Here is a 54,917-nt window from a genome sequence, read left to right on the forward strand (position 1 = left end):
AGGGTTTGAGGCCGCGTGTCACGACACGGCCACCGCGCGGATTTCGAGCGCACGACGCCGGCCGATTTCACCAATCTCTTTGATGTCGTGCGCGATGCCGTCGAACATGATCCGATCGGCCGTGGTGATGCCTTCGCGCCAACGGACGCGGAAGACGGTCGTGCCGGCCTCCACTTCGCCGAAGCCCATAGCCATCTCGTCAAAGGACCGGCGCATGATCTCGGCATGGGTCGTGGCAATTTCCGTCCAGGCGGCGACGACGCTGCCAGAATCCGAAACGGTTTCGGTTTTGCGTTCAATGGTAATGATGCGATCGAGCTTTCCAGCGCGCATTACACGATCCACCGAATTAGGGCTTCCATCGAAAGGACGCCATGGCCGAACGCCGGGTCAGGGTCGCGTGGGAAGGCGCTGCGCACCACTTTGAAGTGATCGCAATAGCCGCCGGCCACTTCGAGATTCTTGTCGAGCGCGCCTTGCACCGCGAAAGCGATCTCGTGCGCAGCGTCGGCACCCTGATCGTGCGTCCAAATGTGGAGGTCGAGATACACCCACGCGGCACGTTGCGACGTGTAGTCGTGGCCGTGCAAGGTCGTGGTGCTGTTCGCCATGATGATGCACGGCGTCTCGCCGGGCCGGGTCGAGCCGGAACGGATGTTCGCAGGATCGACCAGCGCCGTGACGGCCGGCGTGGTGATCAGCTTCGATCGGATAGCGGTGCGAAGGGCAAGGGTCGGCTCGATCATTGGTTTTTCCAGTGCTCGCGCACGGCCTTGGCGACGGCGCGTTTCGTTCGGTTCTGAAGTCGTTTGCGCAGGAGTCGGAAGGCCGGCCAGAAGAATGGCTGCGCCTCGTGGTGGCTAGTTCCGTATTCTTGCAAATGGGGGTAGCGGGTTTGCTCGTCGCCGACAGTCACCAGCACTTCCAACTCGCCAGCGACACGCGAGCCGCCCGGCTGGGAATAGGCCGGCGTCTGGTCGCCGGGCGCGGTGACGGCGATCGATTCTTTCAGATCACCTTCATCTTCAGGTGCAAGCTGGCGCATCAGGCCGGCGAGTTCTTCGCCAGACTGCACAAGCGACGGCTGCACGGCTTCGCGGACGCTCTTCGGAATCGCTTCAAGGCGGCGCTGAAGCCGCGCGATCTGCGGTGAAACAGCCATGATCAGAACGTCCAGATGCGATAGGGCCGGATTAGATCGACCACGCCGAAGGGGAGTTCGGACGCCGACACGCCGACAAGAACGGCTTCCCGGTTCTCATAGAGGTGCGCGGCAAGCTGAAGGATGGCTTCGCGGATGGCGGCCGGGAACGGATCAAGGCCGGCGAGCGGTTCGCCGACATAGGATTCGATCCAGCCGGACGCGGCGGCGAGCTTGGCCGAAAGGAAGGCGTCGTATTCCTGATCGAGGTCGAGATTGAGTTGCCGACGCAGATCGGCAGCGTTCGGCAAGGTCATTGCGAAGCCTTTTCGGTGTGGGAATCTATTTCGGAAATCTCGGAAGCGTCGCTCCCCGCGCCGGTCCCCAAGGACGCCCGCAAATTGGAGACCACCCCCGGCTTGGCCTTGCCGCGCGGCGGTGTCGTCAATGCCTTCTCGATCGTCCAGCCTTCATCAAGTCTCCGGCCGATCGTGGTTCGCGATATGCCAGTGATGCGCGACCATTCGAGCAAGGATCGAGTCTCGCCGTTGAACGTCGCCATGATTGCATTCGGGCGCGTAGGTCGCCGATCTTCTTCTTCACTAGGATCAGGAAGGCGAAAGCCCTTCTTGACGAGCATCGGCTTCGTGATGGCTTTGCCGACGCGCATACCGGCACGTAGGCGCTGCATGATGATTTCGACGGTGATGCCGTAGTCGAGCGCCCATTCGCTGATCGACTGTGTGACGCCATTGAACGTGAGAAGATCGTCGCGCGTCATCGCACGGGCCTCATGTAATCGTTCACACGGTAATCAAATGTTAGAGACGGCCGGCCGCGCGAACCGTAGCTTGAGCGGACATCAACAGGAGGGGTCCGCATGGTTGATGCGAAAGAGCAAACGCTGTTGTTGCTCGCGAACCGGACGGAAGTGCAGCTTGGCGACATGCGTGTTGATCTCGACGTAGCCGCGCGTCTTGTTGATCTTGGGCTAGTCGCAATCGATGACACGACGCACATGATCAAGCTGACAGCTAATGGCGTTGCGAGACTGAAGCGCTGGAAAGATGTAAGGGGTGCTGACAGGCAGGGGGGTGAAGGCGTCATCGGCCGCGCTCCGCTCTCTGAAGCGGACCATCGTGGCAAGATTTACAGCAAGCCAGCCAGTTTCCCCGATCCCAAAAGAGGCGCTGATCGCCCTTATGGGGAATGACGTGATGCACGATCGTGGCCGGTCGGCCGCAACCGTTGTGCCGGCAATACGGGAACATGCGCAGGAAGGCGGCGCGCGCCTTCTGCCATTCGGAGGTGTAGCCGCGCTGCCGAGCGGAAGGCCGGCGGCGATCATGGCGAGCCTTACGGGCGCGATCGGCCGTGATCTGACACGCGCAACGTTGATCGGCCGGGACGATATTGCCGCACGAGCAAAGGCGGGGCGGACGCATCAGTGCTTCCCCCGGCGCGCATTGGCCTTCAGCTTGGCGATGCCCGAAAGCACTTCGCTTTCGCTCACGTCCTCGCGTGGGTCATAGGTCGGTTCGTCTTCGGTGCTGCCATGAATGGCTTTGAGCTTGGCGATGAGGCCGCGTTGGGCTGCGATGATCTCGCCGGGTGTGGCGTTCCATGTCGCTTCGGGCGTCCAGCCAAGCCAGCCGGTGCCGATCTCAAAGCAGCTTTCGAAGAACTCTGCGAAGGTCATCGCCTTGGATGGCGACGTTTCGGGCGTCTCATCAGCGTCAGCGCCGATCAGGGCGGCAATATATTGCATGAGCGCCGGCTTGAGGCGATCGAGCTTCAGGACGCCGTTCTTTTCGATGTCACGCACAAGGGCGGCGAGTGCCGCCGCGTCGTTCGAACCGTGTTCGATCAGGTCGGCCACGACTGCCAAATCGGAATCGAGGACGCCCTGAATGAGCGCCGCGAATCCATGTCGGCGCTGAAGGTGATATGCGGCTCGCAGCGACGGGCGAAGCGTTGCGCTAACGCCGTCCACCGCGATCGTGATAGGGTCAGATGCGAGCCGCATGGTCTTAGGCCGCTGCCATCTTCAGCTTGCGGAAGGCATCAGTGCGCACCACGCCAGCGCCGACACGGCGGCGAGCATGGAAGCGGACAAGCCCTTCGGTTGCCAGAAGGTAGGGATTCGGGCGAACGGCAAGCTCGATCCGGTCATAGATGCGATAGCCGGCCTTGAAGTCGCCGAAAATGATCGGTTCGGCGTCGGCGGCGATGTCGGCCATATCGACCAGCTCGACCACGGGACGGCCAAGGATCGTTTCCGGCTGGCCTGCCTGATAGGACGGCTGCCACAGATAGTTGCCGTGACCGTCCTTCAGCTTGCGGATGGCGGCAAGCGTGGTGCCGTTCATCGCCCACGTGCCGCGATTGCGGTAGACGGCCGGAAGGGCATACATCATCGAAATCAGCGCGTCGGCGTCGATCAGGGCGGCGTGGCCGTTGTCGAACTCGACAATGCCGGCATCGGTCATGAAGCCCTTCGGTTCAAGAGCGAGCGAGCCGTTGACGAAAGCGATGCCTTCCTTGGCCGCGAAGTCTTCGGCGAGCGCAAGGCGGACTTCGGCTTCAACGTCATGCGTGGCATCCTCGATCAGCCAATTGCCGATATCGACGTGCGTCGTCATTTCCTTGATCGACAGTTCCATCTGATCGAAGGTCGGTTCGGACGCTTCGGAAGCGACGGTTTCACCCTTCCACTTGGCATTGGTGACGGACAGGCGCTTCGGCAGCATGATCGTATGCGAGCCGGTCGAACGGACATCGGCGATGCCGCGAACCGGCGAGAACTCGACCAGATTGCGAAGGAACTCGCCGGAGCGGTCTTCCGGTGCGAGGATGTAGCCGGGCGCGTCGGTCGCGACGGTCAGAGCCTTGCGATCGAGTTCGGTGCCGCGAAGGAAGTCGGCGAATGCCTTGCGCTCGAAATTGTCATTGTCGCCGGCCGGGTGATTGGTGTTGGCGGCGAGCGGGCGATTGCTCTTCGCCTCGATCTTATCGAGCCGGGCATTCACTTCGGCCTTCAGCGCGTCCAGCGCCTTGGTATCGATGACCGGATCGGCCTTCGGCTGGTTTTCGTTCTTCAGTTCGGGTTCCATATGGTTCTCCATTGCCGGGCCATCCGTCGCGGCTTTCATTGAGGTGATGGTCGCGCCGGGATGGCAGGGAACGGCGACGATGCTGATTTCGTGAAGGTCGAGTGCCGAGATGGTGCGACCACCACCGGCACGAGCTTTGGCCTTGCGGGTGACAAACCCGATCGACAAGCCGGCGACGGCCTTCTCGCGGACAAGCGCGCGAACCTCGCGAGCGCGGGCAACGTCATCGATAAGAAGACGGCCCTTCACCTGAAGGCCGGCGTCGGTTTCGGTGATCTCATCCCAAACGCCGATGGCTTGGCCCTGATCATGGGCGAAGAGCATCGGGACGCGGGACGGCGCGGCGAACGCGCCTTTTTCGATCAGGTCGCCGACGCGATCGGGCGAACCGAACGGCCACGCGATGCCGGTGATGGTGCCGGCGTCGTCAACGCTGAAGGACGCCTTGATTTCGAGACGTTCGGTCATTCGCTTTCACCTTGTCGCTGATCTTCCTGGCTGGTCGTCGGCGAGCCGAGCCAAACGGTTTCGAGGATGGCGAACGCGAGCGGGATCGAGTCGGCGAGCGGCCGGGTCTGGACGTAGGTCGCGACCAGCGCGGCGGCTTCCTTCGGATCAGTGCCGCCACCGATCAGAGCCAGCCGGATCGTTTCAGAGATGTCGGTGATCGAGAAATGAAGCGAGCACATCCGCTGAAAGAGCGCGCCGATGCCGACGCCGGTCTTGCGCTGAAGCTCTTCAATGAGGGGGAATGGCAAGGCGAACATCCGTTCGCCGTCGCCGAAAAATGCGACGTGCGTCATGCGGCGTCCTTTGCGGGGATGGTGTTGTCGTTCTCGCCGACAGGCTTGCCGGGCGTGATGTTGGGATTGTCGAGCGTGTCAGCGCCGGGCTTGGCGGGAAGGTTCAAGCCGCTGCGCACTTCGTTCGCCGTCATCGCGCCCATGGCGCGATACTGCGCATAGGTCGTGGCGCGTGTGGCGGCGTTGGCCGACAGAAGGTCGTCAAGGATGAACTCGACATAGAAGCCTTCGGCGCGCTCTTCGGCCGAAAGCAGGACGCGCGCATAGGCCCATTCCCATGCGTCCAGCCACGGCCGAAGCGTGAGGGTCAGGAACTGTTGCGCCATCTCTTCGCTATTGGACCATGTGGCGCGCGTCAGATCGAAGAGCATGGGCGGTGGGACGCGGAAGAGCCGGGCGATTTCCTCGATCTGGAAACGGCGGTTCTCCAAGAACTGCGCATCGGTCGAGGTCATCGTCGCCGGATTGTAGGTCCAGCCGTCATCAAGGAAGAGCGGGTCGGCGTTGCCGTTGGCCTGCCACGCACGGAACGCCTTCTTGATGTTTGCCATGACGGATGCGCCGCCATCGCTTCCGGTGTTGGCGCGACCTTCTTTCGACAGGATCGCGGACGGGCGCGCACCGCTGCCGAAGAGTTGCGCGGCGTGGCGCTCCAAAACGGTTGCAAGGCCGATCGCCTCTTTACCGGCGCTGATCGGCGAGACGCCAAGCGGGGCGGCAATATGGAGAATGTCGCGATAGTGGAAGCTGACTTCACGGCCGGCATTGTCGCGCTGCACATAGGACGGTTCGCCGCTGGCGTCGTCAATCTTGATGGTGATCGAGCGGGGATCGAGCCGGGTAAAGAAAACGGCGCGGCCGGCGAAGTTGCGGCCGACATGCGCATAGCCGCTGCCGTGCAAGAGCGCGTCGGCGGTGAGTTGGCCGCGAAGCTCGCCGGCCGAAGTCCAGTCGTTCGCCTCGTCATGGACAAGGCGATAGGCGGCATGGTCGGAAGCGGTTCGCTTCCCGCCAGAAGGTTCTTTCAGGAAAACCTTGGCGGGAAGCGAACCAATCGTGCCGGCGATAAGCACGATAGCGGAATGGACGGCCGGGACGCGCAAAGCGGTCGCGGCATTGATCGAGGGACCGGAGACAGTCGGCGTGACGCCGAAGATGCCGAAAGCATCGGGGTTGTTAAGCGAGACTGACTTCTTTTCAGTCTCGCCTAAAAACAATCGCTTCAACTCTTTCATGCCACGCAACGCAACAACACTCCAAATACTTCGATCTGGAATATTGTCTCACGGTCGAATCAGCGTGTGAATCCGGTTTATTTGCTCAAGGTAGGAATAAATTCATTGACTTTTTACTAGATTTCATATCTAGGTAGTTTGTCGATGGCGGCTTTCTTTGCCCTGATCGTCACATCCCCATAGCTATCGCCGGCCGTCTTCGCCGCATGTCCTTGGATGGCGTCAAGCGTCCGGTCGGAAATCCCCTCTTCCCGACCGACCGTCTTGAAACGGTGCCGCCATCCGTGGCTTGGGCTGACGCCTTCCGGCACGATTTCGAGCTTCTGAAGCCATTCACTGATCCGGCCGGCGACGGTGCGTGCGGCGCTTGCCGCCTTCACGCCTTTGCGGTTGGGATAGAACAATGGGCCACCTGACGAGGCAGCCACGAAATCCATGAAGCCCATGTCGATCAATTGCGGATGCAACGGAACGTCGCGGTAGCCGCCTGCTTTGACGGTGCCAGCGTCGGGCGTTATCCGCATGACATGGACATCGCCTTCCTTCCGGAAGTCCTCTTTGCGAAGCTGCACAATCTCTCCGATGCGCGCGCCGGAGAACGCGCATAGGACCGGCGACCAGCGCTTCGCGGCCGTGGTCGCGGGATGTTCGGTCGTCGCCGCGTTGTCGGTGATCGTCGGCTTGTGGTTCCGAGCCGCGCGAAGGATGATCAGGGCTTCCTGATCGGTGAAGCCCTTTTCGCGCGACAGTTGCTTGCGCGGCACTTGCTGGCGAACCTTCTCCGCGACGTTCTCTTCAAGTCGGTCATTCTCGACAGCCCATTTCAGGACAGTGCGGACGGATGCGAGGTTCACGTCGCCGACCGTCTTAGCCGAGAGCGTCTTCAAGCGCGCATCGCGCCAGTCCATGAGGTTTTGCTTCGTCAGCCGCCGCGCGTCATCGTGGCCGACGAATTTGATCAGATCGGTGAAGACCGGCGACCATCGTTTCGCAATCCCCTTCCCCTTCCCTATGACCTCGCGGCTGGCGACGTAATCCGTGAAGAGGCGCTTGATCGAGACGGGAGGCTTTTCGTCTTTGACCGGCGCGGCGTTGGCGATAACGGGATGCGATGGAATGCCGGTAAAGTCGCCTTCGTCACGTTCGGCAACGCGCGACAGTGCCTCATACTCGGAAATGCACATGGCGCGCGCCAAGGTGCGCCATTCTTCGCTGCCGGGTTCAGCGGTAGTGTTCCCAAGGCGTCGGTAATACTCAATCCGCTCGCCGACGAGCTCCTGAAGCTCTTCGTTCGTGAGCCGCCCGGCGATGCCGTCGCGAAGCTGCGCGACAAGCCTTTCATCCACATAGCCGGCGCTGTGCCGAGCATCCATGTTCCGAAGCTGATCATCAAATGCGAGCCGGGACTGATAGTTGCGCAGGGCGATCTGGTCCGCTGCCAGCGGATAGCGGCCGATCGTGACTTGCCGTTGGCCTGCCTCCACCGCGCGCCGTTCGGCAAGCGCAATCTCGTGCTGAAGCAAGGCCACGGCGCCGGGCAGCTTTTTCATCGCTTCGCGTCGATCGGGGCCAAGCGGCGACCGAAGTTCGGTCTTTCCGACGAACTGACGAAGCTCTTTCGGGACGACCAGCCGCGCGAAATGTCGACCGTCTCGATTGAGCAGATTTCGGACTGTGCCAGCCATGGCGAGCATCCATTTTGTTACGACGTTTGTAACATCAATATGGACGCAAACCCTTGCGGGTCAAGGACTTTAGCGATTTCAAGGGGATAGGATGGTGCTGCGAGAGAGGATTGAACTCTCGACCTCTCCCTTACCAAGGGAGTGCTCTACCACTGAGCTACCGCAGCTTCCGGATGCGGCGGTCTTCTGCCATAGGAAGGGGGGAGAGCGCAAGCGGGCAAACCAGCTTTTCGGGCGACCTTGCGAAAGCTGTTCCGTCGGGGCGGGACAGGCGCTAGATATCGGCCATGACCAGCCAGACACGCCCGCCCCCGAAGACCAGCGAAGCCGAACGGCAGGAGAACGCGCGCCAGAAGCGGCTTGCCGAGCGGCTGCGCGCCAATCTGCAAAAGCGCAAGGCGCAATCGCGCGCGCGGCGCGCCGGCGAGGCCGACGAGCGGCCGGACGGGCTGTTGCAGGAGGATGACGGCGACGCGGATAAGTGACGCCCGCGCCGGAGCGTTCCTTGAACCGGCGGTTTCTATACGCTACAGCCCGCCTTTACCCCTGCGAACAGCCGAGTCCCTCTGGGACCGGGAAAGAGAAGAACAGATGGATCGCATCCGCATCCTTGGCGGCAACGAACTGCGTGGCACCATTCCGATTTCGGGCGCGAAGAACGCCGCCCTTCCCCTGATGATCGCCTCGCTCCTGACCGACGAGACCTTGATGCTGCACAACGTGCCGCATCTGGCCGATGTCGAGCAGCTCATCCGCATCCTCGGCAATCACGGCGTCGACTATTCGGTCAACGGAAGGCGGCTTTCTCAACAGGAAGGCTATTCGCGGACGATCAACTTCACCGCCAAGGAAATCGTCGACACGACCGCGCCCTACGAACTCGTCTCCAAGATGCGGGCGAGCTTCTGGGTCATCGGGCCGCTTCTGGCGCGCATGGGCGAGGCCCGCGTTTCGCTGCCGGGCGGCTGCGCGATCGGGACGCGCCCCGTCGATCTCTTCATCGATGGGCTGCGGGCGCTTTCGGCCGAGATCGAGATCGAGCAGGGCTACATCATCGCCAAGGCGCAAAAGGGCCTGATCGGCGCGCGCTACGTGTTCCCGAAGGTTTCCGTCGGCGCGACGCATGTCCTGATGATGGCGGCGACCCTCGCCAAGGGGCAGACGATCCTCGAGAACGCCGCGCAGGAGCCGGAAGTCGTCAACCTCGCCGAATGCCTCAACGCCATGGGCGCGAAGGTTTCGGGCGCCGGGACGGCGACCATCGTGATCGACGGCGTTTCCCGCCTGCACGGCGCGCGCGTCGAGGTCATCCCGGACCGGATCGAGACCGGCACCTATGCGATGGCCGTGGCGATGACGGGCGGCGACGTGGTGCTGGAAGGCGCGCGGGCGGACCTGTTGCAGAACGCGCTCGACACGCTTTCCCGGACGGGCGCGGAGATCACCCAGACGAATTCGGGCCTGCGCGTCGTGCGCAACGGCTCGGGCATCGGGCCGGCCGACATCACGACCGAGCCCTTCCCCGGATTTCCGACCGACCTCCAGGCACAGTTCATGGGGCTGATGACCAAGGCGGACGGGCGCTCGAAGATCACCGAGACGATCTTCGAGAACCGGTTCATGCATGTGCAGGAACTGGCACGGCTCGGCGCGAAAATCTCGCTTTCCGGCCAGTCGGCGATCATCGACGGCGTCGGGCGACTGCGCGGCGCGCCCGTCATGGCGACGGATCTGCGCGCCTCCGTCTCGCTGGTGATCGCAGGGCTGGCGGCCGAGGGCGAGACGATCGTCAACCGCGTCTATCATCTCGACCGCGGCTTCGAGCGGCTGGAAACCAAGCTTTCCGAATGCGGCGCGGCGATCGAGCGGCTGTCGTCCTGATCGGAACTTCGCGCGACGGGCCGGGTTTTAGTTGCACTGCAACTAAACTATATGGTCGATTGCGACCGGCGCAACGCCGGCACGCGGCGTTACGCGGCGCGAAGATTGGGGCATGAGCAATGAGCGAACTGAAACTCGTCGCACTCGACGAAGAGGATCTGAAAGTCATTTCCGCTCATTGCCAGGATGCCGTCCTGAAGACCAAGGACATCGCCTATTTTCCCGAGCAGAAGCGTCTCGTCCTCGCGATGAACCGCTTCGTGTGGGAAAAGAAGACCGGATTTTTCCGCCGCGACTACGAGCGCCGGCGCACGGCGCTGCATTTCGAGCGCGTTATGGGCGTCAGGCTTTCAGGTGTCGACCGGACGCGGCCGGAGGATGTACACGAGTTGCTGGCGATCCGCTTTGCGCCGGGCGAGGCGCCGGCCGGCACGATCGAGCTCGTCTTTGCCGGCGATGCGGCGATGCGGCTCGAGGTTGAATATGTCGAGGCACGGCTTGCCGACCTCGGCGCGGCATGGGAAACCGGCAGCCGCCCGCAGCACACGCCCTGAGGACGACACCAGCGACATGGCCATTCGCCTTGACATGACCGACGCCGATTTCGAGGCCGGATTCTCGGCCTTTCTCGGCTCCAAGCGCGAGGCCGCGCAGGATGTCGACGACACGGTGCGCGCCATCGTCGCGGACGTGCGCGCGCGCGGCGACGAGGCGCTGCTCGACTACAGCCGCCGGTTCGACCGGCTCGATTTTTCCGATACGGGCATCGCGTTCTCGCAGGCGGAGATCGAGGCGGCGGTCGGTGCGGTGGATGCCAAGACGCTCGACGCGCTGAGGCTCGCGCATGATCGCATCACCTCGCATCACCAGCGGCAGATGCCGAATGACGACCGCTATGTCGACGCGATCGGCGTCGAGCTCGGGTCGCGCTGGACGGCAATCGAATCCGTCGGGCTTTACGTGCCCGGAGGAACAGCGAGCTATCCCAGCTCCGTCCTGATGAATGCCGTGCCGGCGCGCGTGGCGGGCGTGACGCGCATCGTGATGGTGGTGCCGACGCCGGACGGCGTGGTGAACCCGCTCGTTCTGGCGGCGGCGCACATTGCCGGCGTCAGCGAAATCTACCGCATCGGCGGGGCGCAGGCGATCGCGGCGCTTGCCCATGGGACCGAGACGATCCGGCCGGTCTCGAAGATCGTCGGGCCGGGCAATGCCTATGTCGCGGCGGCCAAGCGCCAGGTATTCGGCACGGTCGGCATCGACATGATCGCAGGGCCGTCCGAGATCCTCGTCGTCGCCGATGCCGACAACGACCCGGCCTGGATCGCGGCAGACCTGATCGCGCAGGCCGAGCACGACGTGGCGGCGCAGTCGATCCTGCTCACCGACGACGCGGCGTTCGGCGAACGGGTCGTCGCGGAAGTCGAGCGCCAGATCGCGGCCCTGCCCCGCGGCGAGATCGCGGCGGCGAGCTGGCGCGATTTCGGGGCGGTCATCCGCGTCGACGATTTCGATGCGGCGCTGCCGCTGATCGACCGGATCGCGGCCGAGCATCTGGAACTTGCGGTCGCGGACCCCGAGGCGCTGATGGCGCGCATCCGCAATGCGGGCGCGATCTTCCTCGGCCGGCATACGCCCGAGACCATCGGCGACTATGTCGGCGGGTCGAACCACGTTTTGCCGACCGCGCGCTCGGCGCGGTTTTCGTCGGGCTTGTCGGTCATGGAATTCGTCAAGCGGACCTCGATCCTGAAATGCGGGCCGGATCAGCTCCGCGCGCTCGGCCCGGCGGCGATCGCGCTGGCGGAGGCCGAGGGGCTTGCCGGGCACGGTCGCGCGGTCTCCATCCGGCTGAACATGTGAGCGCGATGGACGGCGGCGACACGACACGCAACCGCCTGATCGACGTCGAACTCGACGAATCGATCGGCCGCTCGACGCCCGATGTCGAGCACGAACGTGCCGTCGCGATCTTCGATCTGATCGAGGACAACAACTTCCATCCCGTCAGCGACGATGCGGGCGGACCCTACAAGCTCAAGCTTTCGCTCGCCGATTCCAGGCTGGTCTTTTCCATCTCGCGCGAGGACGATGCGGCCGTCGTCACGCACATCCTGTCGCTGACGCCGTTCCGGCGGATCGTGAAGGATTATTTCCTGATCTGCGAGAGCTATTACGAAGCGATCCGCACCTCGACGCCAAGCCAGATCGAGGCGATCGACATGGGCCGGCGCGGGCTTCACAACGAGGGCTCGCAGACGCTGATGGATCGGCTGTCGGGCAAGATCGAGGTCGATTTCGACACGGCGCGGCGGCTCTTCACGCTGGTTTGCGTGCTGCACTGGCGGGGCTGACCCCATATGCCGGGCGACAAGCCAGCGCCGAAATCGATCCTGTTCCTGTGCGGCATGAACGCGATCCGCTCGCCGATTGCCGAAGCGCTGGCACGGCACGGCCTGCCGAAGGATGTCTTCGTCGCTTCCGCCGGCGTGCGACCGGGCGAGCGCGATCCGTTCGTCGACGCCGTCTTGAAGGAGGCAGGGCTCAATGGGGTCATGCACGGGCCGCAGCTTCTCGACGACCTCGAAGACAGCTATTTCGATCTGATCGTGACGCTGGCGCCCGAGGCGCATCATGCCGCGCTCGAACTGACGCGCTCGATGGCTATCGACGTCGAATACTGGCCGACCGCCGATCCGTCGACCGCGACCGGCACGCGCGAACAGATCCTGGGCGCCTATCGCGACGTGCGCGACCGGCTGGAAATGCAGATTCAAAAGCGGTTTGGAAAAGCGTAGTGGGCCCACGCATTATGCGTGTTTCCAAAATCCCCAACTTCGGATAGGTTCCGCGCCAATCGCGGCCGATATGGCCGAAACCAGCACAAACCAAAGGTTCCGAATGCCGAAGGAAGAAGTCCTCGAGTTCCCGGGCGTCGTCGTCGAATTGTTGCCGAATGCGATGTTCCGGGTCAAGCTTGAAAACGATCACGAGATCATCGCCCACACGGCGGGCCGGATGCGAAAGAACCGCATCCGCGTCCTGACCGGCGACAAGGTCCAGGTCGAGATGACGCCCTATGACCTGACCAAGGGCCGCATCACCTATCGCTTCAAGTAGGCCCGCACCGGGCGGCGCAGGATTTCGATGAGCATTCCCCAGAAGCTTGTCCTGGCATCGGGTTCGCCGCGGCGGATCGAGCTTCTCCAGCAGGCAGGCATCGAGCCCGACCGCATCTTCGCGACCGATATCGACGAGACGCCGAACCGGGCCGAGCATCCGCGCTCGCTCGCCAAACGGCTGGCGCAGGGCAAGGCCGACAAGGCCGCCGAAGGCATGAAGCGTCTCGGCGAGGAGCCGGCCTTCGTGCTGGCCGCCGACACGGTGGTCGCCGTCGGACGGCGCATCCTGCCCAAGGCCGAAACGCTGGAAGACGCGCAGGATTGCCTGCGGCTTCTGTCCGGCCGCGCGCACCGGGTCTATTCCGGCGTCTCGGTCATCACGCCCGCCGGCAAGTCGCGGATGCGCCTCGTCGAGACGCGGGTGCGCTTCAAGCGGTTGTCGCGCGAGGAGATCGATTTCTATCTCGCGTCCGGCGAGTGGCGCGGCAAGGCGGGCGGCTATGCGATCCAGGGGCTCGCGGGCGCCTTCGTGGTCAAGCTGGTCGGCTCGTATACGAATGTCGTCGGGCTGCCGCTCTACGAGACGCTGAGCCTTCTGACGGGCGACGGCTTCAAGATGCAGCCGAAGGCGCAGACCGGAACGGCCGTCTGATGGCACTCGACGCCGACAATGTGACGCCGCTGCGCCCCCGCCGCCCCTGCCCCGAATGCGGCAAACCCTCGCAGCGCGCGACCTTTCCGTTCTGTTCGGAACGCTGCAAGGATGTCGATCTGAACCGCTGGCTGACCGGCTCCTACGTCATTCCCGCGACCGAAGACGAGGATGAGGGCAGCGCGGACGAACGCGGCTGAAAAGACGCGAATTTTTTCGCCGACTTTCCCAACGTCAGCCGCTGGACAGCACGATTTGGCGTGTTATAACCCACGCGCTTCCGGCGGACACCAACACCGCAGCGGCCTTTCCAGACCGACCGAAGCCGTTGCCCAGGTAGCTCAGTTGGTAGAGCATGCGACTGAAAATCGCAGTGTCGGCGGTTCGACTCCGTCCCTGGGCACCATCGACCCCTAAGCAGTTGATTCTCCTCAATGCGTTGGTTTCTAAAGGTTTTCTCCTCTCGACTGTCATACAAACTGTGATACAAGAGGGGAATGGACGAGATGGAAATGCCAAGCAGCCTTATGGTGCGAAATGGCACCTATTACGTGCACGTCCGTGTGCCCACCTCCATCGTCGCCAGCGTCGGCAAGCGCTTCATCACCAAGTCGCTGCGCACCAAAGACCCCAAGGCAGCTCGGCGGAAGCTTCATGATGAGATTTCGGAAATTAACCGGGTCTTTGATCGGCATCGCGTTCAGACCTCGCGACAAAAGAAACCGACCATCCGTCCCGTGCTCAGCTTCGCTGAAATTGCTCGTCAGCATGCTCGCGCTATCAGCGACAAAGAGTTCGCCGACCGCGCTGGACTCTTCGAAGCCACCTATGCGGAGCCGTCGCGATTGTGGGCAGGCGACCTGATTCCCTTGCCGGACTCTCGCTTTTTCGACCATCTGGTTGCAGAGGGCGATCTTGATAAGATTGTCGGTTATATCGTCCGCACCCGTGCCAAGGATCGCATTGCCACGCTTCGCCGTATGCTCGCAACCGGTAACTTGAGCGAGTTGACCGCGACTGCGGACGAACGGTCCCCCGGCATCGATCCTGACCGCCGACTTGTTCTAGCGCGCTTGCTCGCCCGTGCCGAAATAGATGCTTTGGAAGCCATCATTTCAGGAGAGCCGGATGCTGGAATTGAGACGGCTCCTGTAGTAGCCGGCGCGGCGGTAGAGCGCAGCGGCAGCCGTTCGGGTGCGCCCTCGCCGGCTGAACCCAATAACGGTTCTGGACCTCGCCTGTCGCTTGTTCTGGCAGACTGGATTGCGGAGAAGGAGCGGACCAACGCATGGGTTGAGAAAACCCGCCATGAACGCGAAGCCGCCGTCAAGGCATTCACTGAGGTCTGCGGCGATCACCCTGTGGGAACCTACGCCAAAGCTGACGCGAAGCGGTTCAAGGATGTGCTTTTCAAAATCCCGCCGAACGCGCACAAGAAAGCGGCCTATAAGGGCCTGGGATTAGTAGCGATCGGAGAGAAGGCCGAGGCTGAAGGTGCGCCGATGCCGACTGCGAAGAATGTCACGCTGAAGATGGATGCGGTCTCGTCGCTGTTTATTTGGGCAAAGAAGAATTTCGACGAGGTTCAAGCAAATCCGTTTCAAGGCATCAAGCCGCAGATCGGGACAACACCGCGCGAAGAGCGTGATCCGTTCAGCCTGGACGAATTAAAGCTGATATTCGCCGCTCCACCATTCACAGGCGCAAAATCGGAACGTCATTGGCTGCAGCCCGGCTCCGAAGTTCTGGACTCATCCGGGAAGTATTGGATTCCTTTGATCGCTGCCTATTCGGGCGCGCGCTTGATGGAGATTGTCCAGCTCAGACGCAAAGATATCCAGACGATTGGCGACGTGACCTTTTTCGATATCCGATCGGATGATGAAAATCGCGTGAAAACCCGCGCCGCGAATCGTCGTATACCTGTTCACCCTGTTCTGGTGAAAGCTGGTCTTTTGGCCTTCACTGCGCGGGTCAAAAAGCCGAATGAGCGACTATTCCCGGATATCGAGATCGGCAGTGCCAAGAATCGATCCGGTCCAGCCTCAAAGCTCTTCATTCGTCTCATCCGTGCGGCTGGCGTCAAAACCCGAAAGAACTGCTTCCATAGCTTCCGGCACTCGTTCGAAGATGCCTGTCGTGATGCTGAGATAGACACCGCGATCATGAACGCTCTTCAAGGCCATGTCGAGCGAGGCATGGCGGGACGATATGGCAGCGGCTTCAAGCTGGAAAGACTGGATGCGGCGGTCGCAAAAATTCGGTACGGGCTGGTTTTTGAGATCGACGTCGAGCGATCATGACCGAGCCAACAATTGGGCAATGCGGCACAGCCGCCGGCAGCTTCGATTCAGTGCGCGAATTCGCTGAGCGAGACGCTGCCTTCGATAGCGCTACTAGGGTCCAAACTCAATCAGGCTGTTGAAGGTCTGTAGCAAATCAGATTCCCTGCCGTGGTTTTGCGACGGAGGCGAGGATGAGCAGGCTTTTCTGGCTGGACGACTAGGCGTGGACGGCGATCGAGCCGCACCTTCCAAAGAACCAGCCGGGTGCGCGCAGGGTCGATGACCGACGGGTCATCAGCGGCATCCTGCATGTGCTGAAGACGGGCTGCCGCTGGCAGGACTGTCCCGCCGAATACGGTCCGCCCACGACCATCTACAACCGCTTCAACCGCTGGTCCCGCCGACTGCTCTGGAGCCGCATCCTGGATGCTCTCGTTGCCAAGGGCGTGCTTGCGCTGTCGGCGTCCATCGACTCCAGCTATGTGAAGGCCCACCGCTCCGCCCGTGGCGGAAAAGGGGGGCGAAAGCACAGGCCATCGGACCCTCGCGCGGCGGCCAGACCACCAAGATCCATGCGGTGACGGATCTTCTTGGCCGCCCAGCCATTTTGCGGCTTACGGCAGGCAACGTCGCTGACGTCACCATGGCCGGGCCGCTGATGGACGCGGCCGGTCGGGTGCGCTGCCTGATCGCCGACAAGGGCTATGACGCCAATGCGCTGCGCAAACGCCTGCACGCCGAAGGTGCCGATGTGGTCATTCCCGGGCGCTCGAACCGGAAGGTCCCGATCGACTACGACGAGGTCCGATACAAGGGCCGCTGGCGCATCGAGGCAGCCTTCTGCAGGCTGAAGGACTTCCGCCGCATCGCCACCCGATACGACAAGCTCGCCCGCAACTTCCTATCGGCCGTCGCGCTAGCAACCCTCGTCGCGTTCTGGGTCTGAACGAGTCTAAACCCTAGTAAGCAAGAGCTGATTGACATCGAGGGGGTGTTCTGGAGCCACCGGGGCGAGCTTTGCACCTTCGATGTGATGCTGGCCGAGCTCGGCCTTGCTATTCCACCGCTCGACCGGCTGGCTGCTATCGTGCGCGGGGCGGATACGGCAAGGCTTGATCTGGCGCCCGAGGCGGCCGATCTCCTGGCGGCGTCGCTTGGCCTGTCAAGAATGTATTCCGATGATCTCGAGCAGCTCGAGGCTGGCATGCTGCTCTATGATGCCTTCTACCGATGGGCGCGACGCTACCGACGAGACCCACAACTGGCCCTCCAATAAGCTCAAGGCAGACTGATGCAGGACCGCGCTTACCCCACCCTGGCCGAGGCCACCCGCATCTGGGCCCGTATCGGACTCCTGAGCTTTGGCGGCCCCGCAGGCCAGATCGCGCTTATGCACCGCATTCTCGTCGAAGAGTAGCGCTGGCTCGGCGAGAAGCGTTTCCTCCATGCGCTCAACTACTGCATGCTGCTGCCAGGGCCCGAGGCGATGCAACTCGCGGTCTATATTGGCTGGCTGATGCACCGCACGCTCGGCGGCATCATTGCCGGCGCCTTGTTCGTGCTTCCCGGCGTTGTCGCGATCATGGTGCTTAGCTGGGTCTATGCGCTTTACGGCAATGTCGGACCGATCGAGGCGCTGTTCTTTGGCCTCAAGGCTGCGGTGCTGGCCATTGTGGTGCAGGCGGTCATCCGCATCGGGTCACGTGCACTGAAAAACGATGCCATGGTCGTCATTGCCGCCGCCTCGTTCATCGCGATCTTTGGCTTCGCGGTGCCGTTTCCGCTGATCATATTGATCGCCGGCTTGATCGGGTATTTCGGTGCGCGCGCGGGCCTGCCCGCATTCCGGAACGGTGGCGGACACGGCAAGGTCGGCACCATCCAGGTCGATGACGCCGACACGCTACTCGGCGAGGAATCGCCTGATCACACGCAGGCCAACCGGGGCTGGGCCTTTCGGATTTCGGCCGTGTTCCTCGTGCTGTGGCTGGCGCCGGTCGCTCTGCTGTTCGCCGTGTTCGGTCCGGCCAACGTCTTTGCCCAGATCGGGGGCTTTTTCAGCGTGATGGCGGTCGTCACCTTCGGCGGCGCCTATGCGGTCCTGGCCTATGTCGCGCAGGAGGCCGTTCAGAACTTCGGCTGGCTCGCGTCGGGCGAGATGCTGGACGGGCTCGGAATGGCCGAGACGACACCGGGGCCGCTAATCATGGTGACGCAGTTCGTGGGTTTCATGGGCGCGTTCCGCGATGGCGGCGGATTGTCGCCGCTGGTGGCAGGCACCCTGGGCGGGCTGCTGACCACATGGGTGACCTTCACACCCTGCTTCCTGTGGATATTCCTCGGTGCGCCATTCATCGAGCGACTGCGCGACAACAAGGTTCTGTCGGCCGCGCTGACGGCGATCACGGCTGCCGTGGTAGGCGTCATCCTGAACCTGGCAGTCTGGTTCGGTCTGCACGTGGTCTTCGAGGAGGTTGGGACAATCACGACTTTCGCGCTCGATCTGGATGTGCCCGTCTGGTTGTCGATCAATCTCGCGGCTGCGGCGCTGGTGCTGACCGCGCTTGTCGCTGTGTTTCGCTTCAAGCTCGGCCCGGTCACCGTGCCGGCAGGCTGTGCGATCGCTGGCCTCGCGTTGCATTTGGCGGGGATGGCCTGAACGATGTCCTTTTTTAGCGTCCAAAGCCTGATCGCGCTCGAACCGGAGAAGCAAGAATGTCCCAATCCGATCCCGTCATTGAAGCCGAATACTTGGCGCAGCTCCCCCTTTATCTACTGCTCGACGCGCGCGGCACATCCACGGATCGGAACGATCTCATCGACGGCGCGGTCATTGTGCCTGTCGAAGGATGGGTCGATGCTGCAAGGCGCGACGCTACCTCGTTCGACAATGTTGACTACTGGGGAGAGGAATTCGCCAAGCTGGGTCTGTCGAGCCAAACGATGGCTGTCGTCTTTGACGACGGCCTTATGACCGAGGCGGCCCGGGTCTGGTTCATTCTTCAGTTCTTCGGCGCCAAGGCTCTGGTGCTAAATGGCGGAACTGCGAGCCTGGCGACGGAGCGGGCATCGATACCGGTCCCAACGCCTCAGAACACGATGCCATTTCAAGCTTCGTATAATGCAGGTCCAGTCGGCCTCGTTGATCGCCACACGCTGAAAGACAATCTGGACACGACGACGATTTTCGACGCACGGACCCAGGCTGAGTTCAAGGGTAAAGATCTGAAGAGCAATGCCCGGGGTGGTCATCTGCCGGGTGCGAAACTGCTTCCGCATTCGGACTTGCTTAAGTCCGGCAATCTGCGCTCTCCGAGCGATTCGAGAGAGATGCTATCAGCAATCGGCTTCCAGACTGGAGATCATCTCGTCACCCATTGCGACGGGGGCGGCCGCGCCGCTCTTGCAGCCATCGCCGCAGTGCGTGCAGGCTATGAGGACGTCGACGTCTACTATTTGAGCTTTTCCGACTGGGCCAAGAATGAGAGTTGCCCTGTGAAGTAGGCCAGTTTCCTCATGCACGGATCTTGCTCCCATCGTGCGTGAGTGATTCAGTCCCGGATGAGCCGATAAGCTAACAGTCGGACCATGAAGCCGCTGGTCGGCGTCTGCCCCCCAATTTGGCCGTTCGCCAATGGCCACTTTTGCACGAGGCCATCCGAAAGCAGACGGTCGGTTTTCCACCCCGGATCGGCCGTGGGCGTCGCCCCGACTTTCTGGACGTCGGAAAATGATTTCCCGCCGACGCCTTAGGGGCCGTATCCCGACGGTCCGCTTTTGGGAAACGCTTGCCGTTAGCTGCCGTTTCGGGTCCGCCTTATCATGCAAAGTTTGGCTGGTCAGCAAGTGACCCCATGCGCCGTTCCAAGATCGGTTGTGTCCTCCCAAAACCTGCCGTTCGGAAGAGATTGGAATTCAGTATGGTCACCATCGAAGAGAAAGGACTAATCCTTCCAGAATGGAAGCGGCTTGATGGAACACCGACGTACGGCGTTCGTTCTCACTCTCGAGGGACATCAACGAGGACTACACATCATGAACATCATCAAGCCTACGGTCATCGCGGCTGTCGCGAGTGTCCTATTCGCGGGTGCGGCATTTGCTCAAACGAACGCAAACCCGAATGTGAATGCGAACAACCTCGTAAGCGTCAACATTAGCAACGTGGCACAGAACATCGCAAAGGACCTCGACGTCGACGTTCAAGATGTCATCGACATCGGGTCCGTGCAGGTGCCTGTTGGCATCGCAGCCGCGGTCTGCAATGTACAGGCCAATGTGCTTGCAGCTGACAACAAGGCTGACGGTGCGGAGTGCGACGCAGAGAGCACTTCCCAAGGGCTGACGCAAATCGTCCAGCGCAGCATCAACGGCGGGTAAGACGCCGAGCAAGTTTGAAACATGTAGAAGCGTCGGCTGCCTTGCAGTCGGCGCTTTTTTGCTAAATGGGTCCGACTTGTGCAAATTGAATGCCCATAGAAGCGGGGAACAGCCTGCACGATCTTCTCGTAGATGAGCGTGTTGTAGACGAGCAAGAACAAGGTCAGGACGATCGTTACAAGGGCGATGCCGCCAACTGTCAGCATCTCGTCGGCAGCCTCGACGATCAGTCCCGGCTCCTGGATGCGGACGTCCTGGACCAAGGGATCTGACTCGCCGGCACTCAGTTCGCTGAGTTGCTCGCTGGCGCGCGAGACGTTTTCCAGCGGAGCGCGCAGATGCTCCAGCTTTCGGTTGACCTCCAGCATGATGATCGGCGCGCGGTCGATGAAGGAGACGACGGGTCCGCTCAACAGATAGACTGCGGCGATGGCCAAGAACGAGACCGTCACGACGAGGCCCGAGGCGGTGATTGCATTCGGGATGCCGCGTCGGCGCGCAACGCGCACCATCGGGCTCAGGGTCAATGCGAACAGGACGGACATGACGATGGGCAGCAAAAACAGCCGGGCGACATAGAGCATTGCCGCTCTCCGAAGCTGCAAAGCGCTTCAACATCGTTTGATCCCCAGCCAGACGAGGACGATCGGGGGGGGAGCTAACGGGTGGTGAAGACCATCATCTGCATTTTAGCGATGGCTGAAATCCTTGGGTACCTCGGCAGTGGAAGGCGGCTCGCTCGACTTCGTCCTGGGGCGCGTCAGGAACTATTTGGCACAGCTTCCGTTAATCGCCGTGCTCAACGCCTTTACGGACCGCAGAGCCGGACTGCGGGCCGCCAGGACGCATTAGTCCCTTCCGTCCTGGCGGCTCTCTTCAATTCCGATAGAACCTAGATCATCTGATCACGAAGCCGTGAACCTTCTGCTCGCGTCCGCGTTATGCGTTTTGAAGGGACCTTCGTGAACAGGATCGATACGATGCGCTGGACTGCGAAAGCATCCCTCATGGCGAGCGTTGCCGCCGTGACTCTTATGGTTGGCCCCGACACACACTCCACCTTGACCGAAGCAAATGCCTTGCGCGACTTCGTGCCCGTGCAGATGGGCACATCCGCCGAAGCGCAGGCCCGAGTTTCCGTCGGTGTCTTCTTCGACCGCCTTGCACCTCACGGGCGATGGGCGCGCCATGGTTCGCATGGGTACGTCTTCGTGCCGGCAGGCGTCGGCCGCGACTGGCGGCCCTACACGCAGGGACACTGGGCGTATACTGACGCCTACGGCTGGTACTGGGTCTCCGATGAACCCTTCGGCTGGGCAACCTATCACTATGGTCGCTGGGGCTACAGCCGCTCGTACGGCTGGTACTGGGTGCCTGGCAATGTGTGGGCACCGGCCTGGGTGACTTGGCGCACCGGCGGCGACTATGTCGGCTGGGCCCCGATCGCCCCAGAGGGCAGTGGCTATGCGTGGGGCGCACCTTCCTCGTTCCGCCCGCCGGTCGCGGAAAGCTGGGTCTTCGTCGAAACGCGCTATATCTCGGCTCCGACCATCGTGCAGTATGTCCAGCCCATCGCACAAATTCCGGTTATCCTTACGCAGGCGACAACCCGCGTAGACGTGCGGATTGAGCAGAACATCGTCATCAATCAGCCGATCGAGATCACGCAGATCGAGAACGTGGTCGTCGAGCCCGTCCAGACTGTCAACGTAACGTTCGTCGACGATCCGGACCAGGCGTCGACGTCGGATGGCGAGGTCGTGGCATTCCAGGCGGACATCTCCGAGGAGGAGCCGCAGAAAGCGCCGCCCGAGGCCGTGGAATCGGCCGACCAGATCGAGGAGCCGGCGATCATCGAGGAGACGCTTGAAAATGTCCCCGCCGAGGCAGACGCGCCGAGCGCCGCCGAGATCGAGGATGACGCTGGCGAGCCGATAGCCGACGACGGAGCGACCGACGAGGCGGCTCCCGAGGAGAGCGATGCCGATGCGCCCGCCGCAACCGAAGCAACGCCGGCCGACGGTGCCGACGCTGAACAGCCCGCTGAGGACGCCGAGGAGCAACCGGCGGCCGAAGAGCCGGCGGTCGGCGAAGAGCCCGCTGAGGCCGAGCAACCCGCCGCTACTGACGAACAGCCAGCCACGGACGGGACGCCGGCAGCCGACGAAACTCCTGCAGAGCCCGAGGCAGGAGCCGATGAAGCAGCTCCCGCAGAAGGACAGCCTGAAGAGGACGCTGAAGAGGCCGCTCCGGCCGAAGAGACTGCACCGGCTGAGGAGGCAACACCGGCCGAAGAGGCTGCTCCTGCTGAGGACGCCGCCCCGGCAGATTCTGCCCCGGTCGAATCCGGGGCTCCAGCCGAAGCCGCGCCGGAACAGGAGGAGGCTCCGGCAGAAGAGGCCCCGACAGAGGAGGCTCCTGCTGAAGAGACCGAAGCAGCTCCCTCTGGCGAACCAGCCAATGGCGAGGCGTGCCCTGAAGGCCAGGAGACCTGCTAGAAACTGTTGTCGGGCCGGTCTTGTGACCGGCCCGGCATTTGTCGGAGGCACAGAACGCCGTCGACCGGACCAGTGACAATTTTCGCTCCTTGTGCAGAGTGGTGTGCTCCGCACAAGAAATGCCACATGCCTTGATGGCGCGTTAGACCCCGACCATCGGCCGCAATCGCTGTCAGCTGCATCGGCGATCTGTATGGCCGCTTTCGTAACTTCTCCGCTCCAAAGCTGTCAGGCAGCAAATCCACCCCATTGCCGAAGTCCGAAGACAGCCGCGTTACCAACCGGGCGGAAATCGATTTCCGTCGCAAAGGGGGCCGTGAGCGGTCTGTCCGGTTCTGGCGAGGAATTGCAGAAAGCCGACATTCGGCATTTCGGTCGTGAAGACTGGTGGTTTGTAACCTCGAAAGCAGCCGGTTCTGCTGGAATAAGCGCTGTCGTCACTTGCTTTCCAGCGTCACCCGGACTTTACCTTTGTATAGCCTGCACTGAGTATGGCTTTGATAGCAGGACTATTCTGCCGCCCATAGTCGGAAGCTCCCGCTCAACACGTCTGAACAATCGCTCGTACTGTTACGGGCTAGCAATGACAGCGCGCTACCGGCCCGCCATGGTCGCCTTGGTACGACCACACGCAGATTGACGATGCGCAGGGCAACGATGGTTCCGTCACGAGTAAGAAGCCCAGGCGGCCGGCTGGCGCTCAGTTCGCTGGCGCTGACAGATCAGGCGCTCCAGCCCGGCCAAGTCGTGTCCACCATCGCTTTGCCCGCGCAATTGTAATCGTCGACGAACCGACCTGTTGCTCGATCTCGACAGCGCCATACCAGGCCGCCGTTCCCATCCCGGAACTGATCCCAAGCAACACCGTACCCTGACGGCGCGTAGCCTCCGTAGCCGTTATTTGCAGCCGCTGCACCGACTGCGCCGGCCGCTATGCCCACCGCGATGCCGGTCATGATCGCATTATCTGCTTCAACCAGACTGCGGCACCGCTCAGCGTTCGCCCCGCGCTTCAGGATGAGGCTTGCGATCTGTTCGCGGCGGGTCGGGTCCGTCGCCTCAAAAACCATCCGGCAAAGCGCCCGCGTATCGTAGTCAGTCAGCTTTTCATTCTGTGGCGGCTGATCGGTGGCGCAGCTCGCTAGCACGGCGGCGCACAGAATGTACGGCAATCGTTTCATGACCCGCCCGGTCCGATGATCTGTCGATCATCGGAACGCTCCAGCGCGGGCCGTAGGCCCGATTTCATCAATGGCAGTGAACAGAGCCGGTGCTGTTGTCCATGTGGCAGCATTGACCGGGTGGCGAACTTTTGCGGCAGCCGCCGCCATGAGCGCTGGCTTGGCCAGCCAGCATCAACACCGCAAGAAGAGCGATAGAAATCTTCATTTGGAGCCCCCTCCCGATTTCCGCGCAGAGTTGCATGACCGCGGCCGGGCAGCAACCCTAGATATCGGCGAGCCGCCCGCGTACGGAATGGCGCACTTCTGGAACCGGTCCGCCCCAATGCGGTTGTCGCTTGATCCCTTGAACAGCGCTATTTCGGCGCGATGCCCAAGATGTGTCGGAAATCCGATCTGCCGTCGAAGCCTTGCCGGTTCTGCGGTCGACCGATGGTTTGGTGGAAGGCATGGGCGAACACAGGGGAAGCCGTACGGTAGTACCCCGCGCAATGCCGGAGCTCAGCAAGAGCCGGTCACCGTAGCGAAGTTTCCGGTGTGAGGGGCGACGAGCGGGCCTAGCGCGCGCGGTTGACATTGGTGCTCGAAGTAGCAGAATTCTTGACGGCGACGCAGCAATCGCCAGCGGGGTCAATGACTTAACCCTCCAGGCTTGACGATGTCGGCCCCGCATTTCGCTCACCGTTGGAAATTCTGGATATTTTAGCGTGCGCTGATGTCCGCAGCACGCTCAGGTTGCTTATTGTCAGCAATGTGGCAATCGGGTGACAGACTTCGGGTGGCGGTTCATGTATTTAGAAGCCATTGAATTACGAGGAACCATTCGTATGAAGAACCTTCTTCTTGCTTCGGCGGCTCTTGCCGTCATCAGCGCTCCTGCTTTCGCGGCTGACGCAGTCATCTATGACCCGGCACCGACCGCTCCCATCGTTGCCTCGGTCTATGACTGGTCTGGCGCTTACATCGGTATCCAGGGCGGCTATGTCTGGACTGATCTCGAATTCCCGGCGGGCTTCGGCCTTGCGGACGAGAATTTCGACGGCGGCACTTTGGGTGCCCACGTCGGACTGAATGCTCAGAACGGCAATCTGGTCTACGGCGTTGAGGCCGACATAAACTACACGTGGAACGAGAACGAGTATGTCCTCTTCGGTGACACGTACGAAGTGGGCACGGATTGGTCTGGTTCGCTTCGTGGCCGTCTTGGTTACGCTTTCGACCGCACGATGATCTATGGCACCGCCGGTCTTGCGATTACCAACGGCTTTGTCGAGGGGCCCGGTGTGGATGAGTCTGAAACGCTCACTGGCTACACTGTCGGCGCGGGCGTTGAGCATGCCTTTACGGACATGATTTCGGCTCGGGTCGAGTATCGCTATTCTGACTATGGCAGCGACGATTTCGGCCTGGGTCTCGGCGACTTTGACGTCAATGAACATGCTGTCCGCGTCGGCGTCAGCTTCAAGTTCTAAGCATATTCCTGAGCCACACTCAGCACTCAGGGCCGGGAGTAATCCCGGCCTTTTTTCATTGACAACAAGTTCGGCAAGGTTTGTCTCAATCACCTGCCGCAACCTCAACATGCTGATAATCGGGCAGGGGCCCTTGCAGAGATCTCGCCTCGTCCCAAGACGCGCGCAGCCTGGATTTCCTCTGGGGCGGTCAGGATGACAGGCATCGCCTTCGGCTGGATCGGCGCCACGATGGCGTTCGGATGACCCAACCATCGAAAGCATACTGAAGACCTCAGATCTGGATCCATTGGGCAATCGTCGCGATGATCGCCGCCCAGTGGGCCACGTCTGGCGCTATCCCACGCACCCATAATCCGCTGCTTCCCCCATCGCCCTCTGACCTGCTTCTGCATATGGTGCACAACTACAATGGGATGGCGATCGGTTGCCTCGTCCTCGTCCGGATTGCGCTGCGGTTGTCGCGGAGCACCGTGCGCCAACAGGCTCGCCGCACTCCGATGGAACTGGCAGCGCTCGCGGTTCACTGGGGCATATACGCCTCCCTGGCCGCACAGGCCGCGACGGGGTTCATCGCCTCGTATCTGTGGGGGCCGGCCGCAGGCATCCACAAGGCGATCTGGAACGTCACCCTGACGCTCGTCACACTGCACGTGACGGCTGCTGCCTGGCATGGCGTTCGGCGCGACGGCGTGGTCGGCCGGATGCTGCCCTTTCGGGCAAAAACGATCAGCGGCGAGCGTCAGCGTCCCGTTCGTTGAGGAGGTCGTGGCGTCGACGGATGTCATCCGGCCATTGCGCCTTGATGTAGGAAAGCACTGCCACGATCTCTTCGTCGTCAAGCACGCCTTCGAACGCAGGCATCCGCGTCTTGTAGTCCGGCAGGTTCGCCGCGACCTCCACGCCAACCTTTGTGATGTCAAAGAGAAGTCGATCGTGGTGATGCCAGGTGTGCCCGGTTGCGTCGTGCGGTGGTGCGAGGGCAAAGCCTTCCGCGTCGCGGCGCTGCCAGTCCTCTGCCTGACCTTCCAGCGACGCGCCGTGACAGGAAGCGCAATGGATGGTGTACAGCTTCGAGCCTATGGCAACGACCGAGGCATCGTCCGGCTTCAGGATTCCGGGGGGCGAGGATCGGGCCATCCACCACACACCAAGAGCGACAGCAATCGCCGAACCCGTCGCAATCAATCCGATGGCACGGAGCCTGATGCGCCGCATCCAGGACCGCTCGTGCTCCAGGCTGCAGCGCTTATGTCGCCCGAGCAGATCAAGCCGTCCTCTCCAGCACGCTGAACTGGAACGCCTGCATCGACCCCGAAGGGGTCTGATGCTCATGACGCAAACCGTTCACGAGCCTGAACCGGGCCCCAGCGTCTCGACAAGGGTCTCAGGGCTGTAGCGTTGCACTGGCAGCCCGCTGCAACATTCCCGGCCGTCAAGGGCGAAGGTCGCGATGATGGCGTGTCCAGCGTCGACAAGCGCGGAGTGGAGCGTCTCGATATAGGCGGCGCGGTCCACCTTGTCGGTGAGAAAGTGGAAGGCTGCACGATCATGCCAGACGTCATATCGCCGTCCGGGCTTCCAGCTTGTCACGTCAGATACGATCCACTCGACGCGATCAGCCTCCGTGCCCATCGTCATTTGCGATCGGGCTATTGCCTCAGCGGAAAGGTCGAGCACCGCGACGTGCCCGAACCCCAGTCGAAGAGCATGGGCGGCCAGGCGAGAGGCCCCGCCACCCACGTCGATCAGCGAATCCTTCGGTCCCGGCAAGGCCTTGATCAGATCCAACGAGACCGTCGGTGTCTCCTCGAACCAGCTGACGCCGGCCTCGCCCTTTTTGACATAGGCGTCATCCCAATGTCGGCGGTCGACGAGATTGCTGGGATGCACAGCCGATCTCCTACTCGCGGTTCTTCTTCAGCCAGTCCTGCATTTCCGCGATCTCGCGTTCCTGCGCGACGATGATCGCCTCGGCCAAAAGCTTCGTGTCGGGATCAGTGCCATGTTCGAGCGCGACCTTCGCCATGTCGATCGCACCCTGGTGATGCGGGATCATCTTGAGACGGAAGTCGACGTCGGCGTTGCCCGTATATTCGACGGCCATGCTCTGCATCATGTCCATATCGGCCTGCTTGTAGGCTTTGGTGGACTTGGGGTCGCCCTCGTCGGGCATCATCGATTCCATCATGGACTGCATCTGGTCCATGTTCATCATCATGCCGCCATGGGCTCCGTGGTTCATCTGCGCCCAGGCGACTGCTGCCACCGTGGTCAGCGCGGCTGCCGCCGCGAATGTCTTCAACGTCTTCATGGTAGTCTCCTTCGAGATCCTGCCGGGGACCGTCGACGATAGCCTGGCGGGCCTGGACTCCGTCCGGGGGACGGCATTTGACCAAAGTCCGCCTTCCAGCAGGTGGAAGGTCAAGCCCAGGATAGTGCTTGACCTTCCAGTGACTGGAGGCGCGAACGTACGCCATCAGGAACCGGAGGCAACGACGATGCCCTCTCATGACCCCCATGCCCCTCACGCACCCGCGCCGCACGCCGAAGGAGAGATTGTGCGCGATCCGGTATGCGGGATGACGGTCGACGCGGGGGCAGGCAAGCCGAGCGCCGAGCACGGCGGACGCATGTTTCACTTCTGCAGCGCTGGCTGCCGCACCAAGTTCATAGCTGAACCGGAGTCCTTCCTGACTGCTACCGATCCGGTCTGCGGCATGGACGTGGATCGCGCGTCCGCTAGACACTTCCATCGCCACGAAGGCGACAAGTTCTATTTCTGCTCGGCGGGCTGCAAGGGCAAGTTCGAGGCCGAGCCGGCGCGCTATCTCGGTGATCGGCCCGCCCCGGCGCCGATACCCAAGGGCACGCAGTACACCTGCCCGATGCACCCCGAGATCGTGCGCGACAAGCCCGGCTCCTGCCCGATCTGCGGCATGGCGCTCGAGCCGATGGGCGTGCCGACAGGCGACGAGGGTCCGAACCCTGAACTGGTCGACTTCACGCGCAGGTTCTGGGTCTCCGCTGTCCTGTCGCTGCTATTGCTTGTCATCGCTATGGGGCCCATGGTCGGCCTGGCGGTGCGCGACTGGATCGGCGAGCCGATTGCCGCGTGGCTTGAGTTCGCGCTTGCGACGCCCGTCGTGCTGTGGGCCGCCATACCCTTCTTCCACCGTGGCTACGAATCCTTCGTCAACCGCAGCCCGAACATGTGGACGCTGATCTCGATCGGCGTCGGCACGGCCTATCTCTACAGCGTCGTCGCCACCTTCTTTCCCGATCTCTTCCCGCATCAGTTCCGGGGGCATAGTGGATCGGTCCCCGTCTATTTCGAGGCGGCCGCCGTCATCGTCGCGCTAGTCTTTCTTGGCCAGGTGCTGGAGTTGCGGGCCCGCGAGCGAACCGGGTCGGCGATCCGCGCCCTGCTCGACCTCGCGCCGAAGACCGCACGCCGGATCGCCGCTGACGGGACGGAATCCGACGTTCCGCTGGACGAGGTCAAGCAGGGAGACCGCCTGCGCGTGCGGCCTGGCGACAGCGTTCCCGTCGACGGCAAGGTCATCGAGGGCCGGACGTCGATCGACGAATCCATGATCACGGGCGAGCCCGTGCCCGTCGAGAAGACGCCAGGCGACGCGGTCACGGGAGGAACGCTCAATCGCAACGGCACGCTCGTCATCGCTGCCGAGCGCGTCGGGTCCGAGACGATGCTGTCGCGGATCGTCGAGATGGTCGCCAAGGCCCAGCGATCCCGCGCGCCGATCCAGGGATTGGCCGATCGTGTTTCCTACTATTTTGTCCCCACCGTGGTGCTCGTCGCCATCCTCGCCTTCGTGGTGTGGGCACTGTTCGGTCCCGAGCCCAGCATGGTGTTCGCTATCGTGTCGGCGGTGTCCGTCCTCATCATTGCCTGTCCCTGCGCGCTCGGTCTTGCCACCCCGATGTCGATCATGACCGCGACCGGGCGCGGCGCCCAGGCGGGCGTGCTGATCAAGGACGCGGAGGCGCTGGAACGCTTCGCCAGCGTCGACACGCTTATCGTCGACAAGACGGGTACGCTGACGGAAGGCCGCCCGAGACTGACGGACGTCGTTGTGGCCGAAGGATTCGATGCAGGCCAGCTTCTGTCACTTGCCGCCTCGCTCGAGCGCGGTTCGGAACATCCGCTGGCCGAGGCCATCGTCGAAGGCGCGTCGGAGCGCGGTGCTATGGTGCATACGGCATCCGAATTCGAGGCGGTCACGGGCAAGGGCGTCAGTGGCACCGTGGAGGGCCGGAAGGTGGCGCTCGGCAATGCCGCCATGATGGCGGACCTTGGCGTCGGCATCGACAGCGTCGCCGAGCAAGCCGATGCCATGCGCGCCGAGGGCAAGACGGCGATGTTTGTCGCAGTCGACGGCACGGCCGCCGGCTTCGTCGCGGTAGCCGATCCGGTCAAGGCAACGACCGTGGAAGCGATCCGTGCCCTGCACGACACGGGCCTTCGCATCATCATGGCCACCGGCGACAATGAGCGCACCGCAAGGGCCGTCGCATCGAAGCTCGGCATCGACGAGGTGTGCGCCGACATGCTGCCGGACGGCAAGCAGCAGCTCATCGAAGAGCTCCAGGCAAAGGGGGCGAAGGTCGCGATGGCGGGAGACGGGGTCAACGACGCGCCCGCGCTGGCTGCCGCAGACGTTGGCATTGCCATGGGCACGGGCGCGGACGTCGCGGTCGAAAGCGCGGGCATTACTCTCGTGAAGGGCGATCTCAACGGCATCGTACGGGCGCGCACGCTCGCCCAGGCGACGATCCGCAACATCAAGCAGAACCTCTTCTTCGCCTTCGTCTACAACGCGCTCGGCGTGCCTGTCGCGGCGGGCATCCTCTATCCCGTCTTCGGCACACTGCTCTCGCCCATGATCGCGGCGGCCGCGATGAGCCTCTCGTCCGTATCCGTCATCGCCAACGCGCTCAGGCTGCGCACCGTGCGGCTCGGCTGAACCCATCAAGGAGAACTCGCCATGAACATCGGCACCGTCTCGGTAAAGTCCGGCCTCCCGGCGAAGACCATCCGCTACTACGAAGACATCGGGCTGATCAGGCCGGATCGCCGCGACAACGGCTATCGCGACTATTCCATGGAGGACGTGCATCGCCTGCGCTTCCTTCAGCGCTCGCGCAGCCTGGGCTTCTCGGTGGAGGAATGCAGACAACTCCTATCCCTCTACGGCGACGGTGAACGTGAGAGCGCTGAGGTGAAAGCCATCGCCACGACCAAGCTCGGCGAGATCGAACGGAAGATCGCTGAGCTTCAGGGCTTGCGCGACATGCTGCAGCACCTCGTGGCCACCTGCCACGGCGATCACCGCCCCGAATGCCCAATCATCGACGGCCTGTCGGGTCGAGCTCATGCTCACTAGCCGTCGCACTGGTGAGAGGTAAGGCACAATGATGCACCAACAGGACGGGAGCCAGTCTGCGGTGAACAGGCGTCGCTCGCTCTCGAACACCCCGGAGCTCCCGGTGGCGATGTTCTCCTTCCTGTTGCACTTCGTCTGGGAGTTCCTGCAGGTGCCGACCTATGCGGGCATGGCGGAGATGGCGCACTGGCAGGGCGTCAAGCTCTGCACGTCCGCGACCATCGGCGACGTCGGTTTTGCCCTGACAGCATTCTGGACTACCAGTCTCGTCGCGAGGACACGTCACTGGATTGGCAACCAGGTCGCGCTTTCGGTTCTCGTCTTCCTTGGAACGGGGATCGCGCTGACCGTCGGCTTCGAGTTCTACTACACTCAGATTACCCACCGTTGGAACTATTCGGACCTGATGCCGCTCGTGCCGCCATTCGGGACGGGCCTGAGCCCGCTCCTCCAGTGGATCGTGATACCGACGGTGGTCCTGTGGCTCAGTCAACGAAACCTGGAGGGCGGCGCTGCGCCTCCGATCCGAGGACGGACCCGATGATGGAATACGGCATGAATGGCGGCATGATGTGGGGCATGGGACTATGGGGCCTCGTCGGCCTCGTGGTCGTCGCGCTCGTGATCGCCGCCCTCGTGAAATACGTGTTCTTCAGATAGGAGACGGACGATGAAGAAGTTTAACAGACTTGTCCGCGCCGCGGCCTTCACAGCCCTGGCGCTGATCAGCCAGGCGGCTTGGGCCGCGGGATCGATCGAGGTCCTGAAGTCCGCCTCTTGCGGATGCTGCGTGGCGTGGGGCAATCATATGAGGGAAGCAGGTTTTACGGTCGCCGAGCGCGACCTGCCGCTGGCGGACCTCAATGCCGCAAAGGTGGAAGCTGGACTGAAGCCCGGCCAGACGTCCTGTCATACGGGGATGATCAACGGCTACGTCATTGAGGGCCATGTGCCCGCGCGCGACGTCAAGCGCCTGCTCGAAGAGCGGCCGGATGCGATCGGGCTGACGGTTCCCGACATGCCTTACGGTTCGCCGGGCATGGGCGACATGGCCGATGCCGATCCGTACGACGTGCTCCTTCTCAAGCGGGACGGCTCGACCGAAATCTATGCCAGCTATCGCTGAGGCGGGAGCGACGTCGTCCCCGCCTTGCGGCCATGCGCACTGAACCTCAGCGCGTTACCCAGCACGAACACGCTGGAAAGCGCCGCACCCGCCGCCAGTGCGGGTGAAAGGAGGAGACCGTAGGCCGGATAGAGCTCCCCTGCCGCCACGGGGATCAGCGCCGCGTTGTAGGCGAAGGCCCCGAACAACCCTTGCATCGTACCCGATGCCCTCGACTGACTTTCGCAGGGCGGCAGCCTTCGCGCTGCACGTAACCGTCGCCCGTTTCCTCGCCAGGTTCACGTTGGCGGTTGGTCACGCCCGGGACGGCAGCAGGCACTCGATCGACCCTGCGGATGCAGGACGCGCAGGTCATGCCCTCGATGGCGATGGTGTGCACTCTGGCGTGCTCGGTCAGGTAAAGCGGCGCGTTCAACGGCATTCTTTCCGGTCGGATTCAGTGGTCGCCGCGGCAGATGGGCTTTCCAGCCCGCTGGAGGGTCAAGGTCAAGACGATGAAAAATCGTGCTTGACCTTCCAGAGACTGGAAGGCGGATGAAGGGCGCATCTGCTCAAACCATGAAGGAGACCCGGATGCGATTCCACATCGAGAACATGACCTGCGGCGGCTGCGCCCGGAGCGTTACGAAGGCCGTCGAAGGCGTCGACCCGAAGGCGAGGGTCGATGCCGATCCCGTCACGAAGACGGTGACAGTCGAATCCTCTGCCTCGACCGACGCCATCTCCAGGGCGCTCGCCGATGCCGGCTACCCGGCGTCAGCGGCGTGAATGCCAGCTCCGTCCCGTCCGGAACTATCTCCGCGGCGGGACGGTTTTTTCCGAACGAAAGGATCGGCGAATGTCATCTGCTACACAACGTAAGGCCGAACTCTACCGGATGGTCACCCCAGAGCACACCTGCCCGTGGGGCCTCAAAGCGCTCGACCTCTTGAAGCGCGAAGGATTCGATGTCGATGACCATCACCTGACGTCCCGCGCCGAGACCGACGCCTTCAAGGCCGAGCACAAGGTGGAGACCACACCCCAGACCTTCATCGATGGCCGCCGCGTTGGAGGCTACGACGATCTGCGGGTTTGGCTCGGCAAGGAGGTGAAGGACAAGGACGCTGTCACCTATACGCCCGTCATTGCGCTCTTCGGCATGGCGTTTGCCATGGCTCTGGCAGCCAGTTGGTCGGCATACGGCAGCTTCGTGACCGTGGCTGCCGCCGAGTGGTTCGTGGCCTTCGCCATGTGTCTGCTCGCACTCCAGAAGCTGAAGGACGTCGACGGGTTCGCGACGATGTTCCTCAACTACGACCTGCTTGCGCAGCGCTGGGTTCCCTACGGACGGGTCTACCCTTTCGCCGAGGGGCTTGCAGGCGTGCTCATGGTCTCCGGCGCGCTGATGTGGGTATCGGTCCCGGTCGCGCTCTTCATCGGCGGCATCGGCGTGGTGTCGGTCTTCAAGGCCGTCTATGTCGACAAGCGCGAACTGAAGTGCGCCTGCGTCGGAGGCGACAGCAACGTTCCCCTCGGGTTCGTGTCGCTGACCGAAAACCTGATGATGGTCGGCATGGCCATCTGGATGATCCTCAAGCCTGCGGGCCTGGGGCACTGACATTGAGATGACCGAGATGGAGCACGATCACCGGAAACACGAAATCCGCGGGCACGGCCGCCCCTACTTCATGTTCTGGGTGAACATGATCCTTGGACTCGCCCTGATGTATGTCGTGATGTTCACGATGATCGACGGCTTGGAGGACTTCAGAAACAACCTGAACATGTTCTACATGGCAGTGACCATGTGGGCGCCGATGGGCATCTTCATGCTGGCGACCATGCCTGGCATGTTCCCGAACCGACCGGCGAACATCGCGCTCTACGTCGCCTTCGCGCTTCTGACGGCAGGCTCCTTTTGGGCGACCCGCGAGCAGGCACTGATCGACGACCGCCAGTTCATCGCCTCGATGATCCCGCATCATTCCGGCGCGATCCTGATGTGCCGGGAGGCCAGCATTTCCGATCAGGAACTAGTGACCCTGTGCGACGAGATCACAAAGACGCAGCGCGAAGAGATCGACCAGATGGAGGCGATCGCAGCGCGGCTGCGCTGAGCTCTTCCCGCGCAGCGGCCCGGCTGCCGATTAGACCTGACCGGCTCCATTTGGTTGTCCGAAGTCAGGGCTATTGCTGCCTGTTGTTGATTTAGTTCCAGCGTCTGCGTCGGGGGTAAAGCACCTTGCTGCCACCACCGCATTGAGGGCGCATTCCGTCGGAACTGGTTGATCCTATGAAGGGCAGCTCTCTCAACGTAGGTGCCAAAACCCGACAGTCAGTTTACCACCCCATTGCCGAAGTCCGAAGACAGCCGCGTTTCCAACCGGGCGGAAATCGATTTCCGTCGCTGTTAGGGCCGGAGGCGGACAGGCTGCCTTTTTCCCGGCGACGAAGAGCCCGCGGATTTGGCTTGATGCGTTGCCGATCGATCGCACAGATCGATACAATTGAAGCGCCGCGGTTAATCTAGCAGATCGGCAGGGCGTGGTAATTGTTGCGGATGCTTGAAGACGTCTATCTCTTCTTTAACGAACACGCATCGCTCGCGGCTGCGCTTGGCTTGGCCGCAATAGCAGGCGCTATGGTGGAAAAGCTGCGAGCAGACCACGCGCGTCAAAAGTGGCGGTCTCACAATCAAAGCAAATGGAATAAGGAACGCGGCAAAAACAGTCCTTCCTGGCCACCATTGCAGCAAGCTCGGGGTGCAGTTCCCGCGAACGTTATGGATGCGGCCGACCAGCTGCGGATTGTCATGAGCGCGGAGTTCGCCAGCCAACCTCTATTGAACCGCAGCGAAGTGCGCGTGTTCAAGGAACTCGATCACATTGTTCTTGACTACAATCCGCTCTGGCAGGTCATGGCTCAGGTCTCGTTAGGGGAAATCCTCCGCACTAAGGACAAAGCCGCCTTTAGTTGCATCAATTCCAAGCGTGTCGATCTGCTGTTGGTCGATGAGCACTGTCACCCGCGGCACGTCGTCGAGTACCAAGGAATTGGCCATCATCAAGGAACAGCGGCCGCCCGTGATGCGGTAAAGAAGGAAGCACTGCGCCGCGCTGGCATCGGATATCACGAGGTCGTCGCCGGTCATACCAAGCCTTCGGATTTGCGGCGTCTGGTGGAGAGACTGGTCGACAAGCAAACAGCACTCGACGTTAGTGACGAGTCGACGCGCGGCCCTAGCGAGGTTCGGCCTTCGATCGAGATTTCATCACCTCTTCCCGAGGCTCGTCCGCCCGCATAGCTGGCATACGATTTCGCGGTTCGGACCGTCATCGTAATCAATCGCTTCACGAGCGGATTCGAGAACAGCTAAGCTCATTCCCATGAACACTCTCGGAATTATCTCCGATACGCACGGGCTCCTGCGCGAAGAGGCCATCAGGTTGCTCTATGGTGTGGACCACATCATCCACGCTGGTGATATCGGTGAGCCGAACATCCTCCAACGCTTGGCAGCAATTGCTCCAGTATCGGCAATTCGCGGCAATATCGAGGTTCAGCCGTGGGCCTCATCCTTGCCCGACACGATCCAAACGACCCTGTTTGGCCAGAAGATCTACGTGATCCACGATCGCAACGAACTTGCAATTGCTCCAGCGGAAATGGGCATTGACCTTGTGATTTCAGGTCATTCTCACCGCGCCAGCGTCGAAAAGTTGAATGACGTTCTGTACGTCAATCCCGGAAGCGCTGGCCCGCGCAGGTTCAGGCTCCCTATAACCTTGGCAACTATCGAGATTGCCGGTGGCCAGCTGTCACCTAATATTCGTGAACTCTTATAAGCTCGATCCCTAACGAATTTGCGTGACAGGATCGGGGCCGTCACCGGACAGTCCGGTTATGGTGAGAACACCAAAATAGCTGCCTTCGAATGTAAGCTGATTTCAACGACGAGTTCCGACCCCGAGTCAGTCCTTCAGGCCGGGTTATGCAACACCCGCAACCTGCCGTTTATGCAGCAAGTGATTTTAGGCTTGAGCCGACAGTTAGTTGACAGGCAGCAATTGGGTCCACTTCTTCAAATGCTGCAAGCGGTCCACTTCTCTTGAGAGTCTGCACCGGTAAATATCTCAACGCTCTCCAATCGTCCTTCGCACCTCCTCTGGCGCTAGCCGCAGATTACGGGCGTTTCCGTTATTGCATTACAAACGCTTTGGTGTTCATTTCAACTAGGGAAGCGGGGGAGTGATTTGATCCGGTCGACGCTGCTTGATGCAGATGGTCGCCAAATCCTAATCAGCAACGATTTCGGCGACTACGCAATTATTTCGAACGACGAGTTCCGATCCTACGAAACGGGTTCGGAAACCGCTCTTTCGACTGAGCGTCTACGTGACCTTGAAGCGCGAGGACTAGCGAAGGCTGATCATCAGCGCCCTCGTAGCAAGCTAGAAGAAGCCGCTTTCAATACCCGAAAGTCCTTTGCGCTGGAGGGACCCTCACTCCATATTTTTGTCGTAACTCTTCGCTGCGACCATAGCTGCCAGTATTGCCAAGTATCCCGCGCTAACCTGAGCGCACCCGGCTTTGACATGACCAGCGAAACTGCCGCATTGGCGGTCGACCGGGTCTTCGAGTCTCCGTCTTCCACGTTGACCATCGAGTTCCAGGGGGGGGAGCCGGCCCTCAGGTTCGATCTCGTTCGCCGGATTGTCGAGCTCGCGGAAAATCGGAACCTCACGGAGAATCGCACACTTAGCTTTGCTATGGTCTCGACGCTGCACCATTTTAGCGATGACGACCTAGCATTCTGCCGGGATCATGAAATTCGTCTCTCGACGTCGATTGACGGTCCGTCAGTACTGCATGACAGGAACCGTCCCAATCCTGACCGAAACGCATGGCTCCAGACAGTCGAGGCCCTGGACAGGGCGAGAGCGGTCCTTGGCCACGAGGGTGTGAGCGCCTTGCCCACCATCACAAGGGAGGGTTTGTCCGACCCTAGAGGCCTTGTCGATCAATATCGCGATCTTGGTTTCCCCACGATCTTCCTGCGTCCTATCAGCCCATATGGGTTCGCGCTCAAGACGCGGAAAGCCATTGGCTACCGTATGGAAGATTTTCTCAGATTCTACGATCAGGCGCTGGACTACATCCTCGAGCTGAATGCGAACGGGGAGGCCTTTGAAGAGACCTATGCCGCCATTCTCCTGCGTCACATTCTGACGCCGTTCCATTCCGGCTATCTCGATCTGCGTTCTCCCACCGGCACGGGATTGGGTGTGCTCGTCTACAATTACGACGGACGGGTGTTTCCGGCCGACGAAGCACGCATGGCTGCGCAAACAGGCGACCAGCGGTTTACGATGGGGACCGTGGCGGATTCCTTCGACACGCTCATGGCCTCCCCCGCGATGCAATGGCTCATGAAGGGGGCAGTTTCGGAGCACCTGCGTGGCTGTCGCGATTGCGCCTTCGTTCCATATTGTGGATCGGACCCTGTTTTTCATGCAACCGTGCAGGGCGATCCGGCAGCCGACCGTCGGGACAGTGAGTTCTGCCAGAAGCATATGCATATCTTTCGGGGACTTTTTCGTCGCGTGGCGGAAGCGGAGCCGGAAACCATGCGGACATTCATCGCCTGGGCTATGCGGAAGCCGCGTGATGAAGTTCACGTCAGCGGATGGGTCGATCGATGAGGCAGCCCATCGGCCTTCATACTCATGCTGACGTGCGCGGCGTTGAGGGCGTACAGATTCTCAAGGTTCTGGCATCCGACGAAGCACTGAGGGGTGAATATGACTGTCGGAACGTGCTGGTATGGGAAGCCGACCTTCCCGGTGCGGCAGGTTCTATCAACGGCCGTTCGGACCGCGGGGTCTCGATCGCTAATGTTCGGGACAAAAGGGTAATTCAGCCGGGTGACATCGTCCGGCTTCGACAGGGCTCATCGCTGGTCTCGGTGGTTTATCGTCGCGGATCGAAGGCTAACACATTGTTTGCCACCGAACGATGCAACAGCCGATGCGTGATGTGCTCACAGCCGCCGCGCGACGACGACGATTCTTGGCGGGTGGCCGAGCTTGAACAGACGATCTCGCTGGTGGACCGGAATGAAATCCAGCTTGGCATAACAGGAGGAGAGCCAACGTTGCTGGGTTCCGATCTCGGCCGTCTCGTCGATGTCACCGCCCATTGTCTACCGGACACGACGCTGCATGTGCTGACCAACGGACGCCTGTTTCAGCACCGGCTGTTCGCATCAGACATCGCGGCCCGCCGGCCCGATCATGTCGTCTGGGCAGTGCCGCTCTATGCGGACGTCGCTCAGATTCATGACGAGGTCGTCGAGGCACCTGGCAGCTTCCACGAGACGTTGGACGGCCTCTATGAACTGGGGCGATTGGGAGCACGAGTGGAGATACGGGTCGTCCTTCATAAGATGACCGTAGGGCGGCTGCCACAACTTGCGTCCTTCATCTACAGACGCCTTCCCTTTGTCGAGCATGTCGCTCTCATGGGGCTCGAGCCGATGGGCTTTGCCAAGCGAAACCGCGACCGACTCTGGATCGACCCGGTCGATTACATGCCAGCATTAGAGAGCGCGCTGTTCCACCTCCTCAATCGAGGCATGACCACGTCCATTTACAATCTGCCACTGTGTGTCCTTCCGAGCCATTTATGGCCATTTGCGGAACAATCTATTTCCGATTGGAAGAATCTTTATCCTGATGAATGCGAAGGGTGCGCGGTAGTTGATCGCTGTGCCGGATTCTTCGCGTCTGCAGGCTCGGCCTGGCGGAGCCGCGCGGTGTATCCAATGAAGGCGGAGGAGGTCGCCGTATGAACTGGAAGCATCGTCTCGCCTTTCTTCTTGGGGCCGCGAGCCCATTCGCAATCAGCGACACGGCATATGCGAAGGTAGTGGACGACGATGCGGCAATATCATTGTCGCCGACCACTTTCGCAGAGGAGAAGGTGGTCTACTGGGCGGATCCCGCGCGGCTGACGAGCGCTCTACAACTCGCTCAACATCGAAGCCATCGCAGCCACAGTTCGCATCGATCCCACAGTTCCCACCGTTCCCACTACTCGTCGAGCGGCGGCTACAGCGTTCCGCGAACTGTCGCGCCGGCACCGAGCTTGCCGCCAGTCACGCAATCGGCGCCACCTTCGCCGAGTGTTGCGCCGCTTGATTCTCCACCTTCTTCATCGCCGTCGATTGTCACACAGCCACGGCTTGGAACCGGCGAGGCCACTGCCACAACGCCTGTGCAGCAACCTCAACGTATGGGACAGGCGGAAGTTATGGAGATCGTCCGGCGAGTTCAGCTGGCTCTGCTTATGCGCGGCTATGATCCAGGACTGGCTGATGGCGTCCTAGGTCCCAAGACTCAGGAAGCGTTGCGGCAATATCAAGCAGCAGCAGGGCTTACCATATCGGGCCATCTCGACGCTGCGACCCTCGACGGACTAGGTGTAAGATAGTCCGACGAGCTGTCACTGACGACCTGCCGCCTCCGAAGCTCCCTTTTTGGACGACTAGGTCGGATATCCGAGGCCGGCAACATCGCGAGACGGATTTGCCGGGAAATTACGTCAATGACCTGAGGCTCCACTTCTCCGGTTTGAGGGAGATGCCGGGTTTTATTTGCTCTGATCCCAGCAGCTTGATGCAATGATCCAATCGCTCAGTCGCTTTTGCGCTGGCGTTCGCGTTGAAGCGCATCCGAGAATGCGGAGGCCAGGATGCCGGTCGGCATGGCGATCAACCCGATGCCGAGAAGTGCTGTGGCACCGGACAGGATACGACCGATGCCGGTTAGCGGCACTACGTCTCCATAGCCGACAGTGGTCAGCGTCGCGATGGACCACCACATCGCGCGCGGAATTGAACCGAACGCCCCCTGCTGGCCATCACCTTCAACGATGTAGAGCAAGGTGGATGAGACAAGAAGTAATACGCTTGCGATCACAACGCTCATTGCCAGCTCGTACTTTCGATCGCGCAGAGCGTCTATGATTGCCATTAGTGCCTTCGAGAAGCGACCAAGCTTTGCCAGCCGCATGATGCGAATGAGCCGGAACAGTCTAAGGAGAAACGCTTCTGAGCCAAGAAACCCAAGGAAGAGTGGCAACAGCGCGAACAGGTCAATGAGCGATGTAAACTTCAACATATATCGCACTCGACCGCGGGCACCCCGATAGCGGCAATCTTCTGCCGCAATCCACACCCGAGCCAAATATTCGATCGCAAATATTGTTGTTAGGACAATCTCAACCCCTGAAAAAATCGTCGTCTTGCCGTCATGGAGCGCAACCTCGCTCTCGACAACGGCAACCAACGCTGCGAAGCATATTGACGCCATGACAGCCTTGTTGATCGGCGACAAGCCAGGCCGCGTCCAAGCACGAGGCTCCAAGTGTATATAAAGACTGTGACGAATTGCGTCGAGCATGGCTTCATCTGACCACAGAACCGTTCATAACGTCTTATTCTGGATTGCGTGGCGACTTTGGGCCTTTCAGTCCCGAAGCAACGTTGCATCGGAACTCGGCCGCACCATCGGAAAACTCCTGAACGGAAGGAGCAAAGTCTGTTTCTAAGCAAGTTTGCCTGGACGTCCGCGATGGGGCGCGTTGCTGTCGAAGCTCAGCGACCACCCGAATGGCCGCTTTCGTGATCCCATCGCCCGGGACCGGTCGAGCAGGAATTTACCCCGGTCAGGCCGTCGGCGTCAGCCGGCGTGGCACGCCGGGAAATCTTTTCCTACCGACGCCTTCGGGGCCGTTAGCGGACTGGCCGCTTTCAGGGCCACCAGCGGAATAGCGGTCTCCGCCCCGAACGGTTCCATCAAAGCTGCTCGAATCTGCCGGGTGGGAAGCTTGGTTTGGCGGGCCGGTCACCGGCCGGCAAGACCGGCCGCGATCTCTATCCATCCGCCGATATTCTGGCGCCCATTTTGCTGGGCGAAGTCATAGGCGAGGCAATGACTGGACAACGTCACCACCGAGTTGGATGTGGGTGCGGCAAACCACAGGACGTTCGGCGGGATGGCGAGGGTGTAGTCCTCGTATTTGCGCCAAACATCGCCGATCTTCTCGCACAGGAATATCTTTCCGTCCGCCTTGTAGACGCCCATGCTGGCGAGGGGGTCGGGGCCTCTACGCGACAACTTGCCATCCCGATTGCGGACGCCGTGGATGAAGACGGTGAGCAGGCCGTTACCCTTGACTATGCTTCTGGCGATTTCGTAGCGCACCCAGCGGCGCAGATGGGTTTCGGCACCCGCGAGGACGCAGGTCACCGATGTACCTTCCAGCCCCTGGCGCAAAAAGCGCTTTAGCGCGTCGGCGCTTTCCTTGCGCGAGGCTTCGAAGACGCTCGAGTCGAAGAAGCCGACGGACTTACGGGTTTCGGGTTTGACGACCCAGGAGTTCCTCACGTTCCACGCCCGCCAGACATCGGGCTTATAGTGATAGGAAAAAAACGTGTGGCGTGCCATGCGATTTCCGCGTCGTTGAACTTGGCTATGGATGTAACGGTGTGGATAGATGCTCGGTGGTTGACGAAATCCATGGCGGCATCCAAGAATTAGAGAAATATATTTTCTCCGATTCCTTGGTTTCAGACAATGGCGCTGTCCGTCGAAATAACTGCATTCTGCCGCAAGTTCGCGCGTGACATGGCAGAGGGCACGGTGGCGATTTTCGCCGGTGCAGGCATGTCGGCCGGCGCCGGCTTCGTCGACTGGAAGACGCTATTGGCTCCGTTCGCTGAGGAGCTCGGGCTGAGCATCGAACGTGAAAGCGACAACCTGGTGCGCTTTGCCCAGTTCTCGCTCAACCACAAGCAAGGCAATCGCGCCCATCTCAACGACGCCCTGATCACCGCTTTCCCTTCACTGGCGTCACCGTCGGAGAACCACGCGATCCTTGCTCGCCTGCCGATCAGGACCTATTGGACAACCAACTACGACAAGCTGATCGAGACGGCGCTAACGGACGCGCGCAAGACCCCCGACGTCAAGCATGTCGATAGCCAGTTGCCTGTCACCAAGCCCAAGCGCGACGCGATCGTGTACAAGATGCACGGCGACGTGGACCATCCGCAGGATGCGGTGCTCACCCGAGACGACTACGAGGCCTACGGCGGCAAGCACTTGGGCTTCGTCAACGCGCTGGTGGGCGACCTGACCGGCAAGACCTTCCTCTTCATCGGGTTCAGTTTTTCGGACCCCAACCTCGATCATGTGCTGTCGCAACTGCGCCTGCGCTACCAGACGGGACAGCGTGAGCACTATTGCTTCGTTCGCGTACCGCAGAAAGACACTTACGACAGCGACGAGGATTTCGCCTATGCCAAGGCGCGCCATCGCCACATGGTGATCGATCTCAAGCGCTACAACGTGACCGCGCTCGAGATCGGAGACTATGCCACGATCACCGAGGCGCTGAAGACGATTGAAAACCTTTATCGGCGGCGCCTGGTTTTCGTGTCCGGCAGCGCGTCCGATTTCTCGCCCTGGGGGGAGATGGCGGTCAATGCCTTCTTCCGCGACCTTGGGTCGATCCTGATCGACAACGACTTCCAGATCGTCAGCGGCTTCGGGCTTGGGGTGGGCAATTCGCTGATCAGCGGCGCGATCGAAAAGGCCTATGCCAGAAAGAACACGCGGCTCGATAACTTCCTGCAGGTCCGTCCCTTTCCCCGGGATATCGCCGATGCCGACGAGCGGGCCGCGATATGGCACCGCTATCGGCAGGAATTGCTGTCGCTTCCGGGCATTGCCTTGTTCTTTTTCGGCAACAAGGAAGTCGGGGGCAAGATCGTGCCGGCCGACGGAGTCCGCAAGGAATTCGAGATCGCACGGGCTCAGGGCGTTGCGGCGGTCCCGGTTGGTGCCACCGGGTCCATGGCCGATGAATTGGCCGCGGAAGCGCTGGCGAGCCCCGCCGGTCTGTCCCAGGCAATGCTCGCAGCGATCACTGCACTCAACCAACCCATCGCGGACCTCAACAATCTGCTGCAACCCACCATCGATGCCGTCAAGGCGCTCGCGGCCGAATAAGACCGCCCAACCCCAAAGGCCCCGATGGCATTCGCTCAATCGACACTCCTGTCCGAAGCCTCCCGAACCGTCTTACGCAAGTCGATCGACGAGGCAGTCCGGCAGGGATCTCCGACCGCGTTCCTTTCGCATAGTCATAGGGACGCCCTTCTCGCCAAGGGTCTGCAGGCCCGCTTGAGCCGGCTGGACTGGGACGTCTACATCGATTGGGAAGACACGGCGATGCCCGACCGGCCGAGCGTCGTGACAGCAGAAAGGATCCGCCGCAAGATTGTGCAACTCGATCTCTTCCTGTTCCTGGCCACGCAGAATTCCATGACCAGTCGCTGGTGTCCGTGGGAGCTCGGTTACGCCGACGGCAAGAAACCCAATTCGTCCATCCTGATCGTGCAGACCTCCGACAGCAGCGGCACCTACGGTAGTGAGTATCTCGAGCTTTACCGCCACCTGGACGAGGCATCGGGGGGTGGGGTGGCTCACTTCGACAAGTCCGGTAACGGACGCATGCTGCGGGGGACCGCACGGCCCTGACGCGGGAGCGGGGAGCGAGGAATATTGGAGGAGAAAGCGATCATGACGGTTCGACGCGTGTTTTTCAGTTTCCACTACGAGCGGGACGTGCGGCGCATCCAGCAGGTCAGGAACTCTTGGGTCGTCCGGGAGAAGGGGGCAGCGCCGCCCTTTTACGACAAGGCCGAATTCGAGGAGGCCAAGCGCAGGGCCGGCGGGATCAGGGCGTGGATCGACGAGCAGATATCGGGATGTTCGGTAACCGCGATCCTTTTCGGCTACCAAACCTACGATCGCGAATGGGTCCGGTACGAAATCGCCAAGAGCGTCGAGCGCAAGATGGGCATCATTGCCATTGACATCCATAACGTGAAGGATCCGGTTTCGGGTGCCGATTACGCCGGCCGCAATCCACTCGAGCATTTCGGGTTGCAGCGGACCTATCCGTCCTACGATTGGGTGTACGACGACGGCTATGCCAATATCGGCACCTGGATCGAGAACGCAGCTCAAGCCGCGAACCGGTGACGCCATGACCAACCTGACGGCGAGCCTGCCGCTCCCTCATGATGACTTCGCCGCTGGCTTTCGCGTCGGATGGGAGGCGGTGTGTGGAGACGGGGTGCCGTTGCCGCGCGTCCTGCCGATGGCGCCGCGCTTGACGACGATGGGCTACAGCCTATTCACGCTGGGCGTACGCGCGGGTGTAGAAGCGGCCACCGGCGTCGAAGACCTCGACGACATCGGCTTGCGTCCATAGCGCTGCGCCAAAAGGGAAAAGCGAATGACGCTGATCTTCAAATACGTTTCCGAAAGTGTCATCGGGCACGTCTTCGCCCGCGACGGACATGTCGGCATCAAATGTTCCCTGCCGCAGGATTACAACGACCCCTATGAGCTGTTTCTCGGCATCGACCTCGGTCAGGGATCTGAACTCCTCGCGACTTACAGTGATGTTGTGGGGGTAGTCCCTTCGCAGCTGACGACATGCTTTTCCAGGTCCCCGGTCGTGGCCCCGATGTGGGCTCATTATGCCGACAACCACCGGGGCTGCGTGATTGGCCTCGACGTGACCGCGTTACAGGATGCTTTTCCGGATCTGCTGGTGCGGGACATTTCCTACCGCGAGGGCCCGCACGAAGACCTTGTGCGGTTTACGCAGATGGCGGCCTATCGGAAGAAGCCCAGGGACGCCATGGCGCTCCGACATGCCGTGACCTATCAAAGCTACTTCTCGAAATATCTCGAATGGAGCTACGAACAGGAGGTTCGGGCGGTCAATTTCGAGGCCTATGTCGAGGATGTTGGCGGCCACAAGGTCCTTTTCGTTCCCGGCTCATGCGTGACCGTGGTGATCGCGGGCGCCAAATCCACCGACGCGATGATGGCGGCCTTGCGCGCGGCGGCGGCCGAACTCGACGCCGATCTTTACCGCGAAAGGATCGGCCGTAGCTTTCCGACACCCTATCTGGTCGACGAGGCCGATACGACCCGCATATTCGTCGACGGCGGCATCGCGGTTCCGGTCGGAAGCTGCGCGGAATGCGGAGAGCCGCTCAGAGCGGCGGGCAAGTTCTGCCCATGGTGTGCCATCGATGACGCCGACCGGCTGAACGCGGCGAGAAGCAACCCGTTCAGGATTCTGGACGGTCATGGGCTGCTCGATGACTATTTTGGGAATTTCCCGCACCGGCCGCGCGTTCCCTACAGGTAGCTGGCGCGACTGGCCGCGTGCCCTACGGCACGGTCTTTCTGGATCGTCGCGCGCCGCCGTTGCCGAGGCCATGGCGTTTGCCATTTGTCAACGGGGCGCCCCTAGCCAGTACTGGTTTTGAAGGACCTGAAACTAGGGGCCGTCCAGCACCGCGGCACCGGCCTCTGGATCGAGATGGCAACGATAGGTGATTTCGCAGACCTCTCGGTACAGTAGCCGAGGAATAAGCCCAAGTGTCTCGGTCAATCCGCTCAAGCGGACCAACTGCTTTCCACCCATGTTGGACTAATGGTGAACAACCTGCGCATGCCCGCTTTTGGGTTCCGATCAATCTAGCCTGAACGACGGGAATGGGGGCGCAAAGCTGAAGGTGGCGTACGTCTGCCATTTATTCCGGATGGATGTCATGCGGCATGCCCGAGCCGGGGTCGTGGTACTTTTCGAGGTCGATTGCGAGGGTGCCAGGATGTGGGCCTCTTTAGCGGTTTTGAATGCCCGCCGTTCGGCGCGGTCCGCTTCCGAGCGTTCGAGGAAGACCATCCAATCCTGACGCGCGGCAAGATGCTTTGGCGCGCCGTAATCGCCCGCCACCGATCAAGTAGAATGTCGGCGGCTTGGATCGCGTTCGTCACTGCGCCGGCCAATCCGCCGCGTTGCTGCAAGAAGACACGTGCAAGGCGATCAAAGCCTCGCTCGTCTATCAGTCTGCCTCTAGGGTGCGGACCCTAGTACTCGCTACAGACCACAAAGCGCGCCGTGTTGGACACAGTAAGCACTGATTACAACCGATTGCCGTTAGTCACGACCGTCGTGGAAATCGAAAAAATAGGCCGACGGGACCCTCAAAATTCGCCCTTGGCCGCTGATTCTCCCATCAGCGTACGTGACCGACTCGTGTCTGCCCCGTGAGGCGTGGTGCGAGTTGCCGTCGTCGATCCCGCCATTCGAGCCCTTAAGGGCCTGCTCTAAATAACATTTACAGAATCTACAAACCGCTTACTGTAAAGATAAAGTTTACAACTCTATCGCCAAAACATTCGTTCTTATAATCTGTCTTTTCCAAATCAACAATATGTTTGATTGACTTTTTCTGATAAAAATCACGTTGGTGGCGCAGCTTTCAACATTATGGGAACTCCACAATGCGCACTGCCCACATTTACCGCCAGCATATCGATCCCGAGCCCACGGGCGAGACTTTTTGGTCCGAGTTTGGAGAGATCAGGACACGCATCATCAAAGCTTTGCTTCCATACCAACCCGAATGGCCATTCCTCCGCTATGTGCGAGGAAAGCACGCCGGCTTTGAGGACATTCTCCACGTCAGTCAAGTACCGGACTTGGCCGCTCTTTCAATCGATCGAACCGTGGTCGAACGATGGGAAAGAGCAACCAGGCACGAAGAGCTGTCTGACTCGGCCATCTCATTTGTGTCTGCAGAATTTCAGGAACTCGTGCTGGCGGACGTGGTCTGCGCGACCGCGCTCTTCAATTATGAGGTGGATCTTGAGCCGTATAGCTTCCGTCTACCGCACTACATCTTCCCTCAGGATGCGCGGTTCGATCTATTGCGCTTGATGGCTATCGCGAAGCCAGACCACCTCGATCGGAGCGAGCTGAGCTCTGTGCACGCCGGATTTCAGCAAACGGCGGAGGAATGGTCATGCTGAGCCGATCCGCTGTAGCTGGTGCGCAAGCGGACGAGCGATGCAGTGTGACTCGCGCATCTGGAATTCCGACCTAACGCTACGCTGCCTCAAGCTATGCTGACAAGCCGCTCAGAGCGTCATCGCGAGTTAGCAAACGAAAGGCTTCGTGTCTCGTTGCGATACTGCGACCTACCCTTCACGTCATAAGCTTTGCCGGCGGCGCCTCGGCAAGGTTCTGTCAGCGACTTTTCGCCCAGCGAAAGTGATCTGTTTTTATGGAAAACGAAATGGAGAAACCAAATGGACTGGGGACTCCCGGATTGGCGCAGCCCAGCAGCATACGGGAAAACCGAGACCTGGCCGGACTACCGATGGCGTTGGGAATTTGCGCGCCGGCGCCAGGATGTTCGCCAAGAGTTCTGGGCCTATGCCGAGCAAACATACGAGTATCTGAGGCAGTCTCCCGACTATGCCTCGATAACCAAGGAGGAAGGTAGGACTCCTAACGAGCCTGGTTTCTGGGCGATGGTTCCAGGAAGACCACGCTTTGGGATGGTCGGGATTCCCAATCCCTCAATCGCTGACCATCCGAACCTAAGCGGTCTTTTCTCAAAGGACTACGGTTCGTTTTGTGTCGGTCGGGGCGAGGGTTGGCCGGACGACTACTTCCCTCCATTGCTGGATGTGCCTGAAGGCACGGTCGCGATTGTGTTCAGCTTGAACCGACCACATCGCGCGCAGCTTGCTCAAGCAAAAGCAACCCTAATGCAGTTTGGGAGCCCACCACAGCGGCGCAGGCACGCTGCGGTATGGCTGCAATATCTTCGGATCTTAGACGCCAGAGAAGATCGCGCTTCATTTGCTGCCATCGCTAAAATCGTTCTTCGGCGCGACCCGGAAAGGCAGGAAAGTGCGGTGCAAGCGGCCCGGCAAAGCTGGCTGCAAGCGCGGAGACTAATGTCCAGTTGGCCAATTTAGAAGTTTGTGCGCCAGAGCCAAAACTGTGATCGATAGGTGGCGTCCACCGCGCCAGCAAGGCGCTTTTTGGGGCGTCTTCGATTTCTCCAGTGACAGCATATTCGATCGTTGTGAGGCGGCTGCGCACTGGAAATATTGGTACTTTCTATGGGTGGGTAATCATATAACCCGCTTAAATCGAAAGCGCCCCTATCACCTGAACATTGAGGGATAGGAGCTCCAAAATGAAAGATCATCACCGTCAAATCCGGACCCTGGCCGACGTGCGCCAGGCCATCAAGAACACCGACCACCCCAAAGCACGCCGCGACAGGTGGACTACAGCGCTCAATTCCCTCGAGCATCATTCCGGAGTACCGCTCCATAACATTCCGTTGGATCGCGAGGTCATCCGCAGCGTTTTCGCCACGGTCAATCCGCGGTCCAGGGGAATTGGAGTACGGACGTGGACCAATGTACGAAGCCGCTGCAATACCGTCATCAAAGTAGTTCTAAATGGCTCCTCAGTTGCGCTGACGGAGCGTCTGCCTCTGTCCGCCTCGTGGCAGAAGGTCCGCGGTCATCTCCGGGGTAAGGGCGAGCAGCATCCACTATCGAGCCTGATGACCTGGGCAAGCAGGGAGGGCATTGAGCCGCAGGATGTCGATGAGGACGTGATTAAACGCTTCAATGATGCCCGCGATGACTCCCTTCGACCCAATTCGAGCAGGTATCAACGCAGCCGGTTGAGGATCTGGAACATTGTTCGCGAAAGATCTCCAGAGCTCGGCTTGGCCTGCCTGGCTGTGCCGCTCATCCAGTTACGTCGCAAACGCGTTCCGCCGAGCGCGTTTCGGGATGAGTTCTGGCAAGATACGGCTGCGTATTTGCGCTGGGCTGGCGGGGCCGATCCATTTGACTCCAACGCGCGAAAGCGCGCGCTTTCCGAGCAGACCCTTCGGGCGCAATGGGCACATTTGCATGCTGCTGCGGATGCCCTTGTGAAATCCGGTGTCGACATCTCCTCGATCCGGTCGATCTCAGACCTTCTGACGCCGGAAAGAGTGCGGACCATATGCCGAATCCGTTTCGAGGGATCCGGCTATAAGCACACGGCGCTCAATTTCGAAATGGGGAGGACACTGGTTCAAGTGGGCAATTGGATAGGGCTTGCTGCGCCGCAGCTATCGGAGATCCGCAGCATCACTCGCCGCCAGAAAAGACCCGAGCCTAAGATGACCGAGAAGAATAAGAAGATCGTTGGCCGCTTTGAAGACGATGAGCTCCGCCAGCGTTTGGTCCATCTCCCCGAGCTTCTCCTTGAAGAGGCCCGTCACCAGACGGGATGCAAGCGTTCGCGACTAGCCAAGATACATGCTGCACTGGCGATCGGGTGCCTAACATTGTTTCCCGTCCGATTGATGAACTTGGCAAGCCTTCGGTTTGGCGAGCATATTGACCTCACTTGCGGCTTCGGCACCATTCGGTTTCCACGTGAGCAGGTCAAGAACGAGCAGCCGCTCGAGTTCGACATTCCTCCCCATTATGCAGCCCTCCTGAAGGAGTACCACGACGAACTCGGTCCATTGCTGACTGGCAAGATACGAGAGCGCGTTTTCGTGAATACGGATGGGACACCCAAACGTTCTGGGCCACTCAGCACCCTCATTAAGAGCTACGCAGTTCGGTATCTCGGCGTCTCGATCAATCCACATGCCTTCCGGCATTTGGCTGCAAAGTTCATCCTCGATGACAATCCGGGGGCCCACGTCGTGGTCCAGCACCTGCTGGGACACAAGAACTTGGAGACCACTGCGACCTTCTACGCTGGAACAGACACTAAGCGCGCCGCTCGCCACCACCACATGTTGCTAATGCGGCAGATGGAAGCTCCGGCATCATCCAGTGTCAAAGGTGCAGCATGACCGCTCCAACAATAAACCGGGGGCTCGGGATGGCCGATTGGCCCCCGGACGACCAGCGCCTCTGGGAAAGCCATTTGGCGCGGAACAATGATCCTTTTGAAGGGGCCGAATCGGTCTTGTCGCCTGTCACGATCAGGGGGCGCAGGTACACTTGGGGCATCTTTCTGGCGTTTGTAAGAAGGAGCGATCCGAACCTGCTCAAGCTCCCTCTCCATCTACGTCTAACTAGAGGCGTTATTGAGCATTTCGTTGCCGATTGTCGTCAGAGATGTCGCGACACGACGGTGGTCGTACACTTGGAGCGCCTCTATTTTGTAGCGCGCTCACTCTGCCCAGCGCAAGACTTTCACTGGATCTACCAGATTGCGCGGCGGATTGCTGCGCGCGCCCCACGCATCGTTCATCCCGTAGTTGTCTCGACCCAGCTATATCGTGTCGGGATCGAGGGCTTGAGACAAGCCCAGGCTGGCGAAGTTTGCGAACGCTACCTCGGTCGCGCGAGGGCCTTCAGGGATGCCCTGTTGGTTAGCATATTGGTTATTGCTCCTATGCGACGAGGAAACTTGGCCGCTTTGCGATTGAGCGACCTAACAAAGGTGGGAAAAATATGGCATATCGCTGCTCGGGCTGAGCATGCAAAGACCCGCACGCCTGTAGAATATGAGGTTCCGTCTCACCTTGCGCAGGCTCTTGACGTCTATCTCACTGAAATAAGGCCACAGTTCCCTGACGCTGATATACATGACGGGCTTTGGCCATCGTTGAACGGATGCCCGTTACGAGCAACTTCCATAGCACGACTTATCAAGGACTATACCTTCTCCCAACTTGGAATGAGTGTGTCGCCTCACGGGTTCCGCAGAGCTGCTGCGGCCTTAATCGCGCAGGTGGACCCGGAGAACATCCACAGCGCCAAGGATCTTCTCGGGCATCACGACTTCCGCATCACGGAGCGGCACTACTTGCCCGCCGCGCAAACTCGACGAGCGGGGCGAGAACTCACGCGAGTGCTACGGTTTGAAGAATGGGTGCAGCGTTGAGCGCGCATCCGTCGCAATTCCGGACACGGCTTAGCTCGGCAGGCATGCAGATTTGCCGGCGCAGGCGGCACCGCCGGGACGCGCGCTCTCGAGCCGGACCTGGCCGAATGTTCGCAGCCAATACACATCCATCCGCGATTCCCGAGTTCAGGAGAGGGATATGAGAACAGATCTTGGTGGAAAATTGCGGCGAACTCCTGACCGTTGTTGCCGAACCGCCATCTGCGTTGACTGTTACCTCGTTGGTAGCTGTCGGCTTGGCATCCTTAGTGAACCTCGGGCGACGCACCCGCGGGTTCGCCGCCCGGTTCGGAGGATCCGATGAGGCGCGCGTGTTCGCAGGATAAGCGCATGGATGCACGGATCGCAATCATCGAACTGCGCAGCCTCCTCGTCGCGGATTCCTTCATTGGGCTTGACCGACGAAAACATCTCATTCGTCGCGCCACCTCCCTTGTCGATGAGCCTGTCGAGAGAGTGCTGATCGCGGCGCGCATGAGCGCAATGATAGCAAGCAGGTTCGGGCGAAATCCAGACAACCTCGAACCGTCTCGTCCAACCCTGGCCGCTCTAAGATTACTCGATCTCCTGCAAAACCAGCGGAGGAAAACTTAGTGCGCATACAGCCCAAGAAGGCTGTCTCCGTGGCGAGTTCTTGTTGATTCTTCTTGAATCCGCTCATGCCTACGCAAATCCTTGCCTGAATCAAACATAAGCGGGCTGCGGGTGATCCAACTGCCAAATGAGGTGGACATGCGTCGGCACGAGAACCTGCTCGACATAGGGTGCGGATCTTCGCCCGTTGATGGGGCCGTCGAAGACGGAGGGCGCCTCGATGCGGTCGTAGCGCAACGCCGCGATCAGGGTCAGCGTCTTCCAGTGGCCATGCGGAACGCAAGCCTGCAATCTGTGGCCGCGCGGCGCCAGCCTATCAGGCGGTCGATCAGTGTTTGAGTCAGACCGCCCAGGAACTGGCCATGATCTTTTGACTATCAGTGTTCATGATCTCGGGCGAGCCGAAGCGATGGATCGCCTCGTTCAGCGCATCGACACAGAAGTCCGCTTCCAGCGTGTTCGAGATGCGCCAGGTCAGCACCTTGCGGGTGAACCAGTCCATAATCGCCACCAGATAGAGGAAGCCACGCCGCATCGGCAGGTAGGTGATGTCGGCGCACCAGACCTGATTGGGCCGGTCGACCCGCAACCCGCCCAGCAAATAGGGGTAGGTCTTGTGCCCCTTCGCGGGCCTGCTCGTGTCCGGCTTCTGGAAGATCGGCATCAGCCGCATGAGGCGCATCAGCCGCCGAACGCGCTTGACGTTCACGGCATGGCCCTCGTTCCGCAGGTGCCAGGTCATCTGCTGCACGCCGTAGAAGGGCGTCTCCAGGAACTGCTTGTCGATCAGCTTCATGAGGGCGAGGTTCACCTCTGTCTCACCCTGCGGCTCGTAGTAAAACGATGACCGCGAGATCGACAGCAGGCGGCATTGCGCACCCACCGACAGAAAGGGGTGGCTTCGTTCGATCATCCCGCGTCTCATTTCCCGCCCCAAGGCTTGAGCTTTCGCGACAAAAAATCGTTGGCCACAGCCAACTCCCCGATCTTGGCGTGCAGCGCCCGAACGGTCTCCTCGTCAACCTCAGCGGTCTTCTTGCCGCCCCGCTCGAAGATGTCAGCCGCACCGTCAAGCAGCGCCTTCTTCCACTGGTGGATCATCGTTGGGTGCACGCCATATTCGGCGGCCAGTTCCGACACGGTGGGCTCGCCCTTCACGGCTTCTAGCGCCACGCGAGCCTTGAAGCCCGCGTCATGGTTCCTGCGTTTGCGCATGTTCTGATCTCCTCGTCATTGGAGATCAGCAGACGTCAGATCGTAGCTTCCGTCACCGTCCGATTTCTGGGGCGGTGCTCAGAGCGCTACTTCAATCGCATCAAACACGTCCGCGGCATCGCAAAGAGAGACGACAAGGACCCCGCGGGCTACCTCGCCGCAATCAAACTCATCTCGCCCCGCATCTGGTGCCAAGCGTTCACGACTTAGGCGACTTGGCGCGAGCCCTGAGCTAGGGCCCGCTGCGCGAACACAGGCCCAATGCCAATGAGGATCGTCTGGTCAGCGTCGAACGTCGAAAGCGCCTGCGCCAGGCCTGCCAGATCGGTGCGGCCGAGCCGCTCGGTCGGCCGCGCGAGATCGGCGGCGACGGCGACAGGCGTCGCGGCCGCCATGCCACGAGCAATCATCGTCGCCGCGATTTCATCCGCCATGCGCGCGCCCATGTAGAAGATGGTAGTCGCCGACGGGTCCGCGATCGCCGCCCAGTCGACATCGTCCGGCAGGCCGCCCTTCTTCGAATGCCCAGTCACGAAGCGCACGGACTTCGCCCTGTCGCGATGGGTGAGCGAGATGCCGAGCGCGGACGCCATCGCGAGGCCCGCCGTGATGCCCGGCACCACGTCGAAGCCGATACCCGCAGAGCGCAACACCTCGATCTCCTCGCCAGCCCGGCCGAAGATCATCGGATCGCCCGACTTCAGCCGCACGACGCGCCGCCCGGCCTTTGCCAGCGCGACCATCCTGTCGTTGATTTCGTGCTGGCGGCAGCTCGGCCGGCCCGCCCGCTTGCCGACGAGAATGCGCCGCGCCTCGCGGCGGGCGAGCTCCAGCACATCGTCGGAAACGAGGTCGTCGAAGAGGATGACGTCTGCCGCCTGCAGCGCCCGCATCGCCTTCAAGGTGAGGAGTTCGGCATCGCCCGGCCCCGCGCCGACAAAGGTGACATGCCCCTCCCGGCTCGCGCCATCCTTGCCGATCATCGAGTCGATGTCGGCATCTGCTGTAGGTGCTTCGCCAAAAGCCCGGTCGGCAAACCGTTCCCAGAAGGCACGGCGCGGCGCGCCCATGGCGAGCCTTTCATTCACCTTTTCGCGCCAGTCGCGCGCCCACGCCGTCCACTCCGCGAGTGATGGCGGGAGCAGCGTTTCGATGCGGCGACGGATCGCCTGTCCGATGATCGGGGCCGCGCCCGCCGTCGAAATGCCGATCACGGCGGGCGAGCGGTTGACGATCGCACCGAACTGGAAATCGCAGAAGGCTGGCTTGTCGATGACGTTGCAGGCGGCGCCCGCCACGCGCGCGGCATGCCGAAAGCGCTCGGCATCCGCTGCGCCCTCTGCGTCGGCGACGGCAATCACGGCATCGGCGAGATCGCCTGCCTGCCACTCGCGGTCGTGAAGTGACACGCCCGGTTCGCGTTCGGCAAGGCGGACAAGCTCCTCGCACCGGCCCTCGCGCTGCGCGTAGACGTGGAGATCGGCACCCGCAGCCGCGATCAGTTCCGCTTTCCAGGCGGCCGCCGCCGTGCCGCCGGCGACGACGGCGCGCCGGCCGGCCAGGTCGTAGAAGACGGGTAGGACGCTGAGCGGCCGGATGCGGGCTGGCGCGGCGTCACTCGGCTGCCTGGGCAGGATATGCATCGACGATTCTCCTGATCTCGGAGCGGCACGAGCCGCAATTGGTGCCGGCGCCGAGCGCCTGGCCGATGGCGTCGAGGCTGCGGCAGCCGGATTGCGCGGCGGCGGCAAGCTGGTTAACGCCGACATTGAAGCAGGCGCAGACGACGCGCCCGATCGAGGGTCCCGCCTCCGGCGCGCGGCCGGACAAAAGTGCCCGCCGTTCGCCTGCCGAAAGCCGGTCCGGTGAGGCGAGCAGCGACGTCAGCCACGCCGCATCCGGCAGATGGGCGACGGGCGCGACCATCAACGCCTCCGCCAGCGAGCCTGCTCCGTCAAGCATCGCGGCGCGATAGTTCAGCCCATGCCGATCGCGATATTCGACGAGGCTTTCGGCCATCGCCGGCAGCAAAGCGCGCGCCAGCAGGATGCCTTGGTCAGGCGTCTCCGTACCGGTCAGCGCATAGGACCAGCCGCCCGCGACCGCCTGCCGGCTCCAGTGGACGAAGCCGGTCGGGCGGAGGTCGCGGCGCGTCAGGAGCACGGCCTGCCAGGCGACCGTCTCGCGCGAGATTCGCGCCGGCACGTGCTTCAGTTCAGGCTGGCCGGAATAGGCGTCGGTGACGGGCGAGGA

Annotated in this window: 58 protein-coding genes, 2 tRNA genes and 5 pseudogenes (1 of these 65 running past the window's edge); 41 read left to right on the forward strand and 24 right to left on the reverse strand. The window is 61.2% G+C overall.

Going from position 1 to position 54,917, the window contains the following annotated elements; translation table 11 throughout:
* Positions 1–18: 18 nt before the first annotated feature.
* Genes PZ895_RS10280 through PZ895_RS10300 form a run of 5 tightly spaced genes read right to left on the reverse strand, consistent with a single transcriptional unit; the run spans position 19 to position 1,922 of the window.
* Entirely contained in the window at positions 19–333 is a 315-nt protein-coding gene (locus PZ895_RS10280) for a phage head closure protein (RefSeq protein WP_275838937.1), read from the reverse strand.
* Positions 333–746 (reverse strand): DUF3168 domain-containing protein, encoded by a 414-nt coding sequence (locus PZ895_RS10285; protein ID WP_275838938.1) that lies wholly within the window; start codon positions 744–746, stop codon positions 333–335. Before PZ895_RS10285 ends, PZ895_RS10280 begins: the two co-directional genes overlap by 1 nt.
* Positions 743–1,162 (reverse strand): HK97-gp10 family putative phage morphogenesis protein, encoded by a 420-nt coding sequence (locus PZ895_RS10290; protein ID WP_275838939.1) that lies wholly within the window; start codon positions 1,160–1,162, stop codon positions 743–745. The genes PZ895_RS10285 and PZ895_RS10290 overlap by 4 nt, the downstream gene beginning before the upstream one ends.
* A 2-nt stretch (positions 1,163–1,164) precedes the next feature.
* Positions 1,165–1,458 carry a head-tail connector protein gene (locus tag PZ895_RS10295; protein ID WP_275838940.1) on the reverse strand — a complete coding sequence of 98 codons (294 nt, stop codon included), beginning with the start codon at positions 1,456–1,458 and terminating at the stop codon, positions 1,165–1,167.
* Positions 1,455–1,922, reverse strand: a complete 468-nt coding sequence (locus PZ895_RS10300) for a hypothetical protein (protein WP_275838941.1) — start codon at positions 1,920–1,922, stop codon at positions 1,455–1,457. Before PZ895_RS10300 ends, PZ895_RS10295 begins: the two co-directional genes overlap by 4 nt.
* A gap of 99 nt (positions 1,923–2,021) precedes the next feature.
* Here PZ895_RS10300 and PZ895_RS10305 point away from each other — a divergent pair, with 99 nt between their 5' ends.
* Positions 2,022–2,354 carry a hypothetical protein gene (locus PZ895_RS10305; protein ID WP_275838942.1) on the forward strand — a complete coding sequence of 111 codons (333 nt, stop codon included), beginning with the start codon at positions 2,022–2,024 and terminating at the stop codon, positions 2,352–2,354.
* Positions 2,355–2,585: 231 nt separating this feature from the next.
* On the opposite strand, the gene PZ895_RS10315 is transcribed toward PZ895_RS10305, so the two are convergent.
* The 6 genes from PZ895_RS10315 to PZ895_RS10340 all read right to left on the reverse strand — a co-directional run bounded on the left by PZ895_RS10315 (position 2,586) and on the right by PZ895_RS10340 (position 8,144).
* Complete coding sequence (locus PZ895_RS10315) at positions 2,586–3,029, reverse strand: hypothetical protein (protein ID WP_275838943.1); 444 nt, start codon at positions 3,027–3,029, stop codon at positions 2,586–2,588.
* A 142-nt stretch (positions 3,030–3,171) separates the two neighbouring features.
* Positions 3,172–4,722, reverse strand: a complete 1,551-nt coding sequence (locus PZ895_RS10320) for a phage major capsid protein (RefSeq protein ID WP_275838944.1) — start codon at positions 4,720–4,722, stop codon at positions 3,172–3,174.
* The gene (locus PZ895_RS10325; RefSeq protein ID WP_275838945.1) at positions 4,719–5,057 is read right to left on the reverse strand and encodes a gene transfer agent family protein; all 339 of its coding nucleotides are present in this window, start codon (positions 5,055–5,057) and stop codon (positions 4,719–4,721) included. Before PZ895_RS10325 ends, PZ895_RS10320 begins: the two co-directional genes overlap by 4 nt.
* A complete protein-coding gene (locus PZ895_RS10330) occupies positions 5,054–6,292 on the reverse strand; it encodes a phage portal protein (RefSeq protein WP_275839027.1) in 1,239 nt (412 codons plus the stop codon). The genes PZ895_RS10325 and PZ895_RS10330 overlap by 4 nt, the downstream gene beginning before the upstream one ends.
* A 116-nt stretch (positions 6,293–6,408) precedes the next feature.
* Positions 6,409–7,977 carry a hypothetical protein gene (locus PZ895_RS10335; RefSeq protein ID WP_275838946.1) on the reverse strand — a complete coding sequence of 523 codons (1,569 nt, stop codon included), beginning with the start codon at positions 7,975–7,977 and terminating at the stop codon, positions 6,409–6,411.
* A gap of 92 nt (positions 7,978–8,069) precedes the next feature.
* A tRNA-Thr gene (locus tag PZ895_RS10340) sits at positions 8,070–8,144 on the reverse strand.
* Positions 8,145–8,264: 120 nt separating this feature from the next.
* Here PZ895_RS10340 and PZ895_RS10345 point away from each other — a divergent pair.
* From PZ895_RS10345 to PZ895_RS10415, 15 genes and pseudogenes are all read left to right on the forward strand, one after another.
* Positions 8,265–8,462: a hypothetical protein gene (locus PZ895_RS10345; RefSeq protein ID WP_275838947.1), complete on the forward strand. Its 198-nt coding sequence runs from the start codon at positions 8,265–8,267 to the stop codon at positions 8,460–8,462.
* A 106-nt stretch (positions 8,463–8,568) separates the two neighbouring features.
* Complete coding sequence (murA, locus tag PZ895_RS10350; RefSeq protein ID WP_275838948.1) at positions 8,569–9,858, forward strand: UDP-N-acetylglucosamine 1-carboxyvinyltransferase; 1,290 nt, start codon at positions 8,569–8,571, stop codon at positions 9,856–9,858.
* A gap of 119 nt (positions 9,859–9,977) precedes the next feature.
* Positions 9,978–10,412 (forward strand): DUF2948 family protein, encoded by a 435-nt coding sequence (locus PZ895_RS10355; RefSeq protein ID WP_275838949.1) that lies wholly within the window; start codon positions 9,978–9,980, stop codon positions 10,410–10,412.
* Between the two features lie 16 nt (positions 10,413–10,428).
* Positions 10,429–11,721, forward strand: a complete 1,293-nt coding sequence (gene hisD, locus PZ895_RS10360) for a histidinol dehydrogenase (protein WP_275838950.1) — start codon at positions 10,429–10,431, stop codon at positions 11,719–11,721.
* A 5-nt stretch (positions 11,722–11,726) separates the two neighbouring features.
* Positions 11,727–12,212 carry a UPF0262 family protein gene (locus PZ895_RS10365; protein ID WP_275839028.1) on the forward strand — a complete coding sequence of 162 codons (486 nt, stop codon included), beginning with the start codon at positions 11,727–11,729 and terminating at the stop codon, positions 12,210–12,212.
* Positions 12,213–12,218: 6 nt separating this feature from the next.
* Positions 12,219–12,656: a low molecular weight phosphatase family protein gene (locus PZ895_RS10370; protein ID WP_275838951.1), complete on the forward strand. Its 438-nt coding sequence runs from the start codon at positions 12,219–12,221 to the stop codon at positions 12,654–12,656.
* A gap of 103 nt (positions 12,657–12,759) precedes the next feature.
* A complete protein-coding gene (infA, locus tag PZ895_RS10375) occupies positions 12,760–12,978 on the forward strand; it encodes a translation initiation factor IF-1 (protein ID WP_024588484.1) in 219 nt (72 codons plus the stop codon).
* 27 nt (positions 12,979–13,005) lie between these two features.
* On the forward strand, positions 13,006–13,632 hold the full coding sequence (locus tag PZ895_RS10380; protein WP_275838952.1) for a Maf-like protein: 627 nt from the start codon (positions 13,006–13,008) through the stop codon (positions 13,630–13,632).
* Positions 13,632–13,832, forward strand: coding sequence for a DNA gyrase inhibitor YacG (gene yacG, locus PZ895_RS10385; protein WP_275838953.1), 201 nt, complete (start codon positions 13,632–13,634; stop codon positions 13,830–13,832). The genes PZ895_RS10380 and yacG overlap by 1 nt, the downstream gene beginning before the upstream one ends.
* A gap of 130 nt (positions 13,833–13,962) precedes the next feature.
* Positions 13,963–14,038: transfer RNA gene (locus tag PZ895_RS10390), tRNA-Phe, on the forward strand.
* A gap of 91 nt (positions 14,039–14,129) precedes the next feature.
* The gene (locus tag PZ895_RS10395) at positions 14,130–15,935 is read left to right on the forward strand and encodes a site-specific integrase (protein WP_275838954.1); all 1,806 of its coding nucleotides are present in this window, start codon (positions 14,130–14,132) and stop codon (positions 15,933–15,935) included.
* A gap of 215 nt (positions 15,936–16,150) precedes the next feature.
* Positions 16,151–16,863 (forward strand): IS5 family transposase gene (locus tag PZ895_RS10400; protein ID WP_275839029.1). Its coding sequence is split into 2 segments (ribosomal slippage): positions 16,151–16,444 and positions 16,447–16,863, totalling 711 coding nucleotides; the frame shifts between segments, so codons are not numbered across the junction.
* 33 nt (positions 16,864–16,896) lie between these two features.
* A pseudogene (locus PZ895_RS10405) lies at positions 16,897–17,209 on the forward strand (chromate resistance protein ChrB domain-containing protein); the annotation flags it as partial.
* Positions 17,209–18,576, forward strand: a pseudogene (chrA, locus tag PZ895_RS10410) (chromate efflux transporter). The pseudogenes PZ895_RS10405 and chrA, both read left to right, overlap by 1 nt.
* 56 nt (positions 18,577–18,632) lie before the next feature.
* Entirely contained in the window at positions 18,633–19,421 is a 789-nt protein-coding gene (locus tag PZ895_RS10415) for a rhodanese-like domain-containing protein (RefSeq protein WP_275838955.1), read from the forward strand.
* 698 nt (positions 19,422–20,119) lie between these two features.
* On the opposite strand, the gene PZ895_RS10420 is transcribed toward PZ895_RS10415, so the two are convergent.
* The gene (locus PZ895_RS10420) at positions 20,120–20,881 is read right to left on the reverse strand and encodes a hypothetical protein (RefSeq protein WP_275838956.1); all 762 of its coding nucleotides are present in this window, start codon (positions 20,879–20,881) and stop codon (positions 20,120–20,122) included.
* A 378-nt stretch (positions 20,882–21,259) separates the two neighbouring features.
* Here PZ895_RS10420 and PZ895_RS10425 point away from each other — a divergent pair, with 378 nt between their 5' ends.
* Positions 21,260–22,795: a DUF6600 domain-containing protein gene (locus PZ895_RS10425; RefSeq protein WP_275838957.1), complete on the forward strand. Its 1,536-nt coding sequence runs from the start codon at positions 21,260–21,262 to the stop codon at positions 22,793–22,795.
* 722 nt (positions 22,796–23,517) lie between these two features.
* Here PZ895_RS10425 and PZ895_RS10430 read toward each other — a convergent pair.
* Positions 23,518–23,976 carry a hypothetical protein gene (locus PZ895_RS10430; protein WP_275838958.1) on the reverse strand — a complete coding sequence of 153 codons (459 nt, stop codon included), beginning with the start codon at positions 23,974–23,976 and terminating at the stop codon, positions 23,518–23,520.
* Positions 23,977–24,354: 378 nt separating this feature from the next.
* On the opposite strand from PZ895_RS10430, the gene PZ895_RS10435 reads away from it, so the two are divergent.
* The 3 genes from PZ895_RS10435 (at position 24,355) to PZ895_RS10445 (ending at position 26,209) form a co-directional block, all read left to right on the forward strand.
* Entirely contained in the window at positions 24,355–24,456 is a 102-nt protein-coding gene (locus PZ895_RS10435; RefSeq protein ID WP_275838959.1) for a DUF2256 domain-containing protein, read from the forward strand.
* Between the two features lie 347 nt (positions 24,457–24,803).
* On the forward strand, positions 24,804–25,448 hold the full coding sequence (locus PZ895_RS10440; RefSeq protein WP_275838960.1) for an outer membrane protein: 645 nt from the start codon (positions 24,804–24,806) through the stop codon (positions 25,446–25,448).
* A gap of 278 nt (positions 25,449–25,726) precedes the next feature.
* A complete protein-coding gene (locus tag PZ895_RS10445) occupies positions 25,727–26,209 on the forward strand; it encodes a cytochrome b/b6 domain-containing protein (protein WP_275839030.1) in 483 nt (160 codons plus the stop codon).
* Here the strand turns inward: PZ895_RS10445 and PZ895_RS10450 are convergent.
* The 3 genes from PZ895_RS10450 to PZ895_RS10460 form a co-directional block, all read right to left on the reverse strand.
* Positions 26,178–26,666 carry a cytochrome c gene (locus tag PZ895_RS10450; RefSeq protein WP_275838961.1) on the reverse strand — a complete coding sequence of 163 codons (489 nt, stop codon included), beginning with the start codon at positions 26,664–26,666 and terminating at the stop codon, positions 26,178–26,180. The two genes, PZ895_RS10445 and PZ895_RS10450, sit on opposite strands and share 32 nt — an antisense overlap.
* A gap of 129 nt (positions 26,667–26,795) precedes the next feature.
* Positions 26,796–27,341: a class I SAM-dependent methyltransferase gene (locus PZ895_RS10455; RefSeq protein WP_345803524.1), complete on the reverse strand. Its 546-nt coding sequence runs from the start codon at positions 27,339–27,341 to the stop codon at positions 26,796–26,798.
* 10 nt (positions 27,342–27,351) lie between these two features.
* On the reverse strand, positions 27,352–27,762 hold the full coding sequence (locus PZ895_RS10460; protein WP_275838962.1) for a DUF305 domain-containing protein: 411 nt from the start codon (positions 27,760–27,762) through the stop codon (positions 27,352–27,354).
* A 187-nt stretch (positions 27,763–27,949) separates the two neighbouring features.
* Here PZ895_RS10460 and PZ895_RS10465 point away from each other — a divergent pair, with 187 nt between their 5' ends.
* The 4 genes from PZ895_RS10465 (at position 27,950) to PZ895_RS10480 (ending at position 31,982) form a co-directional block, all read left to right on the forward strand.
* Positions 27,950–30,436, forward strand: coding sequence for a heavy metal translocating P-type ATPase (locus PZ895_RS10465; protein ID WP_275838963.1), 2,487 nt, complete (start codon positions 27,950–27,952; stop codon positions 30,434–30,436).
* Positions 30,437–30,457: 21 nt separating this feature from the next.
* Positions 30,458–30,856, forward strand: a complete 399-nt coding sequence (cueR, locus tag PZ895_RS10470) for a Cu(I)-responsive transcriptional regulator (protein WP_275838964.1) — start codon at positions 30,458–30,460, stop codon at positions 30,854–30,856.
* Positions 30,857–30,965: 109 nt separating this feature from the next.
* Positions 30,966–31,400, forward strand: coding sequence for a hypothetical protein (locus PZ895_RS10475; RefSeq protein ID WP_275839031.1), 435 nt, complete (start codon positions 30,966–30,968; stop codon positions 31,398–31,400).
* Positions 31,401–31,526: 126 nt separating this feature from the next.
* Positions 31,527–31,982, forward strand: coding sequence for a DUF411 domain-containing protein (locus tag PZ895_RS10480; RefSeq protein WP_275838965.1), 456 nt, complete (start codon positions 31,527–31,529; stop codon positions 31,980–31,982).
* Here the strand turns inward: PZ895_RS10480 and PZ895_RS10485 are convergent.
* Positions 31,973–32,176 (reverse strand): annotated as a pseudogene (locus PZ895_RS10485) (hypothetical protein); the annotation flags it as partial. The gene PZ895_RS10480 and the pseudogene PZ895_RS10485 sit on opposite strands and share 10 nt — an antisense overlap.
* Before the next feature lie 379 nt (positions 32,177–32,555).
* Here PZ895_RS10485 and PZ895_RS10490 point away from each other — a divergent pair.
* From PZ895_RS10490 to hxsC, 7 genes are all read left to right on the forward strand, one after another.
* Positions 32,556–32,750: a heavy-metal-associated domain-containing protein gene (locus PZ895_RS10490; RefSeq protein ID WP_275838966.1), complete on the forward strand. Its 195-nt coding sequence runs from the start codon at positions 32,556–32,558 to the stop codon at positions 32,748–32,750.
* 70 nt (positions 32,751–32,820) lie between these two features.
* Entirely contained in the window at positions 32,821–33,582 is a 762-nt protein-coding gene (locus PZ895_RS10495) for a glutaredoxin (RefSeq protein WP_275838967.1), read from the forward strand.
* 7 nt (positions 33,583–33,589) lie between these two features.
* Complete coding sequence (locus tag PZ895_RS10500) at positions 33,590–34,081, forward strand: DUF305 domain-containing protein (protein WP_275838968.1); 492 nt, start codon at positions 33,590–33,592, stop codon at positions 34,079–34,081.
* Positions 34,082–34,524: 443 nt separating this feature from the next.
* Complete coding sequence (locus PZ895_RS10505) at positions 34,525–35,268, forward strand: DUF2726 domain-containing protein (RefSeq protein ID WP_275838969.1); 744 nt, start codon at positions 34,525–34,527, stop codon at positions 35,266–35,268.
* An 82-nt stretch (positions 35,269–35,350) separates the two neighbouring features.
* A complete protein-coding gene (locus tag PZ895_RS10510) occupies positions 35,351–35,809 on the forward strand; it encodes a metallophosphoesterase family protein (protein WP_275838970.1) in 459 nt (152 codons plus the stop codon).
* Positions 35,810–36,217: 408 nt separating this feature from the next.
* Positions 36,218–37,666: a His-Xaa-Ser system radical SAM maturase HxsB gene (gene hxsB, locus PZ895_RS10515; RefSeq protein WP_275838971.1), complete on the forward strand. Its 1,449-nt coding sequence runs from the start codon at positions 36,218–36,220 to the stop codon at positions 37,664–37,666.
* Positions 37,663–38,814, forward strand: coding sequence for a His-Xaa-Ser system radical SAM maturase HxsC (hxsC, locus tag PZ895_RS10520; protein WP_275838972.1), 1,152 nt, complete (start codon positions 37,663–37,665; stop codon positions 38,812–38,814). Before hxsB ends, hxsC begins: the two co-directional genes overlap by 4 nt.
* Before the next feature lie 844 nt (positions 38,815–39,658).
* On the opposite strand, the gene PZ895_RS10525 is transcribed toward hxsC, so the two are convergent.
* Both PZ895_RS10525 and PZ895_RS10530 read right to left on the reverse strand, forming a co-directional pair.
* On the reverse strand, positions 39,659–40,360 hold the full coding sequence (locus PZ895_RS10525; RefSeq protein ID WP_275838973.1) for a potassium channel family protein: 702 nt from the start codon (positions 40,358–40,360) through the stop codon (positions 39,659–39,661).
* A gap of 510 nt (positions 40,361–40,870) precedes the next feature.
* Positions 40,871–41,473 (reverse strand): TIR domain-containing protein, encoded by a 603-nt coding sequence (locus tag PZ895_RS10530; RefSeq protein ID WP_275838974.1) that lies wholly within the window; start codon positions 41,471–41,473, stop codon positions 40,871–40,873.
* Between the two features lie 129 nt (positions 41,474–41,602).
* Here PZ895_RS10530 and PZ895_RS10535 point away from each other — a divergent pair, with 129 nt between their 5' ends.
* The 9 genes from PZ895_RS10535 (at position 41,603) to PZ895_RS10575 (ending at position 51,449) form a co-directional block, all read left to right on the forward strand.
* Positions 41,603–43,039, forward strand: a complete 1,437-nt coding sequence (locus PZ895_RS10535) for an SIR2 family protein (protein ID WP_275838975.1) — start codon at positions 41,603–41,605, stop codon at positions 43,037–43,039.
* 24 nt (positions 43,040–43,063) lie between these two features.
* On the forward strand, positions 43,064–43,570 hold the full coding sequence (locus tag PZ895_RS10540) for a toll/interleukin-1 receptor domain-containing protein (RefSeq protein ID WP_275838976.1): 507 nt from the start codon (positions 43,064–43,066) through the stop codon (positions 43,568–43,570).
* 42 nt (positions 43,571–43,612) lie between these two features.
* Entirely contained in the window at positions 43,613–44,077 is a 465-nt protein-coding gene (locus PZ895_RS10545; protein ID WP_275838977.1) for a TIR domain-containing protein, read from the forward strand.
* A 4-nt stretch (positions 44,078–44,081) separates the two neighbouring features.
* A complete protein-coding gene (locus PZ895_RS10550; RefSeq protein WP_275838978.1) occupies positions 44,082–44,309 on the forward strand; it encodes a hypothetical protein in 228 nt (75 codons plus the stop codon).
* Positions 44,310–44,333: 24 nt separating this feature from the next.
* The gene (locus PZ895_RS10555; protein WP_275838979.1) at positions 44,334–45,263 is read left to right on the forward strand and encodes a DUF2971 domain-containing protein; all 930 of its coding nucleotides are present in this window, start codon (positions 44,334–44,336) and stop codon (positions 45,261–45,263) included.
* Between the two features lie 1,142 nt (positions 45,264–46,405).
* Positions 46,406–46,933, forward strand: a complete 528-nt coding sequence (locus PZ895_RS10560) for a hypothetical protein (protein WP_275838980.1) — start codon at positions 46,406–46,408, stop codon at positions 46,931–46,933.
* A 279-nt stretch (positions 46,934–47,212) separates the two neighbouring features.
* Positions 47,213–47,890 carry a hypothetical protein gene (locus PZ895_RS10565; protein WP_275838981.1) on the forward strand — a complete coding sequence of 226 codons (678 nt, stop codon included), beginning with the start codon at positions 47,213–47,215 and terminating at the stop codon, positions 47,888–47,890.
* 224 nt (positions 47,891–48,114) lie between these two features.
* On the forward strand, positions 48,115–49,794 hold the full coding sequence (locus PZ895_RS10570; RefSeq protein ID WP_275838982.1) for a site-specific integrase: 1,680 nt from the start codon (positions 48,115–48,117) through the stop codon (positions 49,792–49,794).
* A gap of 1,391 nt (positions 49,795–51,185) precedes the next feature.
* Positions 51,186–51,449 carry a hypothetical protein gene (locus PZ895_RS10575; protein ID WP_275838983.1) on the forward strand — a complete coding sequence of 88 codons (264 nt, stop codon included), beginning with the start codon at positions 51,186–51,188 and terminating at the stop codon, positions 51,447–51,449.
* Between the two features lie 141 nt (positions 51,450–51,590).
* On the opposite strand, the pseudogene PZ895_RS10580 reads toward PZ895_RS10575, so the two are convergent.
* From PZ895_RS10580 to PZ895_RS10590, 3 genes and pseudogenes are all read right to left on the reverse strand, one after another.
* Positions 51,591–51,758 (reverse strand): annotated as a pseudogene (locus tag PZ895_RS10580) (IS630 family transposase); the annotation flags it as partial.
* Between the two features lie 31 nt (positions 51,759–51,789).
* Positions 51,790–52,362 carry a DDE-type integrase/transposase/recombinase gene (locus PZ895_RS10585; RefSeq protein WP_275838984.1) on the reverse strand — a complete coding sequence of 191 codons (573 nt, stop codon included), beginning with the start codon at positions 52,360–52,362 and terminating at the stop codon, positions 51,790–51,792.
* An 8-nt stretch (positions 52,363–52,370) separates the two neighbouring features.
* Positions 52,371–52,664 carry a transposase gene (locus PZ895_RS10590; protein ID WP_275838985.1) on the reverse strand — a complete coding sequence of 98 codons (294 nt, stop codon included), beginning with the start codon at positions 52,662–52,664 and terminating at the stop codon, positions 52,371–52,373.
* A gap of 81 nt (positions 52,665–52,745) precedes the next feature.
* Here PZ895_RS10590 and PZ895_RS10595 point away from each other — a divergent pair.
* Positions 52,746–52,874 (forward strand): annotated as a pseudogene (locus tag PZ895_RS10595) (IS5/IS1182 family transposase); the annotation flags it as partial.
* Here the strand turns inward: PZ895_RS10595 and cysG are convergent.
* Positions 52,871–54,307 (reverse strand): siroheme synthase CysG, encoded by a 1,437-nt coding sequence (gene cysG, locus PZ895_RS10600; protein WP_275838986.1) that lies wholly within the window; start codon positions 54,305–54,307, stop codon positions 52,871–52,873. The pseudogene PZ895_RS10595 and the gene cysG sit on opposite strands and share 4 nt — an antisense overlap.
* Positions 54,279–54,917: the final stretch of a nitrate reductase gene (locus PZ895_RS10605; protein WP_275838987.1), read on the reverse strand. 2,034 nt of this gene lie beyond the right edge of the window; the window shows 639 of its 2,673 coding nt (coding positions 2,035–2,673); its start codon lies off the right edge, out of view — the gene reads right to left on this strand; the stop codon is at positions 54,279–54,281. Before PZ895_RS10605 ends, cysG begins: the two co-directional genes overlap by 29 nt.

The organism is Mesorhizobium sp. YIM 152430 (assembly GCF_029210365.1).
Lineage (GTDB): Bacteria > Pseudomonadota > Alphaproteobacteria > Rhizobiales > Rhizobiaceae > Aliihoeflea.

Excerpts from the sequence above, each read along its gene's own strand:
- PZ895_RS10280 (WP_275838937.1), bottom strand. The coding sequence starts at position 333 with ATGCGCGCTGGAAAGCTCGATCGCATCATTACCATTGAACGCAAAACC.
- PZ895_RS10285 (WP_275838938.1), bottom strand. The coding sequence starts at position 746 with ATGATCGAGCCGACCCTTGCCCTTCGCACCGCTATCCGATCGAAGCTG.
- PZ895_RS10290 (WP_275838939.1), bottom strand. The coding sequence starts at position 1,162 with ATGGCTGTTTCACCGCAGATCGCGCGGCTTCAGCGCCGCCTTGAAGCG.
- PZ895_RS10295 (WP_275838940.1), bottom strand. The coding sequence starts at position 1,458 with ATGACCTTGCCGAACGCTGCCGATCTGCGTCGGCAACTCAATCTCGAC.
- PZ895_RS10300 (WP_275838941.1), bottom strand. The coding sequence starts at position 1,922 with ATGACGCGCGACGATCTTCTCACGTTCAATGGCGTCACACAGTCGATC.
- PZ895_RS10305 (WP_275838942.1), top strand. The coding sequence starts at position 2,022 with ATGGTTGATGCGAAAGAGCAAACGCTGTTGTTGCTCGCGAACCGGACG.
- PZ895_RS10320 (WP_275838944.1), bottom strand. The coding sequence starts at position 4,722 with ATGACCGAACGTCTCGAAATCAAGGCGTCCTTCAGCGTTGACGACGCC.
- PZ895_RS10325 (WP_275838945.1), bottom strand. The coding sequence starts at position 5,057 with ATGACGCACGTCGCATTTTTCGGCGACGGCGAACGGATGTTCGCCTTG.
- PZ895_RS10330 (WP_275839027.1), bottom strand. The coding sequence starts at position 6,292 with ATGAAAGAGTTGAAGCGATTGTTTTTAGGCGAGACTGAAAAGAAGTCA.
- PZ895_RS10335 (WP_275838946.1), bottom strand. The coding sequence starts at position 7,977 with ATGGCTGGCACAGTCCGAAATCTGCTCAATCGAGACGGTCGACATTTC.
- PZ895_RS10345 (WP_275838947.1), top strand. The coding sequence starts at position 8,265 with ATGACCAGCCAGACACGCCCGCCCCCGAAGACCAGCGAAGCCGAACGG.
- murA (WP_275838948.1), top strand. The coding sequence starts at position 8,569 with ATGGATCGCATCCGCATCCTTGGCGGCAACGAACTGCGTGGCACCATT.
- PZ895_RS10355 (WP_275838949.1), top strand. The coding sequence starts at position 9,978 with ATGAGCGAACTGAAACTCGTCGCACTCGACGAAGAGGATCTGAAAGTC.
- hisD (WP_275838950.1), top strand. The coding sequence starts at position 10,429 with ATGGCCATTCGCCTTGACATGACCGACGCCGATTTCGAGGCCGGATTC.
- PZ895_RS10365 (WP_275839028.1), top strand. The coding sequence starts at position 11,727 with ATGGACGGCGGCGACACGACACGCAACCGCCTGATCGACGTCGAACTC.
- PZ895_RS10370 (WP_275838951.1), top strand. The coding sequence starts at position 12,219 with ATGCCGGGCGACAAGCCAGCGCCGAAATCGATCCTGTTCCTGTGCGGC.
- infA (WP_024588484.1), top strand. The coding sequence starts at position 12,760 with ATGCCGAAGGAAGAAGTCCTCGAGTTCCCGGGCGTCGTCGTCGAATTG.
- PZ895_RS10380 (WP_275838952.1), top strand. The coding sequence starts at position 13,006 with ATGAGCATTCCCCAGAAGCTTGTCCTGGCATCGGGTTCGCCGCGGCGG.
- yacG (WP_275838953.1), top strand. The coding sequence starts at position 13,632 with ATGGCACTCGACGCCGACAATGTGACGCCGCTGCGCCCCCGCCGCCCC.
- PZ895_RS10395 (WP_275838954.1), top strand. The coding sequence starts at position 14,130 with ATGGACGAGATGGAAATGCCAAGCAGCCTTATGGTGCGAAATGGCACC.
- PZ895_RS10415 (WP_275838955.1), top strand. The coding sequence starts at position 18,633 with ATGTCCCAATCCGATCCCGTCATTGAAGCCGAATACTTGGCGCAGCTC.
- PZ895_RS10420 (WP_275838956.1), bottom strand. The coding sequence starts at position 20,881 with ATGCTCTATGTCGCCCGGCTGTTTTTGCTGCCCATCGTCATGTCCGTC.
- PZ895_RS10430 (WP_275838958.1), bottom strand. The coding sequence starts at position 23,976 with ATGAAACGATTGCCGTACATTCTGTGCGCCGCCGTGCTAGCGAGCTGC.
- PZ895_RS10435 (WP_275838959.1), top strand. The coding sequence starts at position 24,355 with ATGTGTCGGAAATCCGATCTGCCGTCGAAGCCTTGCCGGTTCTGCGGT.
- PZ895_RS10440 (WP_275838960.1), top strand. The coding sequence starts at position 24,804 with ATGAAGAACCTTCTTCTTGCTTCGGCGGCTCTTGCCGTCATCAGCGCT.
- PZ895_RS10450 (WP_275838961.1), bottom strand. The coding sequence starts at position 26,666 with ATGCGGCGCATCAGGCTCCGTGCCATCGGATTGATTGCGACGGGTTCG.
- PZ895_RS10460 (WP_275838962.1), bottom strand. The coding sequence starts at position 27,762 with ATGAAGACGTTGAAGACATTCGCGGCGGCAGCCGCGCTGACCACGGTG.
- PZ895_RS10465 (WP_275838963.1), top strand. The coding sequence starts at position 27,950 with ATGCCCTCTCATGACCCCCATGCCCCTCACGCACCCGCGCCGCACGCC.
- cueR (WP_275838964.1), top strand. The coding sequence starts at position 30,458 with ATGAACATCGGCACCGTCTCGGTAAAGTCCGGCCTCCCGGCGAAGACC.
- PZ895_RS10475 (WP_275839031.1), top strand. The coding sequence starts at position 30,966 with ATGTTCTCCTTCCTGTTGCACTTCGTCTGGGAGTTCCTGCAGGTGCCG.
- PZ895_RS10480 (WP_275838965.1), top strand. The coding sequence starts at position 31,527 with ATGAAGAAGTTTAACAGACTTGTCCGCGCCGCGGCCTTCACAGCCCTG.
- PZ895_RS10490 (WP_275838966.1), top strand. The coding sequence starts at position 32,556 with ATGCGATTCCACATCGAGAACATGACCTGCGGCGGCTGCGCCCGGAGC.
- PZ895_RS10495 (WP_275838967.1), top strand. The coding sequence starts at position 32,821 with ATGTCATCTGCTACACAACGTAAGGCCGAACTCTACCGGATGGTCACC.
- PZ895_RS10500 (WP_275838968.1), top strand. The coding sequence starts at position 33,590 with ATGACCGAGATGGAGCACGATCACCGGAAACACGAAATCCGCGGGCAC.
- PZ895_RS10505 (WP_275838969.1), top strand. The coding sequence starts at position 34,525 with ATGCTTGAAGACGTCTATCTCTTCTTTAACGAACACGCATCGCTCGCG.
- PZ895_RS10510 (WP_275838970.1), top strand. The coding sequence starts at position 35,351 with ATGAACACTCTCGGAATTATCTCCGATACGCACGGGCTCCTGCGCGAA.
- hxsC (WP_275838972.1), top strand. The coding sequence starts at position 37,663 with ATGAGGCAGCCCATCGGCCTTCATACTCATGCTGACGTGCGCGGCGTT.
- PZ895_RS10530 (WP_275838974.1), bottom strand. The coding sequence starts at position 41,473 with ATGGCACGCCACACGTTTTTTTCCTATCACTATAAGCCCGATGTCTGG.
- PZ895_RS10535 (WP_275838975.1), top strand. The coding sequence starts at position 41,603 with ATGGCGCTGTCCGTCGAAATAACTGCATTCTGCCGCAAGTTCGCGCGT.
- PZ895_RS10540 (WP_275838976.1), top strand. The coding sequence starts at position 43,064 with ATGGCATTCGCTCAATCGACACTCCTGTCCGAAGCCTCCCGAACCGTC.
- PZ895_RS10545 (WP_275838977.1), top strand. The coding sequence starts at position 43,613 with ATGACGGTTCGACGCGTGTTTTTCAGTTTCCACTACGAGCGGGACGTG.
- PZ895_RS10550 (WP_275838978.1), top strand. The coding sequence starts at position 44,082 with ATGACCAACCTGACGGCGAGCCTGCCGCTCCCTCATGATGACTTCGCC.
- PZ895_RS10555 (WP_275838979.1), top strand. The coding sequence starts at position 44,334 with ATGACGCTGATCTTCAAATACGTTTCCGAAAGTGTCATCGGGCACGTC.
- PZ895_RS10560 (WP_275838980.1), top strand. The coding sequence starts at position 46,406 with ATGCGCACTGCCCACATTTACCGCCAGCATATCGATCCCGAGCCCACG.
- PZ895_RS10565 (WP_275838981.1), top strand. The coding sequence starts at position 47,213 with ATGGACTGGGGACTCCCGGATTGGCGCAGCCCAGCAGCATACGGGAAA.
- PZ895_RS10570 (WP_275838982.1), top strand. The coding sequence starts at position 48,115 with ATGAAAGATCATCACCGTCAAATCCGGACCCTGGCCGACGTGCGCCAG.
- PZ895_RS10575 (WP_275838983.1), top strand. The coding sequence starts at position 51,186 with ATGGATGCACGGATCGCAATCATCGAACTGCGCAGCCTCCTCGTCGCG.
- PZ895_RS10585 (WP_275838984.1), bottom strand. The coding sequence starts at position 52,362 with ATGATCGAACGAAGCCACCCCTTTCTGTCGGTGGGTGCGCAATGCCGC.
- PZ895_RS10590 (WP_275838985.1), bottom strand. The coding sequence starts at position 52,664 with ATGCGCAAACGCAGGAACCATGACGCGGGCTTCAAGGCTCGCGTGGCG.
- cysG (WP_275838986.1), bottom strand. The coding sequence starts at position 54,307 with ATGCATATCCTGCCCAGGCAGCCGAGTGACGCCGCGCCAGCCCGCATC.